The organism is Nonomuraea sp. NPDC049624 (assembly GCF_040675255.1).
Taxonomy (GTDB): domain Bacteria; phylum Actinomycetota; class Actinomycetes; order Streptosporangiales; family Streptosporangiaceae; genus Nonomuraea.
Window position 1 is genome coordinate 164,392 of sequence record NZ_JBFAOR010000011.1, and the last position, 57,122, is coordinate 221,513.

The window sequence follows — 57,122 nt, forward strand, 5'->3', positions numbered from 1 at the left end:
CGAGTCGGCCATGATCCAGGCCGTGGCCGCGGTCTCCAACGGCCCCGACCCGTCGCTGGGCAAGGTGGTCGACTACCTGGAGCAGGCCGACGACCCGGCCTCCAAGAACCTGGGCGCGGTGCTGCGTTCGATGTCGGAGATGCACCTGGCCAGGCTCTGCTTCGACCCCTCGGGCGGCGACCAGATCGACAGCGAGGGCTGGACCACCGTGTTCACCCTGGGCGGCCTGACGCTGCCCGACGTCGCCACGACCAGGGACGACTACTCCTACGAGCAGCGGCTGTCGGTGGCCCTGCTCTACCTGGTCTCGCAGTTCGCCCGCAGGCTGATGAACGGCCTCGACCGGCGGGCCCCCAAGGCGATCTTCCTGGACGAGGCCTGGGCGATCACCTCCACACCGGAGGGCGCCAAGCTGGTCCCCGAGGTCAGCCGCATGGGCCGGTCCAGGAACACCGCGCTCGTCCTGGTCTCCCAGAACGCCGGTGACCTGCTGAACGAGCAGGTGACCAACTGTCTGTCCTCGGTGTTCGCGTTCCGTTCCACCGAAAGGGTGGAGGTGGACCACGTCATGTCGCTGCTCGGCGTGGAGCCGTCGGAGGAGCACAAGGCAGTGCTCCGCTCGCTCGGCAACGGCGAATGCGTATTCCGTGATCTGGATGGCAGAGCCGGGCGCATCGGAGTAGACCTGATCTCCGAAGAACTGCTCCGCTGGCTCGACACGAACCCGACACACGACAAACCAGACGGTGGCGGGCATGATGATCTTCGAGGGGGCGTGGGCAGGGCGCAGGAGGTACGGTCATGAAGATCCGACTATCCCGACGACTGGCGCTGGCGCTCGCGCTCGTGAGTGCCGTCCTGGTGATTCCGCTGGTGGTGGGCGGTCTCTCCACGCCCGTCGCCGCGGCGCCCTGTGACCTGTCGGGGCCGCTCAACCCCGAGATGATCGGCGGCGGCACCGACGGCATGATCCAGCCGCCGCCTCCCGCGGGCGGCGTCCAGGCCCCGACGACGAACTACGGCCAGTTCGGCATGGCCGGCCAGTTCTGGCAGACCCACGGGCTCGGCTGCTCCGACTACGTCGCCGTGCTCGGCAACATGTGGGCCAACGGCGTCTTCACCGCGGCCAAGGCCATCGACCGGCTGACGATCACGACGTACCAGGCCGCGGCGACGGAAGGACCGCTCCAGTCGATCAAGGACGTCGTCGACGACATCGTCCAGAACCTGTCGGAGGCCATGTACTGGCCGTTCCTGCGGCCGATCGTGATCCTCGGCGCGATCTGGCTCGCCTGGTACGGCCTGATCCGCAAGCGGGCCACCACCACCGCCGAAGGCGTGATCTGGATGGTCCTCGCGGTCACCGTGGCCGTGTGGTTCTTCAGCAGGCCCGGCGACTTCACCGGGCTCGGCAAGGTCGTGACCGACAAGACGGGCGAGGTGGTCAACTCCGCCTTCTCCGGCCTGCCGGGCGCCGGCGGCGCGTCCTGCCTGCCGCCACCCGGCCAGACGAACCCGCAGGTCAAACCGGGCGGTTACGGCCAGGTCGGCACGGCTGGCGTCGACCAGAACGCCGACGCCCTGTGGTCCACGCTGGTCTGCAAGCCGTGGCTGGTGGGCATGTTCGGCACCGCCGACCCGCAGCAGCCGATCGTGCGCGACTTCGGGCGCAAGATGCTGGAGACCCAGTCGATCGCCCCCGCCGTGGCCGGCCAGCCCGCCCCCGACATCGCCGCCCACCAGGCCGAGTACGCCAAGGTCGCCGAGCTGCTCAAGAACGACTCCCGCTACACCGTCTTCTCCGGCCGCGACTGGTCGAGCAGGCTCGGCGTGGCCGTCGGCGCGCTCATCGCGGCGGTGGTGGCCGGGTTGCTGATCTTCCTGGTGGCGGTCTCGCTGCTGGTGCTCAAGGTGGGCTTCCTGCTGCTGCTGATACTCGGGCCGGTGTTCCTGCTGGTCGGCGTGCATCCGGGCAGCGGGCGCATCATCGCCATGCGGTGGGTGGAGATGCTCGTCGGCACGCTGCTCAGGCAGGCGGTGCTGACGCTCGTGCTCAGCGTCCTGGTCTACGGGTACGCGCTGATCATCTCCACGGCCATGCCCTGGGGGCTCCAGGTGCTGTTCATGGCCCTGCTGACGATCGCGGTGTTCTTCTACCGGCGTCCGTTCCAGCACCTGTTCGCGTCCTTGAGCGGCCACACGGTCACCACCCGCATGCTCGGCGACGCCGCGAGCTCGCCCGTCCTGGAGCGGGCCGCGAACGTGTTGCCGCCGGTCGCCGGGGCCAAGCTCGGCCGGTGGGGCCTGCGCAAGGCAGAGCCGCTCATCAGGGCGGCGGCGGCCGGCAGCGGCGCGGGCGCGGCGGCCGGCGCCGCCGTCGCCCAGGCGCGGATGCGCGGCGAGGAGGGCGAGGGCGTCTCGGCCGGCACCCGGATGCCGGTGGCGGCCGCGCCGCTCGACACCGACCAGCACGGCGGGAAGGCGGGGGCCCGGCCTCCGCTCGAACCCCGCAGGGGCACCGCGCCCCCGCTCAACCTCGGCGGCCAGGCCGGCAGGACGCGCCCCGCGGCGGCGGGCGGCGCCCGCGGCGGCACCGGCGGCGCGGCGGCGGGCGGCACCCCGTCCGGTGGCATGGCCGCCGGAGCCACGACCTCCGGCGGCTCCGGCGGGGGCTCCGGCAGTGGCGGCGGCGGTGGCGGCGGTGGCTGGTTCGGCGGGCGGTCGGGCGGCGGATGGGCCTCGCGTGGTGGTGGTTCGGGTGGCTCGCGTAGCGGGTCGTCGGGCGGCTCGCGGGGCTCCCGGTTCGGCGGGTCCGGCGGGTCGGGTGGCTCGCCGTCCTCGGGGTCGCGGTCGCGTGGCTCCGGCGGCGGGCTGTTCGGCGGCGGCGGATCCGGGAACGGTGGCGGGTCCAGGAACGGCGGCGGGTCCAGGTCCGGGGGGTCCGCGCCGCGGCCGTCCGGCGCGTCGTCGGGGTCCAGGATCTTCGGTTCGGACGAGCCGTCGTCCCGCTCGTCCGAGGCGCCGCCGCTGTGGTTGCGCGGCAGCGGCAACGGCGGTTCGGGTGACGATCCTTCGGTGCCGTTCTGGCTCAAACCCAACCGAGGCAAGGACTGACCATGGCTCAGTCCGGTGACAAGCGCGGGCTGGCCTTCGCCGCCATCGTCGTGGTCATCGCCGCGGTCGGCGTCTACCTCACGATGTGGCCGAGCTCGGACGATCCGCCCGAGCAGGCCCCGGCCGCGGGCTCGACGTCCGCGTCCGCGCCCACGGCGGCGAGCAAGCCGCTGGCCACGGCCAGCGCCGCGCCGTTCGACGTCTACTCGTACCTGCCGATGAAGAAGGAGCAGCTCGCCGCGGCGGCGGACCTCGCCGAGCGCTTCACCGCCGTCTACGGCACCTTCAGGTACGACGAGGACCCGGCGGCGTACGCCACGAGGGTCAAGACGTTCACCACCGCCGAGCTGGGCAACATCCTCGCCCGGACGCTCACCTCGGCGGGCACCGTCCAGCAGAACCGCGACGACCAGATCGTCTCCCGGGCCACGGCCAGGCTGAAGGAGATCAGGCAGATCGAGAAGACCTCCATCGTCTTCGTCGTGACCGAGACCAGGCAGGTCACCGCGAAGAGCGGCAACCGGCAGGACGTCGAGGACCTGGCGGTCACGGTGAGCCAGCTCGGCGCCGACTGGCGGATCTTCGACGTGCTGCCCGCCACCGAGGGCCAGGACGGGGACAGCTAGCGGTGAAGCCCTCCCGAACCCGCCTGGCGCTGCTGCTCGGTCTCGCCGGGATCCTGCTCCTGGCCGCGATCATCGTCTCGCCGATGTTACTGGTCACGATGCCGTCCTTCCTGAACGGCGGCGGCGAGGGCTCGGTCGACTGCGAGGGCGGCACCCAGGTGCAGGAGGTGTCCGACTCGGGCGCCGCCGACATCCCGGGCGACTACCTCGACCTGTACAAGAAGTGGGGCAAGAAGATCGGCGTCCAGTGGACCATCCTGGCCGCCGTGGGCAAGCGCGAGACCGACCACGGCCGTTCCGACCTGCCCGGCGTCAAGAGCGGCACCAACTACGCGGGCGCGGCCGGCCCGATGCAGTTCCTGATCTCGACCTGGGGCGGCAAGGCGCAGATCCCGATCTCCTCGACGTTCAACGGGTACGCCTCCGACGGCGACGGCGACGGCGTGGGCGACGTCTACAACCCCGCCGACGCCATCCTCGGGGCCGCCAAGATGCTCAAGCGCAACGGCGCCCCCGAGAACGTCCGGCGGGCCCTGTTCACCTACAACCGCGCCTGGTGGTACGTCGACCAGGTCGAGGAGATCGCCAGGAAGTACGCCAAGTCGGGTGCGGTGGAGGTGCCGCCGCAGGCCTCGGAGGAGTGCGACGACCCCCTGGTGGCGGCCGCGCCCAGCGACGTCGTGGCCAAGATCCTGCAGTACGCGCTGGCGCAGCGCGGGAAGCCGTACCTGTGGGGCGGCACCGGGCCGGACGCGTTCGACTGCTCGGGCATCATCTACGCGGCCTACCGGGCCGCCGGGCTGAGCATCCCGCGCACCACGTTCACGCAGTGGCCGTTCGGGGTGAAGGTGTCAGCGGGCCAGGAACAGCCCGGTGACCTGGTGTTCTTCAACGCCGGTCCGGGCACCTCGGCCGACAGTCCCGGTCATGTCGGGCTGGTCGTGTCGAAGGGCAAGATGCTGGAGGCCCGGTGCACGCTCTGCGGGCCGATCAAGGTCACGAGCTACCAGGCGCGCGACAACAAGGTCGGCTTCACCCGTCCGCTGCAGAACCCCGATGTGCTTGACCAGCTCAAGAAGCTGCAGAATCCCGCACTATGAGGATGACGAACGCATGAGCACGATCGTGGTCGCGGCGGTGATCGTCGCCCCCGGCGGCAGGGTGCTGGCCGCGCAGCGCGCCGCGCCCGCCGCGCTGGCCGGGGGCTGGGAGTTCCCGGGCGGCAAGGTGGACCCGGGGGAGAGCGAGGTCGCCGCGCTGGTCCGGGAGTGCCGCGAGGAGCTCGGCGTGGAGATCGCGGTGGGCGCGCGCGTGGGCGAGGACTGGGCGTTGTCGGAGGGGTACGTCATGCGCGTCTGGCTGGCCACGCTCACCTCCGGCACGCCCGAGGCCCGTGAGCACCTGGCTCTTCGCTGGCTGGGGCCGGGCGAGTACTACGACGTGGAGTGGCTGGGCGCCGACCTGCCGATCATGAAGACTGTGGAGAGTCTGCTTCAGCAGGATTAGACCGTCTCTCTCTGTGACATAACGATTACTACACGTGATTTGTCGCAGTGGGGGAGTGGAGTGATGCGGCGTGGCTGGATCCTTTCTGGAGCGCTGATCCTGGTGGCGTTGCCCTCCGTGCCCGTGGCGGCGGCGGGGGTGACGCTCGTGCTCGAACGCGTGAGCGGCCCCGAGGGTGTGGGCCAGTGGATCAGGACGGGTGACGTCCAGCGTTTCAGGGTCCGGCTCAACGGGATGGGCAAGGGGGCCAAGGTCGCGGTGGCGACCAGCCCGGCGGCGGCGTTGTCGGGGTTGGCCTGCCCGTCGCCCTCCGGAGCTTCCCGGCTGTCGGCCGGCGGGGCTGAGGGTTCCGAGGCTTCCGGGGCTTCGGAGGCTTTTGGTGGGGTTCCGGCGTCCGAAGAGGATCCCGTGGCGGGGTCGTGGGGCGCCGGGCGTGCGACGGATCCGGATGCCGGGGCGTTCCCGGAGGAACCGGAAACGCGGCGGCCGGCGCCGGGCCGGCGCCTGACCCGCGCGGAGGCCGGTCGCGGCGCGCCGCAGACCGAGGCCGGCCGGAGGATGTCGCGCGCCGAGGACGGTTGGGGCGCGCCATGGGCTGAGGACGGTCTGGGCGCGTCGTGGGCTGCGGGCGGCGGGGGGGTGTCACGGGCCGAGGGCGGTCGGGGCGTGCCTCGGGTTGAGGGTGGTCAGGGGATCTCTCAGGCTGAGGGCGGTCGAGGGATGTTTCCGGCTGAGGGGGGTCCGGGTGGGGGGCAGGCCGGTGGGGGGCGGCAGGCGGCCGGGGTGCTGGCCGCGCGGGCGCTGGCCGGCGTGGAGGGTACGGCTTCCGGTGGCGGTACGTTTCCCGGCGCGCGGGTCTGCGCCCTTGGGCCGATCTTCGGGGAGCGGGCGCTTGACGTGACCTTCCAGGCGCCCGAGGGGGCCAAGGAGGTGGTGCTCGCGGCGGTGGCCAGGATGCGGACGCCCTCCGGTGGGCTGACCACCATCAACAGGACCGCGTCCATGCAGGTCGCCGAGGAGATGCCGCGCGAGGCCGCCACCATCAGTGGCCAGGCGGTGCCCGTTCCGGCCACGGCCCCCCACAAGCGGAGGCGGCCGGGCCGGCAGGTGGCAGGCGCGCAAGGGCAGCAGCCGGGCTCCGCCGGGCTCCTCGCGGGGACGGGCAGAGGTGCCGCCGGGCCGGTGCCGGGGACGGGCGGGGGCGTCGCCGGGCTGGTGCCCGGGGCGGGAGGAAAGGCGCGAGGCGGCCGCTCCGGCCTGGCCGGTACGACGGCGGGAAGGGGCGGCCTCCCTGGAGGAGCCGCAGGCTTGCCGATCACCGGTGGAGCCCAAGGGGCGCTCCCGCGCGTCGGCGGCGGCGGGGGCCTGGCGCGGGCACCGCGACAGGGAGGCACGGGCGGAACCCTGGGGGCGTTCCCGCGTGCGGGAGGCGTCGGCCAGGGCGTCGCCCCCGGCAGGAGCGGCCGGGCGCCCGCCGGCGCTCAGGGGACGGCCCGGAACGGCCTCCCCGGCGGCCTGGCGGCGGGCAGCCTGTCGAGCGGACTGACGGGGCCCCTGCCTGGGGGTGCGGCGCATAAGGGGCTGTCCGGGGTGGCAGGGGCGGCGCAGGGCGTGGGGCCGGGGATGACGCACCAGAGCTCGCCGGGCGGCATGACATCGGGGACCATGCCCGGCGGTGTGTCACCGGGAAGTGTGGCCGGAGGTGTGGCGCCGGGGAGCGCTGCCGGGAGTGTGGCTCCGGGGGGCGCTGCCGGGAGTGTGGCTCCGGGGGGCGTCGCCGGCGGCATGATGCCCGGAGGTGTCGCCGCAGGCATGGCCCCGGGAGGCGTCGCCGCAGGCATGGCGCCAGGAGGCGTCGCCGGGGGTGGGGCGTCGGGGGGTGTCGGTGGCGGGGTGCAGGGCGGAGTGGTGCCCGGCGGCGGGGTGGTGAGTCTGGCGCCGGAGTCGGGGGCCGGGGCGCCGTGGCCGGTGCAGGTCGTGGAGGCGCGGAAACCGGTTCGTCCGGTCGCGTACGCCAGCCCGCTGGACGGGCCGCGCGGTTTCTCGCTGGTCATCGGGGCGATCGGCGTCCTGCTGGGAGCCTTGTGGCTGGTGACGCGAGCAAAACGCAGCCATAAGCCGCGAAACGTATAGTAATTCCGTCTTTACTGTTGCTTTGACCCGACTAGTATTCCCTTGACCATGGTTCCGGGACTATGCGGAGGGCTCCGGTGGCACGCACGCGAGCGACGGCCGTGTCCGCGATCGTCCTAGCGCTCGGGCTCACGGGCGTCGGCGTGGCTCCCTTCGTCGGTCAGAGCGCGAGCGCTTCGGTCAGTGGCGCGGCGTTCGACCCGGCGGTGGAGCCCTGCGACGCGGGTCAGACCTGCGATCCGCAGACCACCGTCACGGTCACGACGACGTTGGGCACGCCCACGCCGGAGGAGGCTCCGGAGACGACGATCACCCACACCGTCACCGCGAAGCCGACGAAGACCACGAAGGCCCCGAAGCCGCCTAAGACCACCACAGCCCCCACGCCTCCGCCGCCCGTCCAGGAGACGACGCAGCAGCCGCTGGCGCCCCTGCCCACCGCGCAGACCACGGCCGCGCCGCTGCCCACGGAGCAGTCGACGGAGCCGTCCGTCCAGATGCCGTCCGTGGCGTCGACGGACCCGCCCACCACGGCCGCCCCGCTGACGGCCGACACCGGCCCGAGCACCGACTCGGTCCAGCTCGAGGTGCGCGCGGCCGCGCCGGAGTTCGACCAGAAGTCGCTGACGCAGAAGCTCAGCATCCCGGCACTGGTACTGGTCCTGCTCGCGCTGTTCGCGGTGCTCATCTTCGAGGGACGGCTGCGCCGCATGGCCCACGCGGCGGCCGTGCGCAAGGCGGGCCCCCCGATGGGCTCGCCGATGGGCCGCCCGGACGCGCCGCCGCCCGGCTACCCGGCCGGACCCGGCTACGCCACGGCGTCCTTCCCCGCCCCCGGCTACCCCGGTGGCACGGCGTACGCGCCGATCATCAGCTTCGTCCCGATCCAGACGTACCCGGCCGGTCAGCCCGGCTACGGCCCGGCCCACCACGACCCGGCCTACCACGACCCGTACGGGCCCCAGGGCGGCTATCCGCCCGAGCCGGCGCCGACCGTGCCCGCCACCGCACCCGAGCCCGTCGTCCTGCACCCGGACGAGTTCGACTCCTACAACGAGCCGCCGCAGCCCGCCCAGGACTACCGTGACCCGTTCGAGCCGCTGATCCCGGCCGAGCAGCCGCCGGGCGACATCCCGCCGGGCGGCGGGAAGCCGTACGAGGACGAGCGCGAGTTCCCGCTCGCCCCGGCGGCGGCGGCCGAGAGCGGCGACTCCGAGCCCTGGCAGCAGGGCCCGTCCCTGTTCGAGCCGAAGCAGCCGGTCCAGCCCCGCCCGCCGGTGCAGCCGCATGCCGAGCAGCCGGGGCCGCCGGAGGGGTACCAGCCGTCGCCGTACCTGCCGCCGGAGGGGGACGCCGCGACGGTCGTCCAGCCGCTGCCGCCGCAGCCCCCGGAGGGCGCCACCAAGGAGATGCAGGACCCCAAGCACCGGAAGAAGCGCTGGGGCCGCAAGTAGCACAAAGCGGAAGCGGGGGCCGGATGCATCCGGCCCCCGCTTCCGCTTCTCCGCCTACTTGGCGCGCTTGAAGATCTTGTTGCCCAGCCAGACCAGCGGGTCGTACTTGCGGTCGGCCACGCGCTCCTTCATCGGGATCAGCGCGTTGTCAGTGATCTTGATGTGCTCGGGGCAGACCTCGGTGCAGCACTTGGTGATGTTGCAGTAGCCGAGCCCGTGCTCCTCCTGGGCGGACTCCTGCCGGTCGGCCACGTCGTACGGGTGCATGTCCAGCTCGGCGATCCGCATGAGGAAACGCGGACCGGCGAAGGCCGGCTTGTTCTCCTCGTGGTCGCGGATCACGTGGCAGACGTTGTTGCACATGAAGCACTCGATGCACTTGCGGAACTCCTGCGAGCGCTCGACGTCGACCTGCTGCATGCGGTACTCGCCGGGCCGGACGCCCGCCGGCGGGGTGAACGAGGGGATCTCGCGGGCCTTCTGGTAGTTGAAGGACACGTCGGTGACCAGGTCCTTGATGACGGGGAAGGTCCGCATCGGGGTGACCGTGATGGTCTCGTCCTCGGAGAAGGTGGACATCCGGGTCATGCAGCCCAGGCGCGGCTTGCCGTTGATCTCCATGCTGCACGAGCCGCACTTGCCGGCCTTGCAGTTCCAGCGCACCGCCAGGTCGGGGGCCTGCGTCGCCTGCAGCCTGTGGATGATGTCGAGGACGACCTCGCCCTCGTTCACCTCGACCGTGAAGTCCTCGAGCTTGCCCTCGCCGCCCTCACCACGCCAGACCTTGAACTTCGCCTTGTAACTCATTTGGCAATCCCGTCGAACTCGGCCATCTCTTCGTCGGTGAGGTACTTCTTCAGCTCGTCCCGGTCGAACAGGGTGATCAGGTCCTCGCGCATGGACGGCTGGACCTTCTCCACGACCTGGACGCTGTTGCCGTCCTCGGTGGAGCAGACGAGCAGCTTGCGGCGCCATTCCGGGTTCATCCCGGGGAAGTCGTCGCGGGTGTGGCCGCCGCGGCTCTCCTCGCGCAGGAGGGCGGCGCGGGCCACGCACTCGGAGACCAGGACCATGTTCCGCAGGTCGATGGCCAGGTGCCAGCCGGGATTGTAGATCCGCGAGCCGGCCGCGCCGACCTGGCGGACGCGCTCCTTGAGCTTCTCCACGACCTCCATGGCCTCGGAGACCTCCTCGGCCTTGCGGATGATGCCGACCAGCTCGTTCATCGTCCGCTGGAGCTCGTGGTGCACCTCGTACGGGTTCTCGCCGTCGCGCTGGAGGGGCGCCAGGGCCTCCTCGCGGGCCGCGTCCACGAGCTCCTGGACGACCTTGGGACGGGCCTTGAGCCCGTCGACGTAGGCCGCCGCGCCCGCGCCCGCGCGCCGCCCGAACACCAGCAGGTCGGACAGCGAGTTGCCGCCCAGCCGGTTGGACCCGTGCATGCCGCCGGACACCTCGCCCGCCGCGAACAGGCCGGGCACGGCCGCCGCGCCGGTGTCGGCGTCGACCTCGACGCCGCCCATGATGTAGTGGCAGGTCGGGCCCACCTGCATGGGCTCGGCGGTGATGTCGACGTCGGCCAGTTCCTTGAACTGGTGGTGCATCGACGGCAGCCGCTTCTTGATCTCCTCGGCGGGCAGGCGGGTGGAGACGTCGAGGAAGACGCCGCCCTGGGGGGATCCGCGGCCCGCCTTCACCTCGGCGTTGATCGCGCGGGCCACCTCGTCACGCGGCAGCAGCTCCGGCGGGCGCCGGTTGTTGGCCTGGTCGGTGTACCAGCGGTCGCCCTCCTCCTCGGTGGTGGCGTACTTGTCCTTGAACACCTCGGGGATGTAGTCGAACATGAAGCGCCTGCCCTCGGAGTTGCGCAGCACCCCGCCGTCGCCCCGGACGGACTCGGTGACGAGGATGCCGCGCACGGACGGCGGCCAGACCATCCCCGTCGGGTGGAACTGGATGAACTCCATGTTGATCAGGTTGGCGCCGGCCAGCAGGGCCAGGGCGTGGCCGTCGCCGGTGTACTCCCAGGAGTTGGAGGTGACGACGTACGACTTGCCGATGCCGCCGGTGGCCAGGACCACGGCGGGGGCGTCGAACAGCAGGAAGTTGCCGGTCTCGCGCCAGTAGCCGAACGCGCCGGAGATGCGGTCGCCGTCCTTCAGCAGGCGGGTGATCGTGCACTCGGCGAAGACCTTGATGTAGGCCTCGTGGTCGCCGTGCGTCTCGAAGTCCTCCTGCTGCAGCGCGACGACCCGCTGCTGGAGGGTGCGGATCAGCTCCAGGCCGGTACGGTCGCCCACGTGTGCGAGCCGCGGGTACTCGTGACCGCCGAAGTTGCGCTGGCTGATCTTGCCGTCCTTGGTGCGGTCGAACAGCGCGCCCCAGGCCTCCAGCTCCCAGACGCGGTCGGGGGCCTCCTTGGCGTGCAGCTCGGCCATGCGCCAGTTGTTGAGGAACTTGCCGCCCCGCATGGTGTCACGGAAGTGCACCATCCAGTTGTCGTCGGGGTTGACGTTCCCCATCGCGGCGGCCGCGCCGCCCTCGGCCATGACGGTGTGGGCCTTGCCGAACAGCGACTTGCAGACGATCGCCGTGCGCTTGCCCTGCTGACGGGCCTCGATGGCGGCCCGCAGCCCGGCGCCGCCCGCACCGATGACGACGACGTCGTATTCGTGACGCTCGATTTCCACTGGAAGAAGTCCTTTATGCGAACGGGAAGGCGATGACGCCCTTGGCGACCATGCGGACGTAGAAGTCGGCGATCATGACCGAGAACATCGAGGCCCAGGCGAGCTGCTGGTGCTTGGCGTTGAGCTTGGAGACGAACGTCCAGGCCTTGTAGCGCAGCGGGTGACGGGAGAAGTGGTTGAGCCGGCCCGCGGTGATGTGCCTGCAGGAGTGGCACGACAACGTGTACGTGTTGATCAGCACGGCGTTGACGACCAGGATCCAGGTGCCGAGGCCCTGCGGCTTGTGCACCAGCGCCAGGACGGCGTCGTAGGCCAGGACGAGGCCGATCACGATGGCCGCGTAGAAGAAGTACCGGTGGATGTTCTGCAGGATCAGCGGGAACCGGGTCTCACCGGTGTACTTGCCGTGCGGCTCCTGGACGGCGCACGCGGCCGGCGACAGCCAGAACGACCGGTAGTACGACTTGCGGTAGTAGTAACACGTGAGCCGGAACCCGCCCGGCAGGCCGAGGATGAGCAGCCCCGGCGGCAGGGTGAACCAGTCGCCGATCGGCGCCCACCCGAACAGCCGCGCGCCCTCGGGGCACGCCGTGGTCAGACAGGGCGAGGCGAACGGGGCGATGTACGGATCGACGAAGTAACTGCCGTCGATGATCGCCCACACGCCGTAGACGAGGAACGAGCTGAGCCCGAGGAAGGTCAGCAGCGGGACCAGCCACCACCTGTCGGTGCGCAGCGTGCGCACCCTCACCTGGGCACGTTGCCTTCTGAGCGGGGCTTCGGGCGTCGTCTGGGTCATCGCGGACCTCTCCACCTCCCGCGGACCCTGCACACAGGGGGGTCCGGGTCGTTTCACTGGGCGCGCGTACGGCGGGTGCGGTACCGCTCTGGGCGCGTATTGGTGGGGGATACGTTACGACGACCGCATACGATTTTGTGAGCGGGGTCACTCACTTTTTCGATGACCTACTGTGATTCCTGTCACGTATCCGCGTCAGGGCCGCGGGCCGGGCGCCGGCAGCTTCACGACGGTCACGAAAAAATCATCTATTTGCCGGACAACACGGATAAATTGCTCAAAATCCACCGGCTTCGCGACATAGGCGTTGGCGTGCAGCCGGTAGCTGTGCAGGATGTCCTCCTCCGCCTCCGACGTCGTCAGGATCACCACGGGGATCGTCCGCAGGACGGCGTCGGCCTTGACCTCGCTCAGCACCTCCAGGCCGTTCATCCGGGGCAGGTTGAGGTCGAGCAGGATCAGGTCCGGCCGCGGCGCGCCGGCGTAGGCGCCCTCCCGCCGCAGGTACGCCATCGCCTGCTCGCCGTCGTTGACCACGTTGAGCCGGTTGCGCACCTTGTTGAGGTCGAACGCCTCCCTGGTGAGCAGGACGTCCCCCTGGTCGTCCTCCACGAGCAGCACCTCGATCGGGCGCCAGTCCGTCATGCGTCGCCTCCCGCCGCCGGCAGCGTCCAGCGGAACGTCGTGCCCTGGCCGGCCGGTTCGGGGTCGAGCCACAGCTGCCCGCCGTGGTACTCGACGATCTTCCGGCAGAGCGCCAGGCCGATGCCGGTGCCGGGGTACACGTCGCGGGGGTGGAGCCGCTGGAAGATCAGGAAGATGCGGTCGGCGTACTTGGGGTCGACGCCGATGCCGTTGTCGGAGCAGGTGAACTCCCACATGTCGCCCTTCCGCTCGGCCGTCAGGCGCACGCGCGGCGGGGCCTCGGAGCGGAACTTGACCGCGTTCTCGACGAGGTTCTGGAAGAGCTGGGTGAGCTGCATCCGGTTGCCCTCGACCACGGGCAGCCTCTCCCGGGTGACGGTGGCGCCGGTGTCCTCGATCGTGGCCGACAGGTTCTCCAGGGCCCGGTCCAGGGCCGCGCCCGAGTCGGTGGGCACCCGCTCGCCGCTCACCCGGCCCACCCGGGAGAAGTCGAGCAGGTCGTTGATCAGGAGCTGCATGCGCTTGGCGCCGTCGACCGCGTAGTGGATGTACTGGCGGGCGCGGTCGTCGAGCTGCGGGCCGTACCGCTGCTCCAGCATCTGGGTGAAGCTGGCGACCTTGCGCAGCGGCTCCTGCAGGTCGTGGCTGGCGACGTAGGCGAACTGCTCCAGCTCGCCGTTGGACCTGCGCAGCTCGTCGGCCTGGTCGGCGGCCCCGCGCCAGGCCGAGACGATGCGGCGGCGCATGGAGTCGACGTGGCTGGACAGCTCGCTCAGCTCGGCCGGCCGGTCGACGCCGAGCCGGTGGTCGAAGTCGCCGGCGGCGACCGTGCGGACCTGCTCGGTGAGCTGGTCGATGGGCTTGAGTACGGCGTACCTGATCACGAACGCCAGGCCCGCCCCGCCCGCCAGCAGCACCCCGAACAGCACGATCAGCGCCACGTTGAGCCGGTCGAGCTGGGCGGCCAGCTCGGGACTCGGCCGCAGGGCCCGCGCGTGCGCGATCATCGACATGGTGACCACCACGCCGGTCGCGAACGCGAACGCCCCCAGCACGCCGATGGCCAGGAACCAGCGGGCCGCCGGCAGCCGGCCGAGCCCGGTCGGCAGCTTCGGCGGCGGCAGCGGATGGATGCTCATGCCTTCCTCCTCGACACCACGACCACCGCGAGATCGTCGCTGAGCGTGCCGGCGTGCCTGATCAGCCGGTCGAGGTCGATCACGCCGTGCTCGCGCACCAGCCCGATCAGGCCCTCGACGCCGAGCAGCTGCCTCCGCCCGCCGACGGCCGCCTCGATCAGGCCGTCGGTGTAGAGCATGATCGACCACTCCTCGCCCAGGGGCACGTCGATGACCGTCCACTCGGCGTCGGGGAAGATGCCGAGCGGCGGCCCCGAGGGCGTGCCGTCCACCACCGCGGGCACGCCGTCGCGGATCAGCACCGGCGGCGGGTGCCCGACCACGCGCATCCGGGCGTGCCCCAGGTCGGGCGTGAAGGTGGCCATGCAGAGCGTGGTGAAGATCTCCGGCGCCTTGCGCTCGGCGCGCAGGAGGGCGTCCATCGTGCGCAGCAGGGTGTCGTCGGTCTGCCCGGCCAGCACCAGCGTGCGCCAGGCGATGCGCAGCGCCACGCCGAGCGCGGCCTCGTCCGGCCCGTGGCCGCAGACGTCGCCCACCACGACGTGCACCGCGCCGTCGGGGGTCTGGACCATGTCGAGGAAGTCGCCGCCCAGCAGGGTTCCCTGGTTGCCCGGCAGGTAGCGGATCTGGTGCGTGATCGCCTCGGTGCGCAGCAGGGGCACGGGCAGCAGGCCGCTCTCCAGGCGGGCGTTCTCCTTGGCGGTCAGCTCGGCCTCGAACAGCCTGAGCTGGGCCAGGTCGGCGCGCTTGCGCTCCATGGCGTACCTGATCGACCGGGCCAGCAGGCGGGCGTCGATGTCCTGCTTGACCAGGTAGTCCTGGGCGCCCGCCTGCACGGCGGTCACGCCGACGTGCACGTCCCTGAGGCCGGTGAGGACCAGCACGGCCGCGTGCGGCGCCAGCGCCAGCACCTCCTCCAGCGCCTCCAGCCTGCTGGCGTCGGGCAGGGTGAGGTCGACGAGGACGCACTGGATCGTCGGGTCGAGCTTGGCCTTGGCCTCCTGGAGGCTGCGCGCCCAGAAGATCGTCGGTGGCCTCTCGGCCTGGTTGAGCAGTTCTTCGACGAGGAAGGCGTCGCCGTCGTCGTCCTCGATGAGGAGCAGTGTCAGCGGCTCGTTGAGGTTTGCCGTCACACACGCCTTCCCGGGGGAGTCGGGCTGTTGCTGCTCATTCTGCGATGAGTTCGACCCCTTGCGGAAGCGTGCCCTCCTGGCCGGCCTCGACCACGAAGGCGAGCAGGGTCTCCCGGAACGCCTGCGCGGCCCTGGTGGGTTCGACGTCCTTGCGGTGGGCCAGGGCGATCGTCCGGCTCAGGCCGGGCGGGGCCAGCGGCGTGCCGGACAGGCCGGGCCGCCCGTCGAGCACCATCGACGGCACCACGGCCACGCCGAGCCCCGCCTCCACGAACCGCAGCACGGCGTCCATCTCGCCGCCCTGCACCGAGAATCTGGGCTCGAACCCGGCCTGGCGGCAGGCGGCGAGGGTGGCCTCGCGCAGGTCGTAACCGCGCCGGAACATCACCATCTGCCGGCCGCGCAGGTCCTCGATCCGCAGGTACGGCCCCCGCGCCCGCTCGTGCGAGGGCGCGACCACGACCAGGTTCTCCCGCAGGATCTCCTCGGTGACCAGGGAGGGGTCGTCGCTCTGCAGCGGCATGATGATCAGCGACAGGTCGAGCTGCCCCCTGGCCAGCGCCCTGACCAGGTCACGCGAGCCGCCCTCCTCCACCAGCAGCTCCACCCCCGGGTAGGCCCGGTGGAAGCGCGCCAGCGCGTCGGCCAGCAGGCCCGCGCACAACGACGGCGTGGCCCCCAGCCGCACCCGGCCCCGGCGCAGCCCGGCCAGCTCGGCCACCTCCTGCCGGGCGGTGTCGGCGTCGGCCAGCATGCGGCGGGCCAGCGGCAGCAGCGCCTCGCCGGCGGCCGTCAGCGTGACGTTGCCGCGCGCGCGGGAGAACAGCGGGGCGCCCAGGTCGTTCTCCAGGGCCTTGATCTGCTTGCTGAGCGAGGGCTGGGCGACCCGCATGCGCTCGGCCGCCTGGGTGAAGTGCCTCGTCTCCGCGACCGCGACGAAGTAGGCGAGCTGCTGCAACTGCATGTGATTTTCCTCGCACCGGCCGAGCATTTTTCCTTATGCCGACCGTATAAACCAAGCATCATAGCCGGAAGCTATGGAAACCAGATCCGCGATGACTTGGACGGATCATTGCTGGATACCTAGCGTTCAAACGTGACTGCCACGATAGAGCGCGGCGCCGCCACCGCGCCTGTTAACGCCCCCAAGGGTGCCTCGCCCGCACCGACGTCCAAGAAGCCGAGCCGGTTCCTGAGCTCGTCGAACGGCAAGAAAGTCGTCATGGCCGTCACGGGCGCCGTGATGGTGTCCTTCCTCGTCCTGCACATGCTGGGCAACCTCAAGATCTTCCTCGGCAAGGACTCGTTCAACGAGTACGCCGTCGCCCTGCGCACGCTCCTCGAGCCCATCGCGCCGTACCGGACGGTGCTGACGATCCTGGAGATCGGGCTCGTCGTCTCGGTCGTGCTGCACATGTGGGCCGCGATCTCGCTGGCGCGCAAGGCGGCCAAGGCCCGGCCGGTCAAGTACGTGGCCAAGAAGTCGCAGGCCAACGGCTACGCCACGCACATCATGCGGTTCGGCGGCCTGACGATCCTGCTGTTCGTGATCTGGCACCTGCTCGACCTGACCTTCGGCGTCGTCAACCCCAAGGGCTTCGACTCCGAGCCCGCCGAGCGCATGGTCGCCGGCTTCGACCCGTCCCGCTGGTGGGTGACCCTCATCTACCTCGTGGCCGTCGTCATGGTCGGCCTGCACCTGCGGCACGGCATCTGGAGCGCTTTCCAGACGCTGGGCTGGGCCAACCGCAGCCGCTACCGCGGCCTGCGCCTGACGGCCGCCCTCGTCTCGGCGGTCCTGGTCGTCGGCTTCCTGGCCCCGCCCCTCGCCATCACGTTCGGAGTTGTGAAGTGAAGTACACCGAAGGCTCGGAGATCCGGGACACCAAGGCGCCCGCCGGTCCCATCGAGGAGCGGTGGGAGAAGCGGAAGTTCAGCGCCAAGCTGGTCAACCCGGCCAACAAGCGCAAGCTCCACGTGATCGTCGTCGGCACCGGGCTGGCGGGCGGCTCGGCCGCGGCGACCCTGGGCGAGCTGGGCTACAACGTCAAGTCGTTCTGCTACCAGGACACGCCCCGGCGCGCCCACTCCATCGCCGCCCAGGGCGGCATCAACGCCGCCAAGAACTACCGCGGCGACGGCGACTCGATCTACCGGCTGTTCTACGACACCGTCAAGGGCGGCGACTTCCGCGCCCGCGAGTCGAACGTCTACCGCCTGGCCCAGGTGTCGGTGAACATCATCGACCAGGCCGTGGCCCAGGGCGTGCCGTTCGCCCGCGAGTACGGCGGCCTGCTGGACACCCGCTCGTTCGGCGGCGCCCAGGTCTCCCGCACGTTCTACGCCCGCGGCCAGACGGGCCAGCAGCTTCTGCTGGGCGCCTACCAGGCGCTGGAGCGGCAGATCGCGGCCGGGACCGTGGAGATGCACACCCGCCACGAGATGCTCGACCTGATCGTCTCCGACGGCCGGGCGCGCGGCGTCATCGTGCGCGACATGGTGACCGGCGAGATCGAGCGGCACCTGGCCGACGCCGTGGTGCTGGCCACCGGCGGTTACGGCAACGTGTTCTTCCTGTCCACGAACGCCAAGGGCTGCAACACGACGGCCATCTGGCGGGCGCACGAGCGCGGGGCGTACTTCGCGAACCCGTGCTACACGCAGATCCACCCGACCTGCATCCCGGTCTCCGGCGAGTACCAGTCGAAGCTGACGCTGATGTCGGAGTCGCTGCGCAACGACGGCCGCGTGTGGGTGCCGCTGCGCAAGGGCGACGACCGGGCCCCCGGCGACATCCCGGAGGAGGAGCGCGACTACTACCTGGAGCGCATCTACCCGGCCTTCGGCAACCTCGTCCCGCGTGACATCGCCTCCCGCGCCGCCAAGAACGTCTGCGACGAGGGCCGCGGCGTGGGCCCCGGCGGGCTCGGCGTCTACCTCGACTTCCGCGACGCCATCGGCCGGCTCGGCCGCGACGCCGTGGAGAAGAAGTACGGCAACCTCTTCGAGATGTACGAGCGCATCACCGGCGAGAACCCGTACGACGTGCCGATGCGCATCTACCCCGCCGTCCACTACACGATGGGCGGCCTGTGGGTGGACTACGACCTGCAGTCCACGATCCCCGGCCTGTTCGTGATCGGCGAGGCCAACTTCTCCGACCACGGCGCGAACCGGCTGGGCGCCTCGGCGCTGATGCAGGGCCTGGCCGACGGATACTTCGTGCTGCCCACCACGATCGGCGACTACCTGGCCAACGGCCCGTACGGCGAGGTGGACGAGGAGGCCGTGGCCGAGGCGGAGATCAAGGTCCGGACCAGGATCGACCGCCTGATGTCGGTGAACGGCACCCGCACCCCCGACTCCTTCCACCGCGAGCTGGGCAAGCTCATGTGGGACTACTGCGGCATGGAGCGCACCGAGGAGTCGCTGCGCAAGGCCCTGGAGCGCATCCCCGAGCTGCGCGAGGAGTTCTGGAAGAACGTCAAGGTGTCCGGCACCGCCGAGGAGCTGAACCAGGTCCTGGAGAAGGCCGGCCGCGTCGCCGACTTCTTCGACCTGGCCGAGCTCATGTGCCTGGACGCCCTCGTCCGCACCGAGTCCTGCGGCGGCCACTTCCGCGCCGAGTCGCAGGACCCCGACGGCGAGGCCCTGCGCGACGACGAGCACTTCGCGCACGTCTCGGCCTGGGAGCGCACGCCCTCTGGCGAGACGGTGCTGCACAAGGAACCGCTCGAGTACGAGTACGTCAAGATGACCCAGCGGAGCTACAAGTGAACCTGACCCTCAAGGTCTGGCGTCAGAGCGCCCCCTCGGACGCCGGGCGCATGGTGACGTACCGGGTGGAGGACGTGTCCCCGGACATGTCGTTCCTGGAGATGCTGGACGTGCTGAACGAACGGCTGATCCTGGAGGGCGACGACCCGATCGCCTTCGACCACGACTGCCGCGAGGGCATCTGCGGCATGTGCGGCATGGTCATCAACGGCGTGGCGCACGGCGAGCAGCGCGCCACGACGACCTGCCAGCTGCACATGCGCCACTTCGAGGACGGCGCCGAGATCACCATCGAGCCGTGGCGCGCCGCGCCGTTCCCGGTGGTCAAGGACCTGGTCGTGGACCGCAGCGCGTTCGACCGCATCATCCAGGCGGGCGGCTTCGTCTCGGTCCCGGCCGGCTCGGCCCCGGACGCGCACAGCGTCCCGGTGCGCAAGGAGGACGCCGACGCCGCGTTCGACGCCGCGACCTGCATCGGCTGCGGCGCCTGCGTGGCCGCCTGCCCGAACGGCTCGGCCTCCCTGTTCACCGCCGCCAAGATCACCCACCTCAGCCTGCTGCCGCAGGGCCAGCCCGAGCGCCTGAGCCGCGCGAAGGCCATGGTGGACCAGATGGACGCCGAGGGCTTCGGCGGCTGCACGAACACCGGCGAGTGCACGGCGGTGTGCCCCAAGGGCATCCCGCTGGACACGATCGCCCAGATGAACAGCGACTACCTCAAGGCCAACGCCAAGTAGCGCCTGTCGCGGAGCCCCGTCCCGGAACGCCACCCGGGGCGGGGCTTTTCGCGTTCCGCGGAGGACGAGCTGTAACAACGCGGAGGACGAGCTGTAACAACAGGGGCGTTCGCCCCACTTCCCGGTGTCAGAAGAACGCATCAGGGACGAAGGGGCTGCGCGGTGACGGATGATTCCCACCGTTTCACCGGCATGTACGACGAATGCCGACAACGGGTGTGGGCCTACGCGGTCAGTCGTGCGGGCCGGCAGGTGGCCGACGAGGTGGTGAGCGAGACGTTCGCCATCGCGTGGCGGCGGCTGGACGACGTGCCGGAGCCGCCGCTGCCGTGGCTGCTCGGCGTGGCGCGCAACCTCCTGCGCGACGACGCCCGCTCACAGGCGCGCAGGGACGCGCTGGCCGCCGAGCTGAGCTCGTGGACCGAGGACGGCCGCCCGGACGTGGCCGAGCAGGTGACCGAGCGCATGGGCGTGCTGCGGGCGCTGGCCGAGCTGCACGAGGACGACCGGGAGGTGCTCATGCTGGTCGCCTGGCACGGGCTGTCGCCCAAGGAGGGCGCCCGGGTCGTCGGCTGCTCGTCGGCGGCCTTCCGCGTCCGGCTGCACCGGGCCCGCAAGCGGCTCGCGCGAGCCATGGAGTCCGCCGAACCGTCCCGTCCCTACGTGCGCAACCTCAGCGAGGAGTGGTCATGAACCCGATGGACGAACTCCGGGCCGCGCGGCCCGCGCACCTCGGCGACCGGCCGGTGGACGAGCGCACCAGGGCCGCCGAGCTCGCGCACGCCATGTCCGGGCCGCGCGGGTCCCGGCGCCGGCGCCCGGCCGTACGGCCGGTGTGGGGGCTCGCGGCCCTCGCGGCGGGGGCCACCGCGGTGGCCGTCGTGGTGGCGGGGAACGCGGCTCCGGCGCCCCGGAAGCAGGCTCCGCAGGCCGGGCAGAGCGCGTCGGCGACGCCGCGCAAGGTCACGCTGTCGGCCAGGGAGGTGCTGCTGGCCGCCGCGGAGAAGGCCGACCGGCAGCCCGACCGTACCGGCGACTGGTGGTACACCGTGACGGTGAGCAGGTACGCCTACCCCGCCGTCAAGGGCGGGTACCTGATGGTGGACCGGCAGCGCAACGAGGAGTGGACGCCGCGCGCGACCGGCGGCGAGCAGTGGAGCCGCACCCGCCGGCTCGGCGCGCTGCCCGCGAGCGAGGCCGACCGGCTGGCCTGGGAGCAGGCGGGCTCGCCCGCCGGGGTCGAGGTGGTCGTGCCGGTGAAGAAGGTGACCCCGCTGACCCTGCGGACCACCCCGGACAAGGCCACGACCTCGCACAGCCCCCTGCTCGACGGCGACAAGGTGTTCTGGCTCGGCCGCAACGTCACGATGAAGGACCTGCGCGGCCTGCCGGACGAGCCGGCGAAGCTGAAGAAGTGGCTGCTCGACTCCTACGACGGGCATTCGACCGAGTCGTCCAGCGTGGAGATGGCCGCCGACACCTGGCTGTTCACGGTCAGCGTGGGGCTGATCGTCTCCATGCCGGTGACACCGCAGGTGCGCGGCGCCGCCTTCCGCATGCTGGCCGGGCTCGACTCCGTCAAGGTCATCGAGAACGTCACCGACGCCGAGGGGCGTACCGGCACGGCCGCGGCCATCCGGCAGAGCGACGAGCGCACCGGCTTGCGGGAGAGCCGCCTGATCTTCGACGAGGCCACCGGGCGGGCGCTGGGCACCGAGAGCGTCCTGATCGAGCCGGGCGGCCTGCGGAAGGGCCTTGAGCCGGGCACGGTGTCGAGCTCCGAGGCCGTCCTGGAAGCCGGCTGGACGGACGCCGGCCCCAAGCGCTGAGCCCTGCGGCGGCCCCGCGTCGTCAGTCGCGCAGCAGGTGCAGGCGGAAGCGGGTCCCGGCCGGCTCCGAGCGCACCTGGAGCAGGTCGCAGAGCTGGCGCACCACCCACAGGCCGTGCCCGCGCAGGGCGGTCGGGGCGGGCGGCAGGTAGCCGGGCAGGACGGCCGTCAGCTTGCCCGGGTCGGTCACGTCGCACACGACGGCGTTCCCGTCGGTCCAGATCGCGAGGTCGCCGTGCCCGCCGCCGTGCTCGACGGCGTTGGCGGCGACCTCGTTGACGGTCAGCAGCAGGCGGTCGGTCAGGGCGCGGGACAGGCCGAGCCGTTCGGCGGTCGCCCGCACGTGCCGGCGCACGCGGTGCAGGTCGCCGTCGAAGCGCAGCCCGGTGGCCCCGGGCGGCGGAGGCGGCAGCGGGTCGTGGTCGGAGGCGAAGCTGAAGGACTCGGGCTCGACGTAATCGGTGCTGGCACGGGGGCCGTCACCGGTCAGCAGCCCCGGATGGGTCCGGCGGGCGCCGCCGACGACCCGGTCCGGCACCGCGCGCGTGTCGAAGGCGCAGACCATCCAGGCCGCGCGGGCGGCGAAGGCGGCGTTGACCACCGACTCGTACCGGGTCCACTCGGCCTCCTCGGCCGGGGTGCGGCCGTGCCAGACGGGCTCGCCGATCACCCTGGCCCGGGGATGGGCGTCGAGGTAGCGGCCGTAGGCGGCCAGGGTGCGGCCGGGGGCGTCGTACCAGCCGCCGGCCTCGGCGAACTCGACGTCGCCCGCGTCGCCGCCGAGGGCCCGCGTGAGCAGGTCGATGGTGGCGGCCGTGGTCACCACGAGCACCCTGTCGCGCGCGGCCAGCCCGTCGCGGCAGAAGGGCACGGCCGCGGCCAGGAAGCCGGCGTCGCTGGAGTAGACGAGCGCCTGGTGGACCAGCGGCTGCTCGTCCGGCTGGTCGGCGACGGCGATCATGTGCGCCCCGTTTTCTCCGCGACGGCGAGCTGGCGCCCGGCCACGATCGGTTGGAGGGGTCGGGCCGTTCTCAACGGTATATCTCCCGGGTGCGCGCATACAGGGTGTATGTCGGCACACCACGGTCACCATAGCCAATGAAGCGCGGACCCGGCCCGGCCTTGCCAAGATCTCCGGTCGCGGTGGCCGTGCTAATTCGGTTGCAGGGGGTATGTCGTGTCTGGCCAGATAGATCATGTTCTTGCAGGCGGACGGGAGGAGGCGACATGGCGTACAACGAGGTGAGCGGGACCAGGCATCCGCTGCGGATGTGGGCGGAGCCGGAGACGGTCGACCCGCAGGCGATGCAGCAGCTGCGGAACGTGGCCAACCTGCCCTGGGTCCATGGCGTCGCCGTCATGCCCGACGTGCACCACGGCAAGGGGGCGACGGTCGGGTCGGTCATCGCGATGAAGGACGCGGTGTCGCCGGCGGCCGTCGGGGTGGACATCGGCTGCGGGATGACCGCCGTCAAGACGTCGTACAAGGCCTCGCAGCTTCCCGACAACCTGGCCTACCTGCGGGGGAAGCTGGAGCAGGCGGTCCCCGTCGGCTTCCAGCACCACAAGCGGCCCGTCGATCCCGCCAAGGTGCACGGGATGCGGACGGCCGGGTGGGCGGAGTTCTGGCGCGAGTTCGACGACCTGGCCCCGGCCGTCCACGGCCGCCGCGAGCGGGCCGAGGCGCAGATGGGCACGCTGGGCGGCGGCAACCACTTCCTGGAGGTGTGCGCCGACGACGAGGGCTGGGTGTGGGTGGTCCTGCACTCGGGGTCGCGCAACATCGGCAAGGAGCTGGCCGAGCACCACATCGGGGTGGCCCGCGGCCTGTCACACAACCAGGGCCTGGTGGACCGGGACCTGGCGGTGTTCCTCGGCCACACCCCGGAGATGGACGCCTACCGCCGCGACCTGTACTGGGCCCAGGACTACGCGCGCCGCAACCGGGCGCTGATGATGGGCCTGGTCTGCGACGTCCTGCGCCGCCACCTGCCGGGCATCGGCTTCGACCAGCCCATCTCCTGCCACCACAACTACGTGGCCGAGGAGCGCTACGACGGGGTGGACGTGCTCGTCACCCGTAAGGGGGCGATCCGGGCGGGCAGCGGGGACCTGGGGATCATCCCGGGCTCGATGGCCACCGGCACGTACATCGTGAAGGGGCTGGGGAACCCGCGGGCGTTCAACTCGGCCTCGCACGGGGCCGGGCGGAAGATGAGCAGGACCAAGGCCAAGAAGACGTTCACGGTCAAGGACCTGGAGGAGCAGACGTTCGGGGTCGAGTGCCGCAAGGATCCCGGGGTGATCGACGAGATCCCGGGGGCGTACAAGGACCTGGAGTCGGTGATGGCCGCGCAGCGGGACCTGGTGGAGGTCGTGGCGCACCTGCGGCAGCTCATCTCCATCAAGGGCTGAGGCCCGCACGGCCCCGGGACGGGCCGTGCGGGGCGCGGTCACGCGGGACGGCTCAGGGGTGCGGGGCCGTCCCGGCGCGCTCGGCGGCGCTGCGCAGGACGCAGAACTCGTTGCCCTCGGGGTCGGCGAGCACCGCCCAGCCCGTGCCGTCCGGCTCGCGCAGGTCGGCGATCAGCGTGGCGCCCCGGCGCACCAGGCGCTCGACCTCCTCGTCGCGCGTGGAGCCGGGACGCAGGCACAGGTGCAGCCGGTTCTTGGCCGCCTTCGGCTCCGGCACCTTGTTGAAGTGCAGGATCGGGCCCTCCTTCAGCATCACCCGCACCTCCTCGTCGCCCGGGCGGTCCTCCGGGTGGACGGGACAGCCGGTCACCTCGCTCCAGAACCGGGCGAGCTCGTACGGATCCGCGCAGTCGATCGCGACATTCTGCAATACCGACACCATGGCTGGAATCCTGCCCCAAAGCAGCCCGCATGTCGCCGGAGACCCGCCCGCACCGGGGTGACCGTCCTCCGGCCGGGCCGGAAGGCCGTGGATTACGGGGGAACCGAAATCGCATTTGTGTGTTGTTCGCCTGCCGTTCGCCTTCTTGATCACTCGCTGCGCGAAGCTGACGGACGTTCAGGAGCGACAGTAAGGATGAACATGCGCACGATCACCAAGACGCTCTTCGCCGCGGGCGTGCTCGCCTGCGGTCTGGCCGGCGCCCTGCCCGCACAGGCCGCCGTCGCCGCCGTGGACCCGGCCGGCGTGTGCGGGTCCGGGTTCCGCGTCATCGACTCGCACCCGTTCAAGTCCGGCAGCACGGCGCTGGGCACGATCTACCTGTCCTACAACTCCGGCACCGGCAAGAACTGCGTGGTGACGGTCAACAAGACGCCGTACACGCGGTGGATGCGGGCGACGCTGAGCGTGCAGGGCGGCGCGACCAAGACCGACGCCGGTGAGTTCAAGTCGTACGCGGGACCGGTGATCCTGTCGGCCGTGAACACCTGCGTCAAGTGGGGCGGCGCCTGGGACGAGTCGCCGTACGTGTGGACCAGCGGCTGGAGCCACTGCGGCTGATCCCGGTCGAGGACGTCCGAGCCTCGCCTCCCGGGGCTCGGGCATCGCGCGACGCGTCAGGCGCTCCAGGCGGCGGTGAGGTCGAGGCGTTCGCGCCACAACTTCTCGCCGCCCCCGCCCGGCTCCCACCGGCCGCAGAACTCCAGCAGGTCGCGGCAGCGCGCCACCATCGACGCCTGCCGCTCGGCCCAGGACGGCACCGGCCCGCCGTAGGCGTCGAAGAAGCGCGGCAGCAGGGCCACGTGCTCGGGGTGGTGGCTGCGGACGATCCACTCGCACCAGGCGAGGTCCTCCACCGGCCGGCCCGGATGGGCCCACTCCCAGTCGAGGATCGCGGTGGTCTCGAACGTGGCGGGGTCGAACAGCAGGTTCTGGGGACCGTAGTCGCCGTGCACTATGCCGAGGCGGTGGATGCGGGCCAGGACCCGGCCGCACTCGGCCAGCACCTCGGCGGCGCGGCCCTCGTCCAGCAGGTCCTGGCCGTGGGCGCCGGCCACGAAGCGGGTGGTCAGGCTCGTGGCGGTGATCTGGTGCACGCGCGGCACCGGCAGCCGGCCGCGCAGCCGGCGCAGGTATCTGCTCTCCGTGCCCAGCCTGAAGGCGGCCTCCGGGCCCTGGTAACACTTGACGACCAGAGCGCCGTCGCCGACCGTGCTGTTGGTGTACCCGTGCTCCACAGCCAACGATTCTGACGCACCCGCCCCCGTTCCGGGCGGCGCGGCGCGCTATCGGGACCGGGCCCGATACACGATGTAAGGGCGGAACAAATAGGTGATCGGCGCCGAAAGGGCGTGCACGAGGCGGCTGAACGGGAAAAGCACGAACAACGCCATCCCGATCACGGTGTGCACCTTGTAAAGGACGCTCGCGTGCCCCATCGCGGTGGCGTCCGGGTCGAGCACGAAGATGCCGCGGAACCAGGGGGCGACGGTCGTGCGGTAGCTCACCTCGCTCGGCACGAACCCCGCCACCGTCGTCACCACCCCGGCCGCGATCGCCGCGGCGAGCACCACGTACATGGTCTTGTCGTTCTTCGTCGTGGCCAGGAAGACGGGCCCGTTCGTGCGGCGGCGGTAGACCAGCAGGGCCAGCGCCACCAGCGTGGCCAGCCCGGCCAGGCCGCCCCAGATCAGGGCGTTGGCGTGGTACGCCTCGTTCGACACGCCGATCGCGTCCGTCCAGGAGAGCGGGACGAGCAGGCCGGTCACGTGCCCGATGATCACGAAGATCAGGCCGTAGTGGAACACCGGGCTGGCCACGCGCAGCAGCGGGCTCTCGTAGAGCTGCGACGACCGGGTGGTCCAGCCGAACTTGTCGTACCGGTACCGCCAGATCAGGCCGCCGATGAAGATCACCAGGGTGACGTACGGCGTGACCACCCACAACATGCTCTCGCCCCAGCTCACCGGTACCCTCCCACGGTCTCGGCCGGCGGCCCCCCGGCGGCCAGGCGGTGCGCGGCGGCGCGTTCGGCGGCCGTGGGCGGCGGCAGCGCCGCGCACACCACCCCGATCACCTCCGCGTACGGCGAGCCCAGCTCGGTCAGGGCGGACAGCAGCAGATCGAGCCCGACGCGATGCTCCCTCAGCAGCGCCACGCCGGACGGGTCGAGCGCCGCGAACTCCAGCACGACCGGCAGGAAGTCGGGCAGCTCGTCGTCCAGCAGCTCCCAGCCGGCCACGCGGTAACGCTGCTTGAGCGCGGCCAGGGACGCGCCGCGGCGGCGGGTGTCGCCGTCGGTGTAGTAGGTCAGGTAGAGGCAGCAGCGCCGGTGCAGGTCGAACGTGTCGACGTAGTGCGCGGCCAGGTCGCCCGCGTCCAGGTCCGCGATCCGCGCCAGGAACGCCGCGAAGTGCGGCTCGGCGGCCTCCCTGATCAGCGGCAGGCGGCGGTGGAAACGTTCGTCGGGGTAGGCGAGCAGGTGCGCGGCGGCCTGCCAGATCACGGCCTTGTTCATGATTTCCCCTTCTTCGGGGGGAAGAGACCTGCTGGGATGCCCCGGCCGTCCCAGTTGAGGAGGTTCACCCGGTCGTGGGTGATCTCGTCGCTGGTCTGGCGGTCCTTGAGCCCGTGGAAGGACTCGACGGAGACCGGCAGCGGCCTGCCCGACGCCTCCCCGAAGGGGGCCTGCATGCCGGGGCCGCCGTAGTAGTCGAGGCTGCAGCCGGCCTCCTCGACCACGCCGGGCACGTTGCCGTACGCGGTCGGGATCACGTACCGCTCCTCGTACTTGGCCAGGGCCAGCAGGCGGTACATGGCCCTGATGTCGTCCTCGGTCAGGCCGGTGTCCGGCAGGACCGGCTCCTGCCCCAGGTTGACCCCCCGCATGTACGAGCGCATCGCGGCCAGCCGGCGCAGCGCGGCCGTCACCGGCACGGGATCGCCCGCGGTGAACAGCTCGGCCAGGTACTCCACGGGGATGCGCAGCGACTCGATGGCGGCGAACAGGTTGTCCGCGTCCTCGCCGTCGTGCCCGGTGTTCGCCAGGGCGTCCACGACGGGGGAGAGCGGCGGGACGTACCAGACCATCGGCAACGTCCGGTACTCCGGGTGCAAGGGGAGCGCTATGCGATATTTCATAATCAGGTCGTATACGGGGGATCTGCGGGCCGCCTCGATCCAGTCGGCCGGCAGCCCCGCCGTGGCCACGGCCGGGTCGTCGGGGTCGACGAAGACGCCGAGCTGGGCCTCGTACAGGTCGCGCTCGTCGGCCACCGAGGCGGCCTGGCTCACCCGGTCGGCGTCGTAGAGCAGCACCCCGAGGTAGCGCAGGCGGCCCACGCAGGTCTCCGAGCACACCGTCGGCAGCCCCACCTCGACCCGCGGGTAGCAGAAGGTGCACTTCTCGGCCTTGCCGGTCCGGTGGTTGAAGTAGACCTTCTTGTACGGGCACCCCGTCACGCACATCCGCCAGCCCCGGCAACTGTCCTGGTCCACCAGGACGATCCCGTCCTCGGCCCGCTTGTACATGGCCCCCGACGGGCACGAGGCCACGCAGGACGGGTTCAGGCAGTGCTCGCAGATGCGCGGCAGGTAGAACATGAACGCCTGCTCGAAGTCCAGCCTGACCTGCTCCGACACCTTGCCCAGCACCGGGTCGGGGGACGGGTCGCCGCCCAGGTTGTCGTCCCAGTTGGCGCTCCAGCGGATCTTCATGGGCTCGTTGCTGATCAGCGACCTCGGCGGCGCCACCGGGACGTCGTCGGAGAGCGGGGCGCGGGTCAGGTTCTCGTAGTCGTAGGTCCAGGGCTCGTAGTAGTCCTGGATGGAGGGCATGAGCGGGTTGGCGAAGATGGTGGCCAGCTTGCGGAACCGGCCTCCGGCGCGGAGTGTCAGGCGGCCCCTGCGGTCGAGCTTCCAGCCGCCCCGCCAGCGTTCCTGGTCCTCGTACCGGCGGGGGTAGCCCTGGCCGGGGCGGGTCTCGACGTTGTTGAACCAGACGTACTCGACCCCGGGACGGTTCGTCCAGGTCTGTTTGCAGGTGACGGAACAGGTGTGACAGCCGATGCACTTGTCCAGGTTCATCACCATGGCGATCTGAGCCATGATCTTCATCAGTAGCGCACCTCCTGCGACCTGCGGCGAATGGTGGTGACCTCGTCCCGCTGGTTGCCCGTGGGGCCGAGGTAGTTGAAGGCGTACGAGAGCTGGGCGTAGCCGCCGATCATGTGCGTGGGTTTGATCAGCACCCTGGTCAGCGCGTTGTGGATGCCGCCGCGGCGGCCGGTCTCCTCCGACTTCGGCACGTCGATCAGCCGGTCCTGGGCGTGGAACATGTAGACCGTGCCCTTCGGCATGCGGTGGGACACGATGGCCCGGGCCACCACGACGCCGTTGCGGTTGACCGCCTCGATCCAGTCGTTGTCGGCGATGCCGAGCCGGGTCGCGTCCTCGGTGGACATCCAGATGGTCGGGCCGCCGCGCGACAGCGACAACATGAGCAGGTTGTCCTGGTACTCGGAGTGGATCGACCACTTGGAGTGCGGGGTCAGGTAGCGCAGGGTGGCGCTCTCGCCGAAGAGCTCGGCCATGTCCAGCGGCGGCCGGTAGACCGGCAGGGCCTCGCCGTACTCGTGCATCCAGTCGTGGTCGAGGAAGAAGTGCATGCGGCCGGTGAGCGTGTGCCAGGGCTTGCCGTTCTCGACGTTGATCGTGAACGGCGAGTAGCGGCGGTCGTGCGCCTCCTTGCCCGACCACTCCGGGCTGGCCGCGACGTGCGTGGGCCGGGCCTGGGTGTCGGCGAAGACGATGCGGTGACCCTCGTCCATCAGGTCGTCGAAGCTGCGGCCGGTGCGCCGGGCGAGCTGGCGGAAACCCTGGGCGGCCAGCCTGCCGTTGCTCACCCCGGACAGCGCGAGGATCGTCTCGCACGCCTTGGCGTCGGTGTCCAGCTCGGGACGGCCCTTCGCCACGCCGCGCGGCACCAGGCCGCAGCGCTGGCCGAGCCAGGCGACCTCCTCGTCCGGCATGAAGGTCACGCCCTTGACCTGGAGGCCGAGCCGCTCGGTGAGCGGGCCGAGCGCGGCCAGCTGCTCCGCGACCGCGCCGTAGTCGCGCTCGACCACCTTCAGCGTCGGCTCCGGCGCGCCGGACGCGCGCCCGCCGGGCTGCCCGGTCTCGCCCGGCGTGTCGTGCTGGTACGGGACCACCACGACGTCCCTGCGCACCCCCAGCCGCTCCTTGGCCAGCGCGCTGAAGGCCCTGGCGATGGCGTGGAAGGCGGCGAAGTCCGTCCTGGTCTCCCAGGGCGGCGAGATGGCCGGGTTGAACGCGTGCACGAACGGGTGCATGTCCGTCGAGGACAGGTCGTACTTCTCGTACCAGGTGGCGGCGGGCAGCACGATGTCGGAGTAGACCGTCGAGGACGTCATCCGGAAGTCGAGCGTGAGCAGCAGGTCCAGCTTGCCCCTCGGCGCCTCGGGGTCGGGGTGTTCCAGGTTGGACGTGGCGCCGAGCAGGTGGTGCAGGAAGTACTCGTTGCCCTTGGCCGACGAGCCGAGCAGGTTCGACCGCCACAGGGTCAGCACCCGCGGCCAGTTGGCCGGGTCGTCGGGGTCCTCGGCGGCGTGCCGGAGCCTGCCCTGCCGCAGCTCCTCCAGCGTGTACGCCACGGGATCCTCGTGCTCGCCCAGCTCCAGCGGGTTGCGGTCGAAGGCGGGCGACATCGGCATCCAGCCGTTGCGCACGGCCTCGGCCACCAGGTCGGCCGTGTGCCTGCCGCGGAACGCGCCGGGCCCGAGCGGCGAGGTCAGCGCGCCGGCGTCGAACCGGTCGTAACGCCACTGGTCGGTGTGCAGGTACCAGTACGGCGTGCCGGGCGCCTGCCGCGGCGGGCGTGACCAGTCGAGCGCGCCGGCCAGCACCGCCCAGCCGCTCTGCGGGCGGCACTTCTCCTGGCCGACGTAGTGGGCCCAGCCGCCGCCGTTGCGCCCCTGGCAGCCGGTCAGCAGCAGCAGCGACAGGAACGCCCGGTAGATGGTGTCGCCGTGGAACCACTGGGTGGCGCCCGCGCCCATGATGATCATGCAGCGGCCGCGGGTGGTCTCCGCCGTCCTGGCGAACTCGCGGGTGATCTTGACCACCCGCTCGGCCGGGACGCCGGTGACCGGCTCCTGCCAGCCCGGCGTGTACGGCTCGGCCGCGTCGTCGTACCCGCCCGGCCAGACGCCCGGCAGGCCCGGCCTGGGGACGCCGTACTGGGCGAGCAGCAGGTCGAACACCGTCGTCACCAGCCGTCCGCCGACGCGGGCGACCGGCACGCCCCGGCGCAGGGCGCCCTCGCCGTCGAAGCGCGGCAGCAGGAGCTGGACGCACTCGCCGCCGTACAGGGTGAGCTTCGGGTCGACGTCCAGGTCGAGGTTCCAGCGGCCCTCGCCGGAGTCGGTCCAGCGAAAGCCGACCGAGCCGTTCGGGACCACCGGCTCGCCGGACCCGGCCATGAGCACGGTCTTCCACTCGGCCGCCTCCTCCGCCGAGCCCAGGTCCTTGGCCGTGAGGAACTTGTCCGGCACGTACGCGTCCTCGTGCTCGCGCAGCGTGACCAGGAAGGGCAGGTCGGTGCAGCGCTTGACGTAGCCGGTGAAGTACGGCACCTCGCGGTCGACGAAGAACTCCTTCAGCAGCACGTGGCCCATGGCCATGGCCAGGGCGCCGTCCGTGCCGGGACGCACGCTCAGGAACTCGTCGGCGAACTTGGCCGCGTCGCTGAAGTCGGGCGAGACCACCACGACCTTCTGGCCCCGGTAGCGCGCCTCGGCCATCCAGTGGGCGTCCGGCGTGCGGGTGACCGGGACGTTGGAGCCCCACATCATCAGGTACGCGGCGTCCCACCAGTCGGCCGACTCCGGGACGTCGGTCTGGTCGCCGAACACCTGCGGCGAGGCCACCGGCAGGTCGGCGTACCAGTCGTAGAAGGAGAGCATCGTGCCGCCGATCAGCGACACGAACCGGGAGCCGACGGCGTGGGAGACCATCGACATCGCCGGGATGGGGGAGAACCCCGCGACCCGGTCCGGCCCGTACGCCTGGATGGTGTGCACGTGCGCCGCGGCGATCATCTCGACGGCCAGGTCCCAGGTCACCCGGACGAGCCCGCCCCGGCCGCGCGCGCCCTGGTAGCTCGCCCGCTTCTCCGGATCGGTGGTGACCTCGGCCCAGGCGGCCACCGGGTCGCCCAGCCGCTCCCGCGCCTCCAGGTAGAGCTGCACCAGCACGCCCCGCGCGTACGGGTAGCGGATCCGCGTCGGCGAGTAGGTGTACCAGGAGAAGGCCGCCCCGCGCGGGCAGCCGCGCGGCTCGTACTCCGGCCGGTCGGGGCCCACGCCCGGATAGTCGGTCTCCTGCGTCTCCCAGGTGATGATGCCGTCCTTGACGAACACCTTCCACGAGCACGAACCGGTGCAGTTCACGCCGTGCGTCGAGCGCACCACCTTGTCGTGGCTCCACCGGTCGCGGTAGAAGGCGTCGCCTTCCGTGCCGCCTTTCAGATAGAGAGTCCGCAGGTCACCGCTGGTGGCCGATCTGCGGAGGAACCGACCGGTCTTCAGCAGGAGATCCTCGGCGCTCATACCCCCACTTCATCACAGAAGGTGACCCTCTGTTACACAGGGTGTATGTCTGTGCTTCGTAAAGGTCAGGTGCGGAACCTGGCGCTGGCCACGGCGGCCTTCGCCGTGACGTTCTGGGCCTGGAACCTCATCGGCCCCCTGTCGGGCAGTTACAGCAGGCAGCTGCACCTGTCCGCGACACAGACCTCGCTGCTTGTCGCGATCCCGGTGCTGGTCGGCTCGCTCGGGCGCATCCCGGTGGGCGTGCTGGCCGACCGGCTCGGCGGGCGGCGCATGTTCGCGGTCATCTGCTTCGTGTCGATCGTGCCCGTCCTGTTCGTGGGCTGGTCCGAGTCGTACGGGTGGCTGCTGTTCTGGGGGTTCCTGCTGGGCGTCCCCGGCACGTCGTTCGCCATCGGCATCCCGTTCGTCAACGCCTGGTACGAGCCCGCCCGCAGAGGGTTCGCCACCGGCGTGTTCGGCGCCGGCATGGGCGGCACCGCGCTGTCGGCGTTCTTCACCCCCCGCCTGGTGGAGGAGTTCGGCCGGTTCGCGACCCACCTGCTCATGGCCGCGGTGCTCGCCCTGATGGGCGCGATCATGATCGGCGGCAGCCGCGACTCGCCCGCCTGGTCGCCCGCCACCGCCCCGGCCCTGCCCAGGATGCGCGAGGCCACGAAGCTCAGGGCCACCTGGCAGTGCGCCTTCCTGTACGCCGTCACCTTCGGCGGGTTCGTGGCGTTCTCGACGTACCTGCCGACCCTGCTGCAGAACGTCTACCACTTCGCCCAGACGGGCGCCGGGCTGCGCACGGCCGGCTTCTCGATCGCCGCCGTCGCCGCCCGGCCGATCGGCGGCACGTTGTCCGACCGGATCGGGCCGGTCAGGGTGCTGCTCATCTCGCTGGCCGGGACGGTCGTGATGGCGGTCGCGCTGTCGTTCCGGCCGCCCGCCGAGGTGCCCGCCGGGGCCTGCTTCGTGCTCATCGCCTTCTTCCTCGGGCTCGGCACGGGCGGCGTCTTCGCCCTGGTGGCCGAGCTCGTCGAGGCGTCGAAGGTCGGGACGGTGACGGGGCTCGTGGGCGCGGCCGGCGGGCTCGGCGGGTACTTCCCGCCGCTGGTGATGGGGGCCGTCTACGGCGCGTCCGGGTCGTACACCGTGGGCTACCTGCTGCTCGCGCTGACCGCCCTGGTCACGTTGCTCTACACCGTGCGCACGTTCCGGCACGTGCCCGATCGTTAGCCAGGCGAAAAACCGTTTGCCGGGCCGGGCGCCGGCTTGTCAACCTTGTCAGACCATGCGCTCCCTTCCTGAGGCCGATCCCGGCCTGCCCGACATCCGCAGCCCGCTCCGCTACCTGTGGTGGAACGCGCGGCGTCAGGCGCGTGCCCTGCTCGCCGGCATCGGCTTCGCCACGCTGTGGTGGCTGGTGCAGGCGCTCGTGCCCGCGGTGCTCGGCAAGGGCATCGACGCGGTCACCGCCAAGGACACCCGGGCGCTGCTGACCTGGGCGTCGATCCTGCTCGGGCTGGGGCTGCTGCAGGCGTTCACCGGGATCATGCGGCACCGGATGGCGGTGTTCAACTGGTTGTCGGCGGCCTACCGCACCGTCCAGGTGACCGCGCGGCAGGCCGCCAGGCTCGGGGCCACGCTGCCCAAGAAGGTCTCGACCGGCGAGGTCGTCAGCGTCGGCAACTCCGACATCGCCCACATCGGCAGCTCCATGGACATCCTGCTGCGCGGCACCGGGTCCGTGGTGGCCATCGTCGCGGTCACCGTCATCCTGCTGACGACGTCGGTCCCGCTCGGGCTGCTCGTGCTGTTCGGCGTGCCGCTCATGGCGGTCGCCGTCTCGCCGCTGCTCAAGCCGCTGCACCGGCGGCAGAAGCGGCAGCGCGAGCTGACCGGCGAGCTGTCCACCAGGGCCGCCGACATCGTGGCCGGCCTGCGGGTGCTCCGCGGCATCGGCGGCGAGCAGGTGTTCGCCGGCCGCTACGGCGAGGAGTCCCAGCGCGTGCGGCACGCCGGAGTGGGCGTGGCCCGGGTCGAGTCGCTGCTCGAAGGCGCCCAGATCCTGCTGCCCGGCCTGCTCATCGCGGTCGTCACCGGCATCGGCGCCACGTTCGCGGTCGGCGGCGAGATCAGCACCGGCGACCTCGTCGCGCTCTACGGCTACGCCGCCTTCCTCATCGGCCCGCTGCGCACCTTGACCGAGGCCGCTGACAAGCTCACCAAGGGCCACGTCGCGGCCCGCCGCGTCATCCGCATCCTGGCGATCGAGCCGGAGGTCGCCGGCGGCACCGAGACCAGCGCCGGCGGCGTGCTGCGCGACTGCTACAGCGGCGTCACCCTCCAGCCCGGCATGCTCACCGCGGTCGCGGCCGACGCGCCCGAGGAGGCCGCCGCCATCGCCGACCGCCTCGGCCGGTACGCGCCGGGCGACGTCACCTTCGGCGCCGTCGAGCTGGCCTCGCTGCCCATGGCCGAGATCCGCGCGCGCATCCTGGTCGCCGGCAACGACGCCCGCCTGTTCACCGGCACGCTCAGGAACGAGCTCGACGTCCGCGACGCGGCCACCGACGAGGACGTGCGCGCGGCCCTGCACGCCGCCTGCGCCGAGGACATCGTCGAGGCGCTGCCCGACGGCCTCGACGCCCAGGTGTCCGAGGCCGGGCGCGAGTTCTCCGGCGGCCAGCAGCAGCGGCTGCGCCTGGCGCGGGCCCTGGTCGCCGACCCCGAGGTGCTCATCCTGGTCGAGCCCACCAGCGCCGTCGACGCCCACAGCGAGGCCCGCATCGCCGAGCGGCTGGCCAAGGCGCGCGCCGGCCGCACCACCATGATCTGCACGACCAGCCCGCTGGTGCTCGACCGGGCCGACCACGTGGTCTACGTGGCCGACGGCCGGGTGCTGGCCGAGGGGACACACCGGCACCTGCTGGACGCGTCCCCCGAATACGCCGCGACCGTGACCCGAGGGGAGGGCTGACCGTGGCCCGCGAGATCCTGCCGGTCGCCGACCGGAGACAGGTGCGCGCCTACGCGCGCAGGCTGACGCTGAAGTACCCGCGGCAGCTCACCGTCGCCCTGGCCCTGCACGGCCTGGCCGCCGTCGCCGGGCTCGTCGTGCCGTGGCAGCTCGGCAGCCTGGTCCAGACCGTCCAGGACGGCGGCGAGGTCGACGGGCTGCTCGTGGCCGTCGTCATCGGCGCGTTCCTGTTCCTCCAGGGCCTGCTGGTCCGCTTCGCCGTGCTGGCCTCGGCCAGGCTGGGCGAGAAGGTGCTGGCCGAGCTGCGCGAGGAGTTCGTCGACCGGGTGCTCGGCCTGCCGCTGTCCACGGTCGAGCGGGCGGGCGCCGGCGACCTGATCACCCGTACCTCCCGCGACGTCGACTCGTTGTCCAGGACCGTCCGGCACGCCGTGCCGGAGACGCTCATCGCGCTGGTCACCTTCGTGATCACCATGGGCGCGCTGGTGCTGGTCAGCCCGCAGCTCATGCTGCCGATGCTGGTCGCCGGCCCGCTGATCTGGTTCGCGACCCGCTGGTACCTCAAGCGGGCGCGCGACGGCTACCTGCGCGAGAACGCCGCGTACGCCGACATGACCGAGGGCCTGGCCGAGACCGTCGAGGGCGCGCGGGCCGTGGAGGCGCTCGGCCTCCAGGAACGCCGGCGCGAGCGCACCGACGGCGACATCCGCCGCTCCTACGCCGCCGAGCGCTACACCCTGGGCCTGCGGACGCTCTGGTTCCCCGCGGTCGAGCTCGGCTACGTCATCCCGGTGGTCTCCACGCTCCTGGTCGGCGGCCTGTTCTACACCAACGACTGGGTGACGGTCCAGCAGGTCACCGCCGCCCTGGTCTACGCCCAGCAGCTCATCGACCCGCTCGACCGGTTCCTCATGTGGATCGACGAGCTCCAGGTGGGCGGCGCGGCCATGGCCCGGCTGCTCGGCGTGGCCAACGTGCCCGACGACCGCCAGCCCACCGCCGCCCGCCCGGCCGGCGAGCTGTTGCGCGCCGACGACGTCAGGTACGCCTACCGCGAGGGCCGCGACGTGCTGCACGGCGTGTCGCTGACCGTCGAGCCGGGCGAGCGGCTGGCCATGGTCGGCCCGTCGGGGGCCGGCAAGTCCACGCTCGGACGGCTGCTGGCCGGCATCCACGGGCCGCGCACCGGCGCGGTCAGCGTGGGCGGCGTGCCGCTGGTCGACCTGCCGCTCGACGACCTGCGCGGGCACGTCGCGCTGGTCACCCAGGAGCACCACGTGTTCAAGGGCACCGTCCGCGACAACCTGCTGATCGCCCGCCCCGGCGCGGACGACGCGGCGGTGCGCGCGGCGCTGGCCGCGGTCGACGCGCTCGACTGGGTGCAGACGCTGCCCGAGGGGCTGGAGACCGAGGTCGGGTCCGGCGGCGCCGCCGTGCCGCCCGCGCAGGCCCAGCAGCTCGCGCTGGCCCGGCTGGTCCTGGCCGACCCGCACACGCTGGTGCTCGACGAGGCCACCTCGCTGATCGATCCGCGGGCCGCGCGCCACCTGGAACGCTCGCTGGCCGCCGTCCTGGAGGGCCGTACGGTGATCGCCATCGCCCACCGGCTCTACACCGCGCACGACGCCGACCGGGTGGCCGTCGTGGAGGACGGCCGGATCACCGAGCTGGGCCCGCACGAGGAGCTGGTCGCCGAGGGCGGCTCGTACGCGGCCCTGTGGGCGAGCTGGCACGGCACCCCCGCCGCCACTCCCTAGGCCACGGGCTCCCAGACCGATCCTTCGGCCGTGTCCCGCGCGCGGCCGAAGACCACGTCGGCGAAGTGGATGCCGAAGCCGATCGTGTCCGGCCGCAGCAGCTCCTCGACCAGCCGCCGCCGGTGCACGGTCGACTCCACGCGGTCCAGGTCGGAGCCGGCCGGCCACTCGGGACGGCGCACCTGCACGGGGGAGTGCAGGGCGTCGCCGAAGGCCAGCAGCCGCTGCCCGCCCGAGGTGATCGTGTAGGCGGTGTGCCCGGAGGTGTGACCGGGCGCGAACGTGGCCCGCACCCCGGGAAAGATCTCCTCGCCGTCGCCGAACGTCCTGACCCGGGGGGCCATGGCCGTCAGGGCCTCCTCCGGCGTGCCGAAGTCGAGCGTCCGGTGGCGCTCGGTCCATTCGGGCTCGGCGAACAGGTACTCGGCGGACGGGAACGCGGGCCCGCCGGCGGCCGGGTGCCAGGCCCAGCCGATGTGGTCGATGTGCAGGTGGGTGAAGGCCACCGCCTCGACGTCCTCGGGACGGCGGCCCAGCCGGGCGAGGTTGTCCAGCAGGTCGCCGCCGCGCAGCTCGCCGATCAGCGGGTCGGCCGGGTCGTCCGGCTGGTGCACGGGGCCCACCCCCGCGTCGATCAGCAGGGCCCGCTCGCCCGCCTCCACCAGCAGGCCGCCGATGCCGGCCACGAGGTTGCCGGTCTCGTCCAGGTGGTCGGCGTGCTCGGCCCAGTCGCGCTCGGTCGTGCCCGGCAGCCAGCCGTACGGCTTGAGCCGCACGCTCCCGTCGGGCACGAACGTGACCTTGAGGTCGCCCACCTGCAGCGAGCGAAGGGTGGACGGGCGGCGCAGGCGAAGGCTCTCGGAAGTGCTCATGGCGGAAACTTATAGCTAGAACCTTTCAAGTTGCAAACATCCTAGCTTGAGGTAGTTTTGCGGTATGACAACGTCCGAAGCCGAAGCGCGGGCCGCGGCCGAGCGGAACCTCTGCGGCCTGGTGGGCGCGCTCGCCAGGCAGATCGAGGGGCACGTCAGGGAACGCGCGGCCGCGCTCGACCTCACCGCCGCCCAGGCGGTGGCGCTGCGCGAGCTGACCGGCCCGATGACCATGAGCGACCTGGCGGGGCGCATGGGCTGCGAGCCCTCCAACGCCACGTTCGTCATCGACCGGCTGGAACAGCAGGGCGTCGTGGAGCGCCGCCCGCATCCCAGCGACCGGCGGGCCAAGCTGCTCGTGCTCACCCAGGAGGGCGCCGGCCTGCGGGAGCGCCTGCTGGGCCTGCTGACCGAGGGCTCGCCGCTGGCCGCGCTCACGCCCGACGAGCAGTCCGTGCTCCAAAGCCTGCTGGAGCGGGCGGCGCCGCGGTAGCGCCGGCGGGGGTTGCGATGATCGTCCGGCGCTGTCAGCATCGTCGGAGTGAGCACCTGGCAGCGCGCCTGGGAAGGCGTGCTCGGACTCCTCGCCCTGCTGGGCCTGGCACTCGTCCTGATCACTACGGTCAGTGACCGCCTGCTCGACATCCTCGCCCACGCCGGGCAGCTCGGCCTGATCGTCATGGGGTTCGGCCTGTCGCTGCGCACCGGCACGCCCAATCTCGCCGTGGGCGCGGTCGCCGCCGCGAGCGGCGCCTTCGTGGCGTCCGCGGCGGGCGCCGGGCTGCCGCTGCCGCTGGCGATGCTGCTCGCGCTCGTGCTCGCCGGGCTCCTGGGGGCCGCCATGAGCATGTTCACGATGCTGCTGACGGCCCCGGCCTGGGCCGTCACGCTCGGCGCCGCCGTCGTGTGCGAGGCCGTGGCCATCGCGCTGCTCGGCGACGGGACGATCCCGCTGGAGACCGCCGCGCTCTATCCCGGCCCGCTGGGATTCGCCGTGTTCGCGGTCGTCTCGATCGCCGGCGGCCTGCTGTGGAACCGGCAGGAGGTGCGCAAGGAGCTCGGCGCCGGATGGCCCGGCGCGGTGCTCGGCCTCGCCGGGTCGAGCATGCTCGCCGCCGCGGGCGGCATCGCGCTGCTCCTGCGCCTCGGCGCGGCGCCCCAGGGCGACCAGGGGCTCTACAGCACCATGTTCGCGCTCGCCGCCGTCCTACTGGGCGGCACCAGCCCGTACGGCGAGCGCGCCGGCGTGGCGGGCACCGTGCTCGGCGTGCTGATCCTGGCCGTGGCGCAGGGCCTGCTCGCCTACCTCGGCGCCCCCCTGTGGGTGTTCCTGCTGGTCATGGGGCTGGTGGTGCTGATCGGCCTGGGCGCGTCGAGACTGCTCGACGCCCTGCGGACCGCCTAGCCCAGCGCCTTCTTCAGGAAGTCGACCTGGAGCAGGAGCAGGTTCTCGGCCACGACCTCCTGGGGCGTCATGTGCGTCACGCCCGACAGCGGCAGCACGCTGTGCTGGCGGCCGGCCGCGAGCAGCGCCGAGGACAGGCGCAGCGTGTGGGCGGCCACCACGTTGTCGTCGGCCAGGCCGTGGACCAGGAGCAGCGGGCGTTCGAGCTTGGGCGCGTCGGCGAACAGCGAGGAGTTGTCGTAGACCTCGGGCTGCTCGTCGGGGTGGCCCAGGTAACGCTCGGTGTAGCAGGTGTCGTACAGCCGCCAGTCGGTCACCGGCGCGCCGGCCACCGCCGCGTGGAAGACGTCGGGACGCCGCAGCACGGCGAGCGCGGCCAGGAAGCCGCCGAAGGACCAGCCGCGGATGGCCACCCTCGACAGGTCGAGGTCGTCGGGGTACTGCTCGGCCACGCCCTGCAGGGCGTCGATCTGGTCCTCAAGCGCCGGGGTCGCCAGGTCGCCCAGCACCGCCCGCTCGAACGCCGGACCGCGGCCCGGCGTGCCGCGGCCGTCGGCCACGATCACGGCGAAGCCCTGCTCGGCGAACCACTGGCTCTCCAGGAACGCGCCGCGCCGGTTGAGCACCCGCTGCGCGTGCGGGCCGCCGTACGGGTCCATCAGGACCGGCAGCCGGCCCGAGCCCTGCTCGTACCAGGACGGCAGCACCACGGCCGTGGCCAGCTCCCGGCGGCCCGAACGCCCCAGCGACACCCGCAGGTCGAGCCCCGGACGCTCGGCGTACGACGGGATCGGGACCGCCATGCCGTCGCGCCGCACCACCGTGGTCGAGACGCCCTCGGCGTCGAGACTCTGCTCCGACAACACGCCGACGCCGCCGGACATCCGCCCCGAGAACACCCCGGACCGGGTCGAGACCGGCAGCAGCGAGTGGCCGTCCCAGGTCCACAGGTGGATGTCGGTCGGGTCGCCGCCGCTGGCGCTGAACAACACGCTGTCGTGGTCGACGTCGAGCACCGACCGCACCTGGAGGGTGGGCGGCGTGACCGCGCGGTCGCCGACGAACAGCCGGTGGCCGCCCTCCGACGTGGCCACCCACACCAGCGAGCCGTCGTCAAGGTGCGCCGGCACGCCGGTGACGATGTCCACCCAGGCCGGGTCGGTGTCCTCGCGGACCAACGTGGACAGGCCGGTCGCCGGATCGACGGAGAACAGCCGCAGCGTCTTCTGGTCGCGCGTCATCGTCACGATCGACAGCGCGTGGTCGTCCCAGGCGGCCGTCGTGAGGTACTCCTCCTCGAACGGCACCGCCACCCGCGACCCGTCGAGCCCGAGCACGAACAGCTCGGTACGGGCGTTGGGCGTGCCGGCCGCCGGGTAACGCTGGGCGACGGCCGGACGGGAGGGGTTGGCCGGGTCGGCGATGTACCAGGTGCCGACCGGCTCCTCGTCGGCCCGCTCGACCAGCAGCGCGTCGCCCGACGGCGACCACCAGTAGCCGCGCATGCGGTCCATCTCCTCGGCGGCGATGAACTCGGCCAGGCCGTAGGTGACGGTCGGCGACTCCGGCGTGGCGAGCACCTCGCCGCGCCCCGAGTCGAGGTCCTGGACGTGCAGGGCGCCGCCGGTGACGTAGGCGACCTGCCGCCCGTCGGGGGACAGCCGGGGGTCGATGACCGCGCCCGGCGTCTCCAACTTGCGGGTCTCGCCGCTGCCCAGCTCGACGACGTAGAGAGCGCCGGACAGGGCGAAGGCCGCCCTGGTCAGCGCGGCGTCGGCGCCGTAGGCCACCACGCCGCCGGCCGCCTCACGGCTGCGCTCGCGCCGCGCCCGCTCCTCCGGCGGCAGGTCCTCGTCGTCGGCGTGCAGGGTGCGGGGATCGACCACCAGGCGTTCGACGTGCGTTTCGGTGTCGAGCTCCCACAGGCAGGTGACCGGGTCGGTGCCGGACCTCGTCCGCAGGAAGACCACTCGTCCGCCGTCGGGGGAGATCGTGAACCCCCTGGGCACTCCCAGGGTGAACCGGCGGGTCCGTGCCGACAGTCGCGGGAAGCTCTCACTCATGGGCTCAATCCTGCCAGTATCCAGCCATTGTTACGCTCATGACTATGACTGATCGCCGCCTCCTGCTCGTGCACGCCCATCCGGACGACGAGTCGATCGGCACCGGCGCGACCATGGCCAAATACGTCGCGGAAGGCGCCCACGTCACGCTGGTGACCTGCACGCTGGGGGAGGAGGGGGAGGTCATCCCCGCCGACCTCGCCCACCTGGCGGCCGACCGCGACGACCTGCTCGGGCCGTACCGGATCGGGGAGCTGGCGGCGGCCTGCCAGGCGCTCGGCGTCGAGGACCACCGCTTCCTCGGCTCGCCCGGACGCTGGCGCGACTCCGGCATGATGGGCGTCGCCACCAACGACCGGCCCAACGCCTTCTGGCAGGCCGATCTCGACGAGGCGGCCGGCGAGCTGGTCAAGGTCATCCGCGAGGTGCGCCCGCAGGTGCTGGTGACCTACGACGCCAACGGCTTCTACGGCCACCCCGACCACATCCAGGCCCACCGGGTGGCCCGCCGGGCCTTCGAGCTGGCCGCCAAGCCCGACTACGTCCCGGGCGGCCGGCCCGCCCCGCGCCAGGACGAGCCGTGGCAGATCGCGAAGTTCTACCACACGGCCGTGCCCAGGTCCGTCATGCGGCGCACGGCCGAGGCGCTGCCCGGCTCCGGCACCGGCTTCCTCGTCGAGGACGTCGACGACATCCCCTTCGGCAGCCCCGACGAGGACATCACCACCGAGATCGACGCCCGCCCCTGGGTCGGCAACAAGCGGGAGGCCATGCGCGCCCACGCCACCCAGATCACCGTCGACGGCCCGTGGTACGCCCTGTCCAACAACATCGGGCAGGAGGTGCTCGGCGTGGAGCACTTCGTCCTGGCCATCGGCGTGCCCGGCCGGCCGGTGCCCGGGCCGCCGGTCGACGCCGGGGGGCTCGGCGAGCCGCACAACCGCGAGAACGATCTCTTCGCGGGCATCCACTAACCTCGTTCCCCATGGAACATCGCAGCCAGGCGGAGTCGGCGCTGGGCGGGGCGGCGTACGGCATGCTGTTCGTGCTGGGTGTCGTGCTCGGCGTCGTGGGCGGGTTCACGCATGCGCTCGACCAGCAGGGCGGCGTTCCGTGGGTGGCGATCGGGTGGGTGCTCGCGCTGTTCCTCCTCCCGCTGGGGGCGGCCAGGCTCATGCGGACGAAGCTCGCCGCGTTCGCGGTCGGGCTCGGCTGGCTGCTGGTGACGATGCCGTTCACGCTCGAACTCAATGCCGGAGATCTGGTGATCTCTCAGGGTGCGGCGGGGTACGTCTACCTGTATGGCGGTTTGCTGGCTCTCGTGGTGGCGTTCATGTGCTCGCCCTCATCCGGTGGGGGTTCGTGGTTGTTGCGGGGATACCCACCTCCAAAGAATCCGACGTAGAGGCATAAAGTAACGTCGTGCATTCCATAGAGCGGCATGTGGACCCGGGAAACTACCGTAAGGTCGTCGGCCGCTTCGCCACGGGAGTCGCGATCGTCACGACCCGGCTCGGCGGCGTGGACCACGCGATGACCGTCAACTCCTTCACGTCGGTGTCCCTCGACCCCCTGCTCGTGCTCTTCTGCGCCGAGAAGGTGGCCCGTTTCCACGACGCCGTGATCGAGGCCGGGGTGTGGGGCGTGTCGGTGCTGCACGCCTCGATGGAGGACGCCTCCCGCTTCTTCGCCCACCGCGGCCGTCCGCTGAACGGGCAACTGGCCCGGTGGGAGCACCATCGCGGGGAGTCGGGCGTGGCCCTGTTCACGGGCGCCCTGGCCACGGTCGAGGTCGCCACGACGGCGGTGTACGACGGCGGCGACCACTCGATCGTGCTCGGCCAGGTGACGGCCCTCGGCACCCCCGCGGACGGCTCGCCGCTGCTCTACCACGACGGCCGCTACAAGAACCTCTGACCCCGCGGCAACCTCTGACCCCGCGGCTACGCCCGGCCGCCGGCGCGGCGGTCGTGCCGGTCGTGCCGGTCGTGCCGGTCGAGGGCGGCGGCGAGCAGCGCCCGCGCCGACGAGCACATGGTGTCGGCCGCCTGCTGCCGCGTGTATCCGGCGATGTCGGTGAGCCAGGCCAGCGACTCGATGCCGGTCGCGGCGCGGATGGCCACTGCCAGGTGGTGGAGGGTCCAGGCCGGGGTGGGTGTCGCGGAGCGGGGCGAGGGCGTCCTCGATCCAGCCGACGGCCCGGCCGCCGCGCAGGTGCGGCTGTTCGGCGCCCGGTCGCAGGGACAGGCGCAGCGAGGTGCGCAGCTGCGGTTCCCAGTCGAGGGTGAGCCGGGTGAAGGCGGTCATCACCAGGTCCAGCCGCGCCGCCGGGTCGGCGGGCGGGTTCGGGGGGAGCAGGGAGGTCTGTTCGATCTGCGGGTGCGCGGCGGTCAGCAGGGCGTTCTGGTTGGGGAAGTAGCGGTAGGCGGTGGTGCGGGAGATGCCGGCCGCGGCGGCGGCGTCCTCGACCGTGGGGTCCGCGCCGCCGGCCAGCAGGCGGGTGAGCGTCCTAGCCGAACGAGAGGCTCTGGCCATCTCACCGGCAAGCGGTGTCCCTAGGGGGTTGGCGCCCCGGCTTGGCGGTGTCTCTGGGAGGTGTTGGGGGCGATAGGGGATTCAGCCGTGGTGGGGAATGGGCCTGGTGAGTTGGGCCCTGATGTGAGAGGGCGGCCGCGGTGGGTCATGGGGGCAGGGGGGCATGACCAAGGGCCAGGCGTTGGGGGCCTGGCCCTTGGTCATGCGTTGTGTCGGTCGGCGGTTACTGGGTGGGGGACTCCGGCGGGGTGGGAGTGTCGGTGGGGGCGCCGGTGTCCGTGGAGGTCGGGGTCGGGGTCTCGGAGGGGAGATCCGTCGGGGGCGCGCACGTCGGGACGTCCGTGGGGACGTCGGTCGGGGCGCTGGTGGGGTTGTCGGTCGGGACGTCCGTCGCGGTCGGCGTCGGCGTCGGAGTGGGGGTCGGGGTGTCGCTCGCCGGTGGGGCGGCGGCCTGGGCCGGGGCGTCCGGGACGTCCGGGGACTCCGAGACCGAGGTCGACGGCGTGGCGGTCGGCGTTTCGGACGGCGGGAGCGGGGACGTCGGCGGGGCCGGCTGACAGGTGAACGTCACCGTCTCCGTCGGCCCCGGCACGGTCACCGTCGGGCCGGGCACGGTCACGGTCGGGCCGGGCTGGGTCACCGTGGCGGTCACCGTGGCCTGCTCGGTCACCGTGGACGTCACGGTCGCCGTCGCGCTCGGCGCGGCAGTGGCGGTCGGCGAGACCGTCACGGTGCGGGTCGGCCAGGGAAGCGGCTTGACCTTGACGGCCGGCTTGCCCCTCGCCTTGTACGTGCCCTTGCCCAGCTTCTTCGTGGTCTGCCCGGTTCCGGTGGTGACGGGGAACTGGGCGGTGGCGCTCCTGCAGGACTTGCTCCTGCACACCTTCTGCTTCACGGTGAAGCGGGCCGCTCCGTCGTACTTGACGGACACATTCAAGTACGAGACGCCCTTCTTCTTGACCACCTTCGTCGTGGCGGTGTAATCCCCGACCGAGGGCGTTGCCGTGGGCGTCGCCGTCGGGGTGTCGGTGACGGGTAACGCCACCTGCGCGCCGGAAGGAGAATCGGTAGAACGTAGGGGATCGGTGGCTGATGTCTGGGTGATCGCGACTCCGCCGGCTCCGGCCAGTGCAACAGCGCCGAGCAGCGCGCCCAGGATGGAGAATCTCATAATCCTGCTCTTGTGGGAGATTTCAGGACGCAGATCATTATTCCGACTTGTCAAGATTGGTCAAGACTGAGACGCATGAACAGGCGCCATCGGTTCCGGCGGGCGGTGAACTATGTGAACCTCGCCACCCCGCTCGGCCTCCTCATCTCGATCGTCGGCGGCGCGGCCCGCCGGCCCGGCCCCGACGGGCTCATCCTCGCCTTCGGCTACCGTTACCGCTTCCCCATCGCGGGCGCGTTCACGGTCGGGAACGTCGTCCTGACCAGGCAGGACGCGCTCGACGACCGGCTCATCCGGCACGAAGCACGGCACGCCACCCAGTGGGCCTGCTGCGCCGGGCTGCCGATGCTCCCGCTCTACCTGCTGGCCATGCTCGTGTCGGTGGTCGTGTGCGGGCATCAGGCGTCGTACAACGTGTTCGAGCGGCTGGCCGACCTGGACGACGGTGGTTATCCGCGCGCGCCCGTGTGGTGGCGGCGGCGACGGCTTAACGGCTGACCCATTACCCCGGCCTCAATGTTTCGCCTGGCCGCGGCGGGGGCTGAACCGGCCCAGCACGACCGCCGCGATGGCCAGGGCCGAGATCACCCCGGCCGACACCACCGAAGCCGTGGACGGCCCCACCACCGCCACCCCGGCCACGGCCAGGCCGGAGACCAGGGCGGCCACCGCGACGTACGCCCAGGTGGCCAGGCGTACGGCGCGCAGCCGCGCGCCCTCGGACGGGAGCGTGCGGGACAGCAGCCAGGACAGGGCCGGCAGGAGGAGCACCCCGTGCATGAGCACGGCATGGGCCGGTTTGAGCGCGGTGGCCACCGTGTAGGCGAGCTGCTGGTCGCCCGTCATCACCGCCACGACGCCACGGGCGATCATCACGCCGCCGAAGACCATGGACGCCAGCAGCGTGGCGAAGCCCGCCCGTACGGCCAGACGGGTGCTCGGGGCGACCTCCGGCGCCGGGCGGAAGGCGGCGATCGTCATGATGATCGCGATGACGATGAGCGTGATGCCGAACGCGGCCAGCGTGCGGGCGATGGCCGTGTCGAGAGGGGTCTCCATGTTGAAGTGCGACGGCACCCCGCGCCACGCCTGAAGGGTGATCAGCGCCACCTCGACCGTGGAGGCCACCGCGAACGCCCCGAGGACGAACGCGCGGGCACGCAGCCGTAACCACTGGGACACCCAGGTCAGGGTCAGCACGCTCAACCCGAACGACACCCCGAACGTGAACGGTTTGCGCCAGGACACGGCCCCCTCCCACGGGCCGCCGGCCACGACGAGCACGCCCAGGTGCGCCAGGCCCACGAGCAGGAGGAAGATCCCTACGGAGTACCAGAGGCGATCGGAGTACCGGAGGCGAGTCATGCGGCCATGCTGACAGCGGCCGGGGCCTCGGCGCGTCGGACCACGGTCTGGCCTTCGCCTACAACCACGGTCGTACACCGGGCAGGCCGCCCTACCCCCGGCGCCAGGCCGCTCTCCAAGCAGGACCCGCCCTCAGAGGGCAAGGAGGCGCCCTCAGAGGGGACGAGGGGGGACGAGGGGGACGGGGCGGGGATGGTGGGGCAGGGGTGGGATCAGGGAGTGAGGGTGAGGGTGTGGACGGCGGCGGTCTTCACGGACTCCGGCTTGGAGTACATCGGGAGCAGATCGCCTCGCGCCCAGGCTTCGGCCTGGTCCCAGTAGTTGTCGTGGAAGGCGTGCCCCGAGGCGCCCGTCAGGTTGATCCAGCGTGACTTGTCCAGGTCCGACAGATCGACGACCATGCGCATCGACGGCACCGCCGTGACCCCGTACCCCTTCTGCACGTTCCAGCCGGTCGCGTTCACCGCGTCCTTGTTGCCGGGCACGGCGAACGGGCCGCGGTTGAACAGCGCCTCCACGGGCGGGAGGCCCGAGGTGCCGAGCGTGCCGTTGACCAGTTCGAGCTGGTGCAGGTCGCCCCACTTCCAGGACTTGACGTCGGCGCCGAACAGCTCCGACAGCTCCTGGTACGCCGAGGCCATCGCCTGCCGCAGCATGTCGTCGCGGGTCTCGGTGAGGTTCTTGGTGGTCACGTCGTCCCAGAAGGGGTCGTCGGGGGCGGTGAGCAGGTTGGCGACCACGTCGTACCAGCGGTCGCCGCCGCCGGGCCACACCTGCTCGGGCAGGTCGTCGTCGAACGTGAGCATGAGCAGGTGCCGCCACACCGCGTTGTAGTAGGCGGCGGGGGCGGAGTCGAGCCCCTGGGCGTGGTTCCACGTCCGCAGCAGCTCGCGGGCCTGGCGGGCGGGCCCGGCCAGGTCCACCCGCAGCAGCGCGGGCACCAGCGTGCCGGCGAACTCGTTGGAGGTGTCCTGCTGGATGTCCGACATCGTCCCGGCGTCGACCTTGCCCTTGGCGATCGCGGACTCGACGAGCTCGCGGATGCGCTGGGAGCGGTAGCCGTAGGACCAGTCCTTGGTCAGCAGCGGCTGGTAGCGGCGGGGGTCGATGACGGCGTTGTTGGCCGTGACGATGAACCCCTCGGCCGGGTCCTCCATCGTGGGGAGCTGGTCGTAGGGGATGGGCGCGGCCTTCCAGTCGTACTCGCCGGTCCAGCCGGGCACCGGCCAGGTGCCGTCGCCCTTCTCCCGTACGGGGATGCGCCCGGGCGCCTGGTAGCCGATCTTGCCGCTGGTGTCGGCGTAGATCAGGTTCTGGGACGGCACCTCGAACAGCGCCGCCGCCGAGCGGAACTCGGCCCAGTCGCCCGCCTTGTTGAGCGCGAAGATCGCGTCCACGGTCCTGCCGGGGGTGAGGGCGGTCCATTGCAGGGCCACGGCGTTCGCCTCGCCGCTGGGGCGGGCGTCCGTCATCACCTCGTTGATCAGCGGGCCGTGCCGGGTGCTCTTCACGGTGATCGTGACGGGGTCGCCCCCGGCGACCTTGATCTGCTCCTGCCGCGTCTCCAGCTTGACCTGCTCGCCCTTGTACAGGTACGTGTCGCCGTCCACCTTCTCCAGGAAGAGGTCGGCCACGTCCGGCCCGAGGTTGGTGAACCCCCACGCGATCTTGTCGTTGTGCCCGATGATCACGCCGGGCACGCCGGAGAAGGTGAACCCGGTGACGTCGTACGGGCACTGCTCGGACAGCGTCCTGCAGTGCAGCCCGGCCTGGTACCAGACGGACGGCATCTGCGGCGACAGGTGCGGGTCGTTGGCCAGCAGCGGCTTGCCGCTCGCGGTGTGCGCGCCGGAGACCACCCACGAGTTGGAGCCGATGCCCTCGCGCTCCTCGCTGCTCATCGTGCTCGGCACGGCGTCGAGCGTCGCGGCGGCCTGGGAGAGCGCGCGGACGCCGCCGATCCGCGGCTCGGCCTGCTGGTCGTAGCGGCCCCGGGCGAGCGCGCCCTCGCCGACGATCGGGGTGTGGCGGTCGTACGGGTAGCCGGGGTAGAGCTGCTCGACGCGCTCCTTGGGCAGCTTGGTCAGCGCCAGGGCGCGGTCGATCTCGTCCTCCATGTTGGAGCGCAGGTCCCACGCCATGGCCTTGAGCCAGGCGACGGAGTCGACCGCGGTCCACGGCTCCGGCCGGTACTCGCCGTTCTGCAGCTTGAGCACCGAGTATTCGAGGCTGCGGTCGGAGGCGTTGGGGTTGGCCTCCAGCCAGGCGTTCACGCCCTTGGCGTACGCGGCCAGGAAGTCCTGGGTCTGCCGGTCGAGGCCGGGCAGCTCCTGCTCGGCCACCCGGCGCCAGCCCATGGTCCGCAGCGCCTTGTCGTTGCCGAGCGTGGCCTTGCCGAACAGCTCGGAGAGCCGTCCGGCGGTGGTGTGGCGGCGGAAGTCCATCTCGAAGAACCGGTCCTGGGCGTGGACGAAGCCCTGCGCCATGAACAGGTCGGCCGCACTGTCGGCATAGATATGCGGAATCCCTGATTTATCGCGATAGATCTCGACCTTCCCGGTCAGGCCGGGCAGCCGCAGCGCCCCGTCCACCTGCGGGAACGACTTCCGTACCGTGTACACCAGGACCCCGGCCAGCACGAGCGCCAGCGCGAGAAGCACGGTCAACACCCGGGCGAACCACCGCAAAGGCCACGGCATCCACGCAAAGGGTCTCACCGATACCTCCATCTTGCCGAACTTGAACAAGTCTGGCAGTACCGGCTCACTGCTCCGGTCGTTTCAGGTGGCCGGAGCGGCCTCGCGCGCAGGGCTCCCGGTCAGAGGGACCAGCTCTGTCCCTCCGGGGTGTCGGTGACGCGAACCCCCAGGTCGGCCAGCTCGTCCCGCAGCCGGTCGGCCGCCGCCCAGTCGTTGGCCGCCAGCGCCCGCTCGCGCTGCGCCAGCAGCTCGGCGGCCCCGGCGGGCGGCACCCGCGGCTTTCCGATCTCCGTGGACAGGTCCAGCGCCAGCACCTGGTCCAGGTGCAGGAACGTCTCGAACTTCGACCCGGGCGCGACCGACTCGTCCAGCTCCAGCTCCCGCAGGATCGCCAGCGCCGCCGGGGTGTCGAGGTCGTCGTCGAGGGCCGCCCCGACGCGCTCGGCGTACGACGCGGCCATGGGCGCGCTGGGCGACTCCGACCACTCGGCCACCCGCGCCCGCCACCGCCGCACCGTGCGGTCGGCCGCCCGCAGGACGTCCCAGCCGAGGTCGAGCCGCTCCCGGTAGCGGCGCTCAAGGAAGGCCAGGCGCGCCGCCAGCGGGTCGAGCCCCGCCGCCACCACGTCGGACAGCAGCACCGCGTTGCCCGCGGACTCCGCCATCTCGCGCCCGTCGAACAGCGGGCGCTCGCCGTGCACCCAGTGGCGCACCACCTCGTGGCCGGCGGCCGCGTCCGACTGGGCGCGCTCGGCCTCGTGGTGCGGGAAGCGCCGGGCGGCGTCCCCGAGGTGCAGGTCGATCCGTTCGCCGAGGAAACGCAGCGACAGCGCCGAGCACGCCACGTGCGGGCCGGGCACGCCCCGGCCCCAGGGCGCGTCCCGGCCCCGGTCGCCGTCGGCGGGCCGCCACAGGGCCCAGTCGGCGTGGAAACGTCTGTACGGATCGGCGGCGCCTGCCGGGCCGGCGGGCTTGAGGTCGTCCAGGCTGGTGCCGGAGAGCTCGCCGTACGCCGGGAACGTCCGTACGTCGAAGTACACCGAGCCGTCCGGCGCCGCGTAGGCGTGCCCCCGCTCGACGAGCCCGGCGATCAGCTCGATCATCAGGTCGACCGTCTCGCCCGCGCGCGGGGCGTGCTCCGGCGGCCGCAGGTTGAGCGCGGCCGCGTCGTCGACGAACGCGTCCTCGTGAGCGCGGACCATCCCCCCGGCCTCACCGTCGGGACGCCCGAGGTCGGCGACGTGCCGGCAGGCCACCACCCGGGTACGCCGCCCCTCCAGCACCCTCCTGACCAGGTCGGACAGCACGTACGTGCGCAGGTCGCCCAGATGGACGCGGCGGTGCGGCGCCGGCCCGCACGTGTACACGCGCACCGCCCGCCCGCCCGAGATCTCCTCGACCTGCCTGGCCCGGGTGTCGTGGATCCGCAACATCACCCGAGCCTAGCCCTCACCCGCCGAGGAAGCCGAGGATGTCCCGGTCCCCGCGCTCGCGCAGCCTGGCCAGCACCTCCTCGCGGGTGGCCGTGTCGGGCAGCCCGATGCGGGCCCCGATCAGCCGCAGCCCCTCCATCTCGGAGTGCACCGGGGCGGTGTAGCCGATGAGGTAGAGCGCCCGGTTCAGCGGCGGCATCGCCACGGCGGCCGCGGGCAGGTAGCGGGTCAGCAGCTCGCCGCCGTCGGAGACGGTCAGGAACACGTGGTCGCCCTCGCTCGCCTTGAAGTCGGCCAGCACGTTGCGGATCGACCCCATGGTCGGCTGGTTGTGCCAGCTGATCACCACGTCGCCCGAGGGCGTCGAGGCGGTCAGCGACCCGCCGGGGGCCATGCCCAGGTAGGCGGCGAACCCGGTCGGCAGGGGCGAGCCCGACCCGCGCAGGTGCTCGGCGTTGACGTCCACGCGGTGCCACCACCGTCCGTCGCGGGAGCGGAAGCTGCGCCGCGTCTCCGAGACGTCCTTGCGCGGCTGGTACGGCTCCGACTCGCCGGTCGGCGACGTCCCGGCCACCCTGATCCAGCCGCGCTGCGTGCGCTCGAACCCGGGGCCACCCGAGTAGGCGCGCACCGAGCTCTCGCTCACGTCGTAGCGGGAGGTCAGGTTCGTCACGATCGTGCTCACCGAGGCCTCGCCGCCGGCCCGCTCGATCTCCCGGGCGATCATCTCCCTGATGCCCAGGTACTCGTCGCCGCCCCACCTGGTCAGCCCGTACTTGTTCCGGTCCACCCGGCGGAAGCGCTCGTCGGCGGTGAGCTGGTTGCGGATGCCGACCAGGCTGTAGTCCTCGCCGATGCGTTCCTGGATCTCCTCGGGCGACAGCGGCGTGCCCGCCACCGCCAGCACCGCCTCGGCCTTCTCGTTGATGCTGCGCGGCCAGGGCACCACGTGCCGGCCGAGCACCCGGAGCTGCGGCACGGCCAGGATCCACCGCTCGGCGACGTCCTCGCGGACGCCGAGCTGGGCCACCATGGACACCGCCTCGCCGAGCGGCCGCGGCCCGTCGGTGAACAACTGCCGCGTCTTCTCCCGCAGCTCGTCGGCCCCGCCGGAGACCAGCCACCCGTCGGCCTGCTCGTAGCCGGTCAGCAGCGTGCGGACGAACCGCCACGCGGGAATGCCCAGCGTGCGCAGGTCGCCGCGGTGCCACGGCACGGCGGCCGCGAGGTCGTCGGCCGGGACGGCCGATCCCAGCCTGCCCCTCAGCCACGTCACGTGCGCCACCAGCGCCGCCGCCTCCGGCGAGCCCAGCCAGGCCTCCACGTGGTCGCGCAGGTCCCGTTCGATCTGCCTGATCCGCTCGCGGGTGACCGAGAAGCGCTGCGCCAGCTCGTCGAGCGTGGCGCGCTGCGCCGCGTAGAGCCGGTCGCGGGCGATGGCGCGCTGCCGATCGTCGAGCGCGGCGAACACCGCGTCGATCAGCTCGGGAAGGGGTTTGTCGGGCCGGGCCGGGACGGGCAGGGCGGCGGGCGCGGGTTCGAGCAGCCGCTCGAACACACCGGTGAACAGCTTCTGCACCACGTCCTTGCCCAGCGACTCCGGCGTGCGCTCGGCCTCGGCGGGGTCGGAGAAACGCAGCAGCGGCAGGATGTCGCCGAGCAGCAGGTGCCCCCAGCAGGCCACGGCCAGTTCGGCCAGGTGACCCGCCACGGTCTGCGTCCCGACGATCGCGCACGCGCGGTCGAGGGGGATCGCCTGCCACCAGGCCTCGGGCAGCTGGGGCTCCTCCACGATCGGCGCGATCTGACCAGGGGAGGTCCAGCGCAGGGGTGGCGCGAGGTCGCTCAGGCTGAGGTTCATTGAGGTCCAACCGGCAAAGGGAAGATATCCGCAGTTCAGACTATGTGATCAGGGGGACAGAAATGGGCTCCCCCTTCCGGAATGCGAGATATAGAGCATCGTTCGGGCCCGTGTGCAGGCGACGAACAGTATGCTCCGCTCGCGTTGCAGCGCTCGAGCCCGCGCGGCCGGCTCCTCGGGCAGCGATCCGGGCACCACGCCCTCCGCCACGCCGACGAGCGCCACCCGGTCGAACTCCAGCCCCTTCAGGTGCTGGAAGGTCGCCACGCGCACGTCCAGCCCGTCCAGGGCCTCCCGGGCGGCGCGCGCCAGCGTGGGGGTGCGCGCGCCGACGGCGATCTCGCCCTCCGGCACGCCGTCCGCCAGCCAGCCGCCGACCGTGGCCCGCAGCCCGGCCAGTTCGGACTCGGGGGTGTCGTACGCCCGGACCACCGGCCGCCGGCCGTTGTGCGTGGCGCGGTAGCCGAACAGCTCGGCCACGCCCTTGACCAGGCCGTTCGCCGGGCCGCCGCCGCGCAGCCGGACCACGTAGGACAGGATCTCCTGCGGCAGCCGGTAGGAGATGCGCAGGTCGTGCTGGACGGCCGGGATGCCCACCGCGCCGAGCGCCACCCGCGTGTCGGTCACCCGCTGGTGCGGGTCGCCCACCACGAACAGGTCGTCGTGCGCGTGCGGCGCCGCCGCCCGCAGCAGCCGCCACTGCGCCGGGCTGACGTCCTGCGCCTCGTCCACCACGATGTGCCGGTACGGCTTGCGGCCCGGCTCCACGTCGTCCAGCAGGTCGCCGGTCGTGATCGACAGCAGCCTGATCGCCTCGTCGGTCAGCTGGGCCAGCGTCCGGGCCCCCGGGCCGACCAGGGCGGGACGGCGTCCCTCCGCGTCGGCGACGATCCGCACGGCCAGGCGCTCGGCGTTGTCCACCTCGACGCGCTTGCGCACGCTCTCGTCGGCGATCAGCACGTCCAGCCGACCGGCCAGCTCCTCGGCCAGGCTCTGCGAGAACGTCACCAGCAGCACCGGGCCGCTGCCCCGCGCCGCCAGGTGGGCCGCCCGGTGCAGGGCGATGATCGTCTTGCCGGTGCCCGCGCCGCCCACGACCAGCACCGGCTGCTCGTACCGTCCGGCCGTGGCCAGCCGGTGCTGCGTCGGGTGCAGGAACGTGCACCAGTCCGGGGCCCCGAGCACCCGGTCGAGCTCCACCTTGTCGGCGGCGAACACCGCGCGGTCCGGGCTGCGCAGCAGCGCCGAGTGCAGGTCGTCGGGGTCGATCGCGCCCGTCTCCTCGTCGCGGGCGCGCCAGTTGTCCAGCTCGCGCCACGCCTCCGACAGCGTGCCGCCCCTGGCCAGGACGGCCAGCGGCGCGTACTGGGTGGGCGGCAGCAGCGGTTCGAGCGCGGCCACGTCGGCCTCGGTGGAGATCAGCCTGACCAGGGGCAGCGCGTGCACGTCGATGCCGAGGGCGAGCAGGTCGCCGTCGCAGATCTGGTCGAACAGCCGCGTGGGGCGGGCCGACCTGCGTAAGGCGGGCTCGACCCGTTCCAGGGTCTCGGCGTCCCACTCCTCGACGACGCCGATCACGGGGTTGACGCCGTAGCGGTGACGCTGGGCGTACGACCACGCCTCCGGGTCGGGCCGCACGGCGAGCAGCCAGTAGACGTCGCGCTGCCGGACCACCACGCCGCGATGCCCTTCGGCCAGGCGCAGCGTGGCGACCTTGGCGTCCCGGCAGCCCCGCACCCGCTCGGGATGCGGGGCTCCGGACACGTTCAGCAGGAACCGGCGCAGCGCGACCACGGCGTCCCTGCGCACCGGCTGAGCCAGTGCGCCGAGCTCCCCTGGAAAGTCAGGGCCGATCGCGAGCCGCGGCACGGGAGGTCAGTCCAAGAGGGCGAGCAGGTCGCGGTCGCCGCGTTCGCGGAGCCTGGTGAGCAGGTCGGGCAGCCCGACGGGGCCGGTGAGCCCGATCCTCGTCGCGATCACCCTGGCCGCCTGGTCCCGGGTGCCGCCCGGCGCCGTGTAGCCGACCAGGCGCAGCGCCTTGGTGATGCTCTCGGCGTTCTGGGCGGCGACCGGCAGGTGACGGGCGCGCAGCACACCTTCGTCCGACAGCGTGAGGAACAGGTGGCCGCCCTCCTTGGCGCCGACGTCCACGAGCAGGCGCTCGATGGACTCCAGCACCGGCCTGCCGTGCCAGGTCATGGTCAGCTCGCCCGCCGCGCTCCTGACCGCCCGGCTCTCACCGGGGGACAGGCCCAGGTAGGCCGCGAAGCCCGTCGGGAGGGCGCACTCGCCGCCGGCCAGCTGCTCGGCGGTCACGTCGATCCGCAGCCACCAGCGGCCGTCCGGCTGGCGGAAGCAGCGCCTGGTCTGGGAGACGTCCTTGAGCGGCTGGTACGGCTTGTTCTGCTCCGCCCCGCCGTTGCCCTCCGCGGGCGGCGGCGCGACCGGCGTGAACGCCTGGAACTGCGGCGGACCGGCCGGAACGGCCGGGGGCGGCGGCATGGGAGGCGGTGGCGTGGGCGGTGACGGCACGGGCGGTGGGGGCACGGGCGGTGGGGGCATGGGAGGCGGCGGCTGCATCGCGGCGAACGCCGAATGCGGCTGCTGGAACTCCACCGGCGGATTCGGCTGCGCGGACTGCGCCGGCAGCGTGGCCAGCACGAACTGCCAGGCCGGCACCTCCAGCGCGCGGATCTCCCTGGCGTGCCAGTCGGCCGCGCCGATCAGCTGCTCCTTGGGCGCGGCCGGGCCCAGCGTCCTGCGCAGCTCGTCCAGGTGGGCGCGGTACGGCGCGGCCTCCTCGCTGGCCAGCCACTGGTCGAGGCGGACGCGCAGCTCCTGCTCGGTGGCGGAGATGTCGGCCGGGGGGACGGCGAACAGCTTGGCCAGCTGGTCGACCGCCGAGGGCTCGTCGGTGAAGACCCGGTTCTGCGCCACGGCCCAGCTCTTGTCGTCGAGCCCGGCGAACGCGGCCTCGATCAGCTCGGACAACTCCTCGCCGCCCGCCTCGGCGGACTCGGCGTGCTCGGCGTCCGCCTCGGCGGACTCGGCGTGCTCGGCGTCCGCCTCGGCGGACTCGGCGTGCGCGGCGCCGGCCTCAGGCTGGGCGTACCCGGCGTCGGCCTCGGGGTACTCGGCGTCGGGCTCGGCGTGCTCGGGCTCGGGCTGCTCGGCGTGCTCGGCGTCGGCCCGAGAGTGCTCGAAGTCGGCCTCGGGCTCGGGCTCGGTGGCGTACTCGGGGTGCTCGGCGTGCGCCTCGGGCTCGGCGTGCGCCTCGGGCTCGGCGTGCGCCTCGGGCTCGGCGTGATCGGCGTGATCGGCGGATGCCGCAGGCTGTGCGGCCTCGACCGGCTCATCCTCGTCCTGCCCCGCAACGACCTCAGGGACCTCAGGCACGTCGGTGGGTCCGTGCCGTTCAGCCTGTTCGTCGTGGTCGTCCGGCGAGAAGGGCTCGCCGCCGACCCCTTCGGCCTCCAGCGCGGACGCCTCCGCGGCGGCGGGCTCGGGCGCGGGCTCCTCGGCGGCGTCGAGCACGGGCTCGGCCTCGGGCCGCGGCACCTCCTCGACGACCGGCTCGGAGTCGGCGTCCAGCACCCGCTCGCCGTCACGGCCGGCCGTCTCCTCGACGGCCTCCACAGCGGCCGCGCCCGCAGGGAACGCGGCGGGCTCAGGGGCGAGCTCCGCCGCCACGACGGCGTCCGCGGAGGCCGCGAAAGCCGCCGGTGCGTGCGCCTCGACCTGCCGCCCACCCGCGTACGAATGCGCCAGCCGGACGAGCACCGCCCCGAACAACGTGTTGAGCACCGGCCGGGCCTGGATGAACGGCTGGTCCACCAGCTCCCGCCCGGTCAGCGAGAGCAGCCCCGTCCACGACCCGGCGCGGTCGAGCGCGATGGCGACGGCGGGTTCGTCGGCCTCGTCCGGGTCCAGGACGTGCAGAGCCGGCAGGACGTCACCGACGGCGGCGGCCGGCCAGTGCTCCAGCGCGATCTCGGTCAGCAGCTCGCCCAGCGACTCCGGGCCGATGGCTGCGAGCACCAGCGGCATGGGCAGGCTTCGCCACCACGCGTCCGGCAGATCCGGCTGCCCGGTCAGTAGCGTGATCGTCGACGCGTCGCTCCACCTCAACGGTGGCACGAGGTCGCTCAGGCAGAAGTTCATCCCGTTCCGTTCACCAGCCCCTCACGCCGCCGCAGCGGCGCAGCCAACATCTCGCCGCCCACGGAACAGACCATAGTCCGGCAAAACAGCCCTACGCATCATGCACTACGCATCAGCGCCGAACAGCGGCAAAGCGTAGACGCACGTAGTCGGCCATCCAGCCCGTCTCCCTGCGCAGGGCGGGCGCGGCCAGCTCGTTGACTCGTCCGAGCAGGGGTTCCACGATCTCCGGCGGCAGTCCTTCGAGCACGGACGAGGCGAACATGCGCACCCAGTCGGCGGCCCCGCCGGGGCACTCGTCCAGCGGCGTCGGCCGGTCGAAGTACTCCAGCAGCCGGACCACGAAACCCTCCTGCTCCAGCCGGCGCGCGTACTCGGCGGGCGTGGGGAAGTACCACGGCAGATCGGGCTCGCGCAGGCCGTACTCGCGCCAGGCGGTCAGCATCGCGGCGGTCAGCTCGGCGCAGTTGCCCGCGCCGCCCATCTCCGCGACGAACCGGCCGCCCGGCTTCAGCGCCTCGCGGACGCTGGCGATCACGGCGGCGGGGTCGCGGCTCATCCAGTGGAGCGCCGCGTTGGAGAAGACGGCGTCGTACGGGTCCACCACGGTGAAGTCGTGGCCGTCGCCGATGATGAAGTCGATCCCCGGGTACTGGGCCAGCGCCTTCTCGATCATCGCGGCGGAACCGTCGATGCCCAGGACGTCCG

48 protein-coding genes and 1 pseudogene (2 of these 49 only partly in view) are annotated in these 57,122 nt (G+C 72.0%); 22 read left to right on the forward strand and 27 right to left on the reverse strand.

What is annotated here, in order from left to right; translation table 11 throughout:
* The 5 genes in view from AB0J76_RS38995 to AB0J76_RS39015 are tightly spaced (at most 13 nt apart) and all read left to right on the forward strand, a layout consistent with a single transcriptional unit that may run on beyond the window.
* Nucleotides 1–805, forward strand: partial view of an ATP-binding protein gene (locus AB0J76_RS38995; RefSeq protein ID WP_352327917.1) — the 3' portion only. It extends 1,673 nt beyond the left edge of the window; only the last 805 of its 2,478 coding nucleotides appear in the window; its start codon lies off the left edge, out of view; the stop codon is at nt 803–805.
* On the forward strand, nt 802–3,114 hold the full coding sequence (locus tag AB0J76_RS39000; RefSeq protein WP_352327916.1) for a type IV secretion system protein: 2,313 nt from the start codon (nt 802–804) through the stop codon (nt 3,112–3,114). Before AB0J76_RS38995 ends, AB0J76_RS39000 begins: the two co-directional genes overlap by 4 nt.
* Nucleotides 3,115–3,116: 2 nt before the next feature.
* Complete coding sequence (locus AB0J76_RS39005; RefSeq protein WP_352327915.1) at nt 3,117–3,740, forward strand: hypothetical protein; 624 nt, start codon at nt 3,117–3,119, stop codon at nt 3,738–3,740.
* Between the two features lie 2 nt (nt 3,741–3,742).
* The gene (locus tag AB0J76_RS39010) at nt 3,743–4,840 is read left to right on the forward strand and encodes a bifunctional lytic transglycosylase/C40 family peptidase (protein WP_352327914.1); all 1,098 of its coding nucleotides are present in this window, start codon (nt 3,743–3,745) and stop codon (nt 4,838–4,840) included.
* Nucleotides 4,841–4,853: 13 nt separating this feature from the next.
* The gene (locus AB0J76_RS39015) at nt 4,854–5,246 is read left to right on the forward strand and encodes a (deoxy)nucleoside triphosphate pyrophosphohydrolase (RefSeq protein WP_352327913.1); all 393 of its coding nucleotides are present in this window, start codon (nt 4,854–4,856) and stop codon (nt 5,244–5,246) included.
* Between the two features lie 2,359 nt (nt 5,247–7,605).
* On the opposite strand, the gene AB0J76_RS39020 is transcribed toward AB0J76_RS39015, so the two are convergent.
* Nucleotides 7,606–7,911 (reverse strand): hypothetical protein, encoded by a 306-nt coding sequence (locus AB0J76_RS39020; RefSeq protein ID WP_364392586.1) that lies wholly within the window; start codon nt 7,909–7,911, stop codon nt 7,606–7,608.
* On the opposite strand from AB0J76_RS39020, the gene AB0J76_RS39025 reads away from it, so the two are divergent.
* The gene (locus tag AB0J76_RS39025) at nt 7,886–8,833 is read left to right on the forward strand and encodes a hypothetical protein (protein WP_352330999.1); all 948 of its coding nucleotides are present in this window, start codon (nt 7,886–7,888) and stop codon (nt 8,831–8,833) included. The genes AB0J76_RS39020 and AB0J76_RS39025 overlap by 26 nt on opposite strands.
* Before the next feature lie 54 nt (nt 8,834–8,887).
* Here the strand turns inward: AB0J76_RS39025 and AB0J76_RS39030 are convergent, their stop codons facing one another.
* The 7 genes from AB0J76_RS39030 to AB0J76_RS39060 all read right to left on the reverse strand — a co-directional run bounded on the left by AB0J76_RS39030 (nt 8,888) and on the right by AB0J76_RS39060 (nt 16,203).
* Nucleotides 8,888–9,640: a succinate dehydrogenase/fumarate reductase iron-sulfur subunit gene (locus AB0J76_RS39030; RefSeq protein WP_352324162.1), complete on the reverse strand. Its 753-nt coding sequence runs from the start codon at nt 9,638–9,640 to the stop codon at nt 8,888–8,890.
* Nucleotides 9,637–11,523 (reverse strand): fumarate reductase/succinate dehydrogenase flavoprotein subunit, encoded by a 1,887-nt coding sequence (locus AB0J76_RS39035; RefSeq protein WP_352324161.1) that lies wholly within the window; start codon nt 11,521–11,523, stop codon nt 9,637–9,639. Before AB0J76_RS39035 ends, AB0J76_RS39030 begins: the two co-directional genes overlap by 4 nt.
* Nucleotides 11,524–11,536: 13 nt before the next feature.
* The gene (locus AB0J76_RS39040; RefSeq protein WP_352324159.1) at nt 11,537–12,322 is read right to left on the reverse strand and encodes a hypothetical protein; all 786 of its coding nucleotides are present in this window, start codon (nt 12,320–12,322) and stop codon (nt 11,537–11,539) included.
* A 195-nt stretch (nt 12,323–12,517) separates the two neighbouring features.
* Nucleotides 12,518–12,967, reverse strand: a complete 450-nt coding sequence (locus AB0J76_RS39045; protein WP_352324158.1) for a response regulator — start codon at nt 12,965–12,967, stop codon at nt 12,518–12,520.
* The gene (locus tag AB0J76_RS39050; protein WP_352324157.1) at nt 12,964–14,106 is read right to left on the reverse strand and encodes an ATP-binding protein; all 1,143 of its coding nucleotides are present in this window, start codon (nt 14,104–14,106) and stop codon (nt 12,964–12,966) included. Before AB0J76_RS39050 ends, AB0J76_RS39045 begins: the two co-directional genes overlap by 4 nt.
* The gene (locus tag AB0J76_RS39055) at nt 14,103–15,239 is read right to left on the reverse strand and encodes a fused response regulator/phosphatase (protein WP_352324156.1); all 1,137 of its coding nucleotides are present in this window, start codon (nt 15,237–15,239) and stop codon (nt 14,103–14,105) included. Before AB0J76_RS39055 ends, AB0J76_RS39050 begins: the two co-directional genes overlap by 4 nt.
* 34 nt (nt 15,240–15,273) lie before the next feature.
* Nucleotides 15,274–16,203 (reverse strand): LysR substrate-binding domain-containing protein, encoded by a 930-nt coding sequence (locus tag AB0J76_RS39060; RefSeq protein ID WP_352324155.1) that lies wholly within the window; start codon nt 16,201–16,203, stop codon nt 15,274–15,276.
* 132 nt (nt 16,204–16,335) lie between these two features.
* Between AB0J76_RS39060 and AB0J76_RS39065 the strand changes: the two genes are divergently transcribed.
* The 5 genes from AB0J76_RS39065 (at nt 16,336) to AB0J76_RS39085 (ending at nt 21,582) form a co-directional block, all read left to right on the forward strand.
* Nucleotides 16,336–17,094: a succinate dehydrogenase cytochrome b subunit gene (locus AB0J76_RS39065; RefSeq protein ID WP_352324154.1), complete on the forward strand. Its 759-nt coding sequence runs from the start codon at nt 16,336–16,338 to the stop codon at nt 17,092–17,094.
* Complete coding sequence (locus AB0J76_RS39070; RefSeq protein WP_352324153.1) at nt 17,091–19,016, forward strand: fumarate reductase/succinate dehydrogenase flavoprotein subunit; 1,926 nt, start codon at nt 17,091–17,093, stop codon at nt 19,014–19,016. The genes AB0J76_RS39065 and AB0J76_RS39070 overlap by 4 nt, the downstream gene beginning before the upstream one ends.
* Nucleotides 19,013–19,753 carry a succinate dehydrogenase/fumarate reductase iron-sulfur subunit gene (locus AB0J76_RS39075; RefSeq protein WP_352324152.1) on the forward strand — a complete coding sequence of 247 codons (741 nt, stop codon included), beginning with the start codon at nt 19,013–19,015 and terminating at the stop codon, nt 19,751–19,753. The genes AB0J76_RS39070 and AB0J76_RS39075 overlap by 4 nt, the downstream gene beginning before the upstream one ends.
* Before the next feature lie 162 nt (nt 19,754–19,915).
* Nucleotides 19,916–20,446 carry an RNA polymerase sigma factor gene (locus AB0J76_RS39080; protein WP_352324151.1) on the forward strand — a complete coding sequence of 177 codons (531 nt, stop codon included), beginning with the start codon at nt 19,916–19,918 and terminating at the stop codon, nt 20,444–20,446.
* Nucleotides 20,443–21,582 (forward strand): CU044_5270 family protein, encoded by a 1,140-nt coding sequence (locus AB0J76_RS39085; RefSeq protein ID WP_352324150.1) that lies wholly within the window; start codon nt 20,443–20,445, stop codon nt 21,580–21,582. The genes AB0J76_RS39080 and AB0J76_RS39085 overlap by 4 nt, the downstream gene beginning before the upstream one ends.
* A gap of 22 nt (nt 21,583–21,604) precedes the next feature.
* On the opposite strand, the gene AB0J76_RS39090 is transcribed toward AB0J76_RS39085, so the two are convergent.
* Nucleotides 21,605–22,543, reverse strand: a complete 939-nt coding sequence (locus AB0J76_RS39090) for a sensor histidine kinase (RefSeq protein WP_352324149.1) — start codon at nt 22,541–22,543, stop codon at nt 21,605–21,607.
* A 266-nt stretch (nt 22,544–22,809) separates the two neighbouring features.
* On the opposite strand from AB0J76_RS39090, the gene AB0J76_RS39095 reads away from it, so the two are divergent.
* Nucleotides 22,810–23,997, forward strand: coding sequence for an RtcB family protein (locus AB0J76_RS39095; RefSeq protein ID WP_352324148.1), 1,188 nt, complete (start codon nt 22,810–22,812; stop codon nt 23,995–23,997).
* A 52-nt stretch (nt 23,998–24,049) separates the two neighbouring features.
* Here AB0J76_RS39095 and AB0J76_RS39100 read toward each other — a convergent pair whose 3' ends face one another.
* Nucleotides 24,050–24,439 (reverse strand): VOC family protein, encoded by a 390-nt coding sequence (locus AB0J76_RS39100; RefSeq protein WP_352324147.1) that lies wholly within the window; start codon nt 24,437–24,439, stop codon nt 24,050–24,052.
* 201 nt (nt 24,440–24,640) lie between these two features.
* Here AB0J76_RS39100 and AB0J76_RS39105 point away from each other — a divergent pair, with 201 nt between their 5' ends.
* Nucleotides 24,641–25,060 (forward strand): spore-associated protein A, encoded by a 420-nt coding sequence (locus tag AB0J76_RS39105; protein ID WP_352324146.1) that lies wholly within the window; start codon nt 24,641–24,643, stop codon nt 25,058–25,060.
* A gap of 56 nt (nt 25,061–25,116) precedes the next feature.
* On the opposite strand, the gene AB0J76_RS39110 is transcribed toward AB0J76_RS39105, so the two are convergent.
* Genes AB0J76_RS39110 through AB0J76_RS39130 form a run of 5 tightly spaced genes read right to left on the reverse strand, consistent with a single transcriptional unit; the run spans nt 25,117 to nt 32,127 of the window.
* Nucleotides 25,117–25,737 carry a phosphotransferase gene (locus tag AB0J76_RS39110; RefSeq protein WP_352324145.1) on the reverse strand — a complete coding sequence of 207 codons (621 nt, stop codon included), beginning with the start codon at nt 25,735–25,737 and terminating at the stop codon, nt 25,117–25,119.
* Between the two features lie 48 nt (nt 25,738–25,785).
* On the reverse strand, nt 25,786–26,466 hold the full coding sequence (gene narI / locus AB0J76_RS39115) for a respiratory nitrate reductase subunit gamma (RefSeq protein WP_352324144.1): 681 nt from the start codon (nt 26,464–26,466) through the stop codon (nt 25,786–25,788).
* Nucleotides 26,463–27,017, reverse strand: coding sequence for a nitrate reductase molybdenum cofactor assembly chaperone (gene narJ / locus AB0J76_RS39120; protein WP_352324143.1), 555 nt, complete (start codon nt 27,015–27,017; stop codon nt 26,463–26,465). The genes narI and narJ overlap by 4 nt, the downstream gene beginning before the upstream one ends.
* The gene (narH, locus tag AB0J76_RS39125; RefSeq protein WP_352324142.1) at nt 27,014–28,615 is read right to left on the reverse strand and encodes a nitrate reductase subunit beta; all 1,602 of its coding nucleotides are present in this window, start codon (nt 28,613–28,615) and stop codon (nt 27,014–27,016) included. Before narH ends, narJ begins: the two co-directional genes overlap by 4 nt.
* Nucleotides 28,615–32,127, reverse strand: coding sequence for a nitrate reductase subunit alpha (locus tag AB0J76_RS39130; protein ID WP_352324141.1), 3,513 nt, complete (start codon nt 32,125–32,127; stop codon nt 28,615–28,617). Before AB0J76_RS39130 ends, narH begins: the two co-directional genes overlap by 1 nt.
* Nucleotides 32,128–32,172: 45 nt before the next feature.
* Between AB0J76_RS39130 and AB0J76_RS39135 the strand changes: the two genes are divergently transcribed.
* The 3 genes from AB0J76_RS39135 to AB0J76_RS39145 are packed head-to-tail and all read left to right on the forward strand — an operon-like array spanning nt 32,173 to nt 36,849.
* Complete coding sequence (locus AB0J76_RS39135) at nt 32,173–33,348, forward strand: MFS transporter (RefSeq protein ID WP_352324140.1); 1,176 nt, start codon at nt 32,173–32,175, stop codon at nt 33,346–33,348.
* Nucleotides 33,349–33,403: 55 nt separating this feature from the next.
* Nucleotides 33,404–35,092, forward strand: coding sequence for an ABC transporter ATP-binding protein (locus tag AB0J76_RS39140; protein ID WP_364392601.1), 1,689 nt, complete (start codon nt 33,404–33,406; stop codon nt 35,090–35,092).
* Nucleotides 35,093–35,094: 2 nt separating this feature from the next.
* Nucleotides 35,095–36,849, forward strand: a complete 1,755-nt coding sequence (locus AB0J76_RS39145; RefSeq protein WP_352325606.1) for an ABC transporter ATP-binding protein — start codon at nt 35,095–35,097, stop codon at nt 36,847–36,849.
* Here the strand turns inward: AB0J76_RS39145 and AB0J76_RS39150 are convergent.
* Nucleotides 36,846–37,721: an MBL fold metallo-hydrolase gene (locus tag AB0J76_RS39150; RefSeq protein WP_352325605.1), complete on the reverse strand. Its 876-nt coding sequence runs from the start codon at nt 37,719–37,721 to the stop codon at nt 36,846–36,848. The genes AB0J76_RS39145 and AB0J76_RS39150 overlap by 4 nt on opposite strands.
* A 64-nt stretch (nt 37,722–37,785) precedes the next feature.
* Between AB0J76_RS39150 and AB0J76_RS39155 the strand changes: the two genes are divergently transcribed.
* Entirely contained in the window at nt 37,786–38,214 is a 429-nt protein-coding gene (locus tag AB0J76_RS39155) for a MarR family transcriptional regulator (protein ID WP_352325604.1), read from the forward strand.
* Between the two features lie 48 nt (nt 38,215–38,262).
* Entirely contained in the window at nt 38,263–39,126 is an 864-nt protein-coding gene (locus tag AB0J76_RS39160; RefSeq protein WP_352325603.1) for a hypothetical protein, read from the forward strand.
* Here the strand turns inward: AB0J76_RS39160 and AB0J76_RS39165 are convergent.
* A complete protein-coding gene (locus AB0J76_RS39165) occupies nt 39,123–41,189 on the reverse strand; it encodes a prolyl oligopeptidase family serine peptidase (protein WP_352325602.1) in 2,067 nt (688 codons plus the stop codon). The two genes, AB0J76_RS39160 and AB0J76_RS39165, sit on opposite strands and share 4 nt — an antisense overlap.
* Before the next feature lie 44 nt (nt 41,190–41,233).
* On the opposite strand from AB0J76_RS39165, the gene mshB reads away from it, so the two are divergent.
* The 3 genes from mshB to AB0J76_RS39180 are packed head-to-tail and all read left to right on the forward strand — an operon-like array spanning nt 41,234 to nt 43,106.
* Nucleotides 41,234–42,163: an N-acetyl-1-D-myo-inositol-2-amino-2-deoxy-alpha-D-glucopyranoside deacetylase gene (gene mshB, locus AB0J76_RS39170; RefSeq protein ID WP_352325601.1), complete on the forward strand. Its 930-nt coding sequence runs from the start codon at nt 41,234–41,236 to the stop codon at nt 42,161–42,163.
* Nucleotides 42,164–42,174: 11 nt separating this feature from the next.
* A complete protein-coding gene (locus tag AB0J76_RS39175) occupies nt 42,175–42,594 on the forward strand; it encodes a DUF6113 family protein (RefSeq protein WP_352325599.1) in 420 nt (139 codons plus the stop codon).
* A 17-nt stretch (nt 42,595–42,611) separates the two neighbouring features.
* A complete protein-coding gene (locus AB0J76_RS39180) occupies nt 42,612–43,106 on the forward strand; it encodes a flavin reductase family protein (RefSeq protein WP_352325598.1) in 495 nt (164 codons plus the stop codon).
* A 26-nt stretch (nt 43,107–43,132) separates the two neighbouring features.
* On the opposite strand, the gene AB0J76_RS39185 is transcribed toward AB0J76_RS39180, so the two are convergent.
* The 3 genes and pseudogenes from AB0J76_RS39185 to AB0J76_RS39195 form a co-directional block, all read right to left on the reverse strand.
* Nucleotides 43,133–43,312: a hypothetical protein gene (locus tag AB0J76_RS39185; RefSeq protein WP_352325597.1), complete on the reverse strand. Its 180-nt coding sequence runs from the start codon at nt 43,310–43,312 to the stop codon at nt 43,133–43,135.
* Between the two features lie 274 nt (nt 43,313–43,586).
* Nucleotides 43,587–43,724: pseudogene (locus AB0J76_RS39190) on the reverse strand (TetR family transcriptional regulator); the annotation flags it as partial.
* A 223-nt stretch (nt 43,725–43,947) separates the two neighbouring features.
* A complete protein-coding gene (locus tag AB0J76_RS39195; protein WP_352325596.1) occupies nt 43,948–44,895 on the reverse strand; it encodes a hypothetical protein in 948 nt (315 codons plus the stop codon).
* 75 nt (nt 44,896–44,970) lie between these two features.
* Here AB0J76_RS39195 and AB0J76_RS39200 point away from each other — a divergent pair, with 75 nt between their 5' ends.
* Nucleotides 44,971–45,393, forward strand: coding sequence for a hypothetical protein (locus tag AB0J76_RS39200; protein WP_352325594.1), 423 nt, complete (start codon nt 44,971–44,973; stop codon nt 45,391–45,393).
* Nucleotides 45,394–45,408: 15 nt separating this feature from the next.
* Here AB0J76_RS39200 and AB0J76_RS39205 read toward each other — a convergent pair whose 3' ends face one another.
* The 7 genes from AB0J76_RS39205 to AB0J76_RS39235 all read right to left on the reverse strand — a co-directional run.
* Nucleotides 45,409–46,260: a hypothetical protein gene (locus tag AB0J76_RS39205; protein ID WP_352325593.1), complete on the reverse strand. Its 852-nt coding sequence runs from the start codon at nt 46,258–46,260 to the stop codon at nt 45,409–45,411.
* Between the two features lie 212 nt (nt 46,261–46,472).
* On the reverse strand, nt 46,473–48,959 hold the full coding sequence (locus AB0J76_RS39210; RefSeq protein ID WP_352325592.1) for a penicillin acylase family protein: 2,487 nt from the start codon (nt 48,957–48,959) through the stop codon (nt 46,473–46,475).
* A 119-nt stretch (nt 48,960–49,078) separates the two neighbouring features.
* Nucleotides 49,079–50,392 (reverse strand): cysteine--tRNA ligase, encoded by a 1,314-nt coding sequence (locus tag AB0J76_RS39215; protein WP_352325591.1) that lies wholly within the window; start codon nt 50,390–50,392, stop codon nt 49,079–49,081.
* Between the two features lie 16 nt (nt 50,393–50,408).
* Nucleotides 50,409–52,253 (reverse strand): sigma factor-like helix-turn-helix DNA-binding protein, encoded by a 1,845-nt coding sequence (locus AB0J76_RS39220; protein WP_352325590.1) that lies wholly within the window; start codon nt 52,251–52,253, stop codon nt 50,409–50,411.
* A 48-nt stretch (nt 52,254–52,301) separates the two neighbouring features.
* A complete protein-coding gene (locus AB0J76_RS39225; protein ID WP_364392613.1) occupies nt 52,302–54,122 on the reverse strand; it encodes a UvrD-helicase domain-containing protein in 1,821 nt (606 codons plus the stop codon).
* Nucleotides 54,123–54,128: 6 nt separating this feature from the next.
* On the reverse strand, nt 54,129–56,300 hold the full coding sequence (locus AB0J76_RS39230; protein ID WP_352325363.1) for a hypothetical protein: 2,172 nt from the start codon (nt 56,298–56,300) through the stop codon (nt 54,129–54,131).
* Nucleotides 56,301–56,526: 226 nt separating this feature from the next.
* On the reverse strand, nt 56,527–57,122 hold the 3' portion of the coding sequence (locus AB0J76_RS39235) for a methyltransferase domain-containing protein (RefSeq protein WP_352325364.1). It continues 181 nt past the right edge of the window; only the last 596 of its 777 coding nucleotides appear in the window; the start codon falls outside the window, past its right edge; the stop codon is at nt 56,527–56,529.

Coding starts and splice junctions, on each gene's coding strand:
- AB0J76_RS39000 (WP_352327916.1), top strand. CDS start 802: ATGAAGATCCGACTATCCCGACGACTGGCGCTGGCGCTCGCGCTCGTG.
- AB0J76_RS39135 (WP_352324140.1), top strand. CDS start 32,173: ATGTCTGTGCTTCGTAAAGGTCAGGTGCGGAACCTGGCGCTGGCCACG.
- AB0J76_RS39205 (WP_352325593.1), bottom strand. CDS start 46,260: ATGACTCGCCTCCGGTACTCCGATCGCCTCTGGTACTCCGTAGGGATC.
- AB0J76_RS39230 (WP_352325363.1), bottom strand. CDS start 56,300: ATGCCGCTGGTGCTCGCAGCCATCGGCCCGGAGTCGCTGGGCGAGCTG.
- AB0J76_RS39210 (WP_352325592.1), bottom strand. CDS start 48,959: ATGCCGTGGCCTTTGCGGTGGTTCGCCCGGGTGTTGACCGTGCTTCTC.
- AB0J76_RS39095 (WP_352324148.1), top strand. CDS start 22,810: ATGGCGTACAACGAGGTGAGCGGGACCAGGCATCCGCTGCGGATGTGG.
- AB0J76_RS39005 (WP_352327915.1), top strand. CDS start 3,117: ATGGCTCAGTCCGGTGACAAGCGCGGGCTGGCCTTCGCCGCCATCGTC.
- AB0J76_RS39200 (WP_352325594.1), top strand. CDS start 44,971: ATGAACAGGCGCCATCGGTTCCGGCGGGCGGTGAACTATGTGAACCTC.
- AB0J76_RS39195 (WP_352325596.1), bottom strand. CDS start 44,895: ATGAGATTCTCCATCCTGGGCGCGCTGCTCGGCGCTGTTGCACTGGCC.
- AB0J76_RS39175 (WP_352325599.1), top strand. CDS start 42,175: ATGGAACATCGCAGCCAGGCGGAGTCGGCGCTGGGCGGGGCGGCGTAC.
- AB0J76_RS39050 (WP_352324157.1), bottom strand. CDS start 14,106: ATGAGCATCCATCCGCTGCCGCCGCCGAAGCTGCCGACCGGGCTCGGC.
- AB0J76_RS39040 (WP_352324159.1), bottom strand. CDS start 12,322: ATGACCCAGACGACGCCCGAAGCCCCGCTCAGAAGGCAACGTGCCCAG.
- AB0J76_RS39105 (WP_352324146.1), top strand. CDS start 24,641: ATGCGCACGATCACCAAGACGCTCTTCGCCGCGGGCGTGCTCGCCTGC.
- narH (WP_352324142.1), bottom strand. CDS start 28,615: ATGAAGATCATGGCTCAGATCGCCATGGTGATGAACCTGGACAAGTGC.
- AB0J76_RS39060 (WP_352324155.1), bottom strand. CDS start 16,203: ATGCAGTTGCAGCAGCTCGCCTACTTCGTCGCGGTCGCGGAGACGAGG.
- AB0J76_RS39155 (WP_352325604.1), top strand. CDS start 37,786: ATGACAACGTCCGAAGCCGAAGCGCGGGCCGCGGCCGAGCGGAACCTC.
- AB0J76_RS39130 (WP_352324141.1), bottom strand. CDS start 32,127: ATGAGCGCCGAGGATCTCCTGCTGAAGACCGGTCGGTTCCTCCGCAGA.
- AB0J76_RS39220 (WP_352325590.1), bottom strand. CDS start 52,253: ATGAACCTCAGCCTGAGCGACCTCGCGCCACCCCTGCGCTGGACCTCC.
- AB0J76_RS39100 (WP_352324147.1), bottom strand. CDS start 24,439: ATGGTGTCGGTATTGCAGAATGTCGCGATCGACTGCGCGGATCCGTAC.
- mshB (WP_352325601.1), top strand. CDS start 41,234: ATGACTGATCGCCGCCTCCTGCTCGTGCACGCCCATCCGGACGACGAG.
- AB0J76_RS39030 (WP_352324162.1), bottom strand. CDS start 9,640: ATGAGTTACAAGGCGAAGTTCAAGGTCTGGCGTGGTGAGGGCGGCGAG.
- AB0J76_RS39015 (WP_352327913.1), top strand. CDS start 4,854: ATGAGCACGATCGTGGTCGCGGCGGTGATCGTCGCCCCCGGCGGCAGG.
- AB0J76_RS39140 (WP_364392601.1), top strand. CDS start 33,404: ATGCGCTCCCTTCCTGAGGCCGATCCCGGCCTGCCCGACATCCGCAGC.
- narJ (WP_352324143.1), bottom strand. CDS start 27,017: ATGAACAAGGCCGTGATCTGGCAGGCCGCCGCGCACCTGCTCGCCTAC.
- AB0J76_RS39165 (WP_352325602.1), bottom strand. CDS start 41,189: ATGAGTGAGAGCTTCCCGCGACTGTCGGCACGGACCCGCCGGTTCACC.
- AB0J76_RS39085 (WP_352324150.1), top strand. CDS start 20,443: ATGAACCCGATGGACGAACTCCGGGCCGCGCGGCCCGCGCACCTCGGC.
- AB0J76_RS39150 (WP_352325605.1), bottom strand. CDS start 37,721: ATGAGCACTTCCGAGAGCCTTCGCCTGCGCCGCCCGTCCACCCTTCGC.
- AB0J76_RS39215 (WP_352325591.1), bottom strand. CDS start 50,392: ATGTTGCGGATCCACGACACCCGGGCCAGGCAGGTCGAGGAGATCTCG.
- AB0J76_RS39045 (WP_352324158.1), bottom strand. CDS start 12,967: ATGACGGACTGGCGCCCGATCGAGGTGCTGCTCGTGGAGGACGACCAG.
- AB0J76_RS39090 (WP_352324149.1), bottom strand. CDS start 22,543: ATGATCGCCGTCGCCGACCAGCCGGACGAGCAGCCGCTGGTCCACCAG.